Origin of the sequence: Mesorhizobium sp. LMG 17147 (assembly GCF_024297145.1) — a bacterium.
Lineage (GTDB): Bacteria > Pseudomonadota > Alphaproteobacteria > Rhizobiales > Rhizobiaceae > Mesorhizobium.
In genome coordinates, this window is sequence record NZ_JANCTC010000010.1 from 55,455 (window position 1) to 109,602 (window position 54,148).

Below are 54,148 nucleotides of genomic sequence, written 5' to 3' on the forward strand. Positions count from 1 at the left end.
TTGTAGCCCGAAAAGATCTTCTGCGCCTCGCCGGCGGCGTAAAGCGACTGATAGGCCTCATGCGGAATCAGCGCGTGGTTCTCGTAGCTCGACACGCCCTGGCGTGCGGCCTCGAGATCGTCGGTGTCGATGAAGAATTCCTGCGTCGTCTTCTCGCTCGAAAACAGCCCCTTGCGGCCGGGTTTCTCGGCCTTGGAAAAGACCACCTGGATGGTCCAGGTCAGCAGCCAGGCGTTTTCCGGCTTGCGCACTTTGGCCAGCACTTCGTTCACGGTCGAATTGTTGTCGGTAATACCGGCAGAATAGAATGGCCCGAGCACGACGCGGCGCAGCTGCTTGGGATGCAGCGTCTCGAAATCCTTGTCGAGGTTTACCGCGATCGTCGCCGGTGACAGCGTGTAGGCGGAATTCTTCTCGGTGAAATCGTCGAAACGGTGGGCGAGTTCGGGATTGAGCAAGCCATCGACCGGCAGCGGAATGTCGACCCTCTCATTAAGCTTGCCGCTGCTATCGACCAGCTGCCGGATCATGTCGTCGGAGGAATCCTCGACCGTCGCCATGTAGACCAGCGGCAGGTTGGCGCTGCCGTCGAAGCAGGCCCAGTGGACCAGATAATAGGGCCGCAGCGTCTTCGGGTTCACCGAAACCTTGGCCGTCTGCGCCAGCGTGAACGGGCCGAAGGTGGTCCCGCTCTTGACGTCTTCGAGGTAAAGCCGCTCGGCCATCGACTTCTGCAACGCTTCGGGAAATTCCTTGTGGCGCAGAATGAAGTCGGCCATTTCCTCGCGCAGCTCGCTGGCCGAAGGGATGACGGCGAGACGGCTGTCAGCCTGGAGGCGGTCGTTTTCCAGCTCGAGCAGGTTCTGGAAAACCGGAAAACCGCTTTCGGCGCGCGAGATGCGGAACGTCTCGGTGAAACCCAGCCGGTTGCGCCAGCACGAGAACGACTTGTCGAGCCGCGCAATATATTCGGCGACGACCTTGGCGACGATGCCGTGCCGATAGAGCGGCGAGCGATCGTCGCGCATGAACACTTCGAGGCCGCCAAGTGCCGCCGCGATCGCCGAGAAATAGCGCGCCGCGGCTTCGTTTTCGGGGGTCATGCTGCCAGCCCTTGGGAGCAGTGCACGTGCAGCAATTACGACTGCACGTAATTTGCCGAATTGTGCTTCTTCATCACATCGTCGAAGCGGCGGGCGAAGGCGTCGTCGGCGAGCTTCTTGCGGCGCTGGATGTCGGCGGTGGCGACCATGTTCTTCTCGTGCATTTCAAGCAGATCGCCGATGTGCTTTTGCGAGGCGGCACCAATGCCGGCCATGGTCTCCTCGGCGGTGTTGTCGACCTGGCTGCCCAGCGTGTTGATCTTATGGGCGACATCCTGCTGGGCGGCGGTCTTCAGCGAATCTTCCAGGGCCTTGTACAGCACGATGCGCTGCTCGGTATCGATGGTCAGCTTGTTGATCAGCGTCGATTGCGCCGCGATCTGATTGTTGAGCGAATCGACGAAGGTCTGGAACATCGAGGTGTAGCGCTCCAGCGTCTGGCTCTCGGCCAGCAATTCCTGCTCCTTGGCCTGCTTTTCGTTGTATTCCGTGGCCAGTTTCGAGCGTTCGCCTTCAAGCTGCGTGCGCTCCTTCTGGCTGGTCGAGGCGGCGATCTTGTTCTCGATGTCGAGCAGCATCGGGTTGAGTTCCTCGATGCGCTTCTGCACGGTCTCGAGATTGGACATGGTTGTCTTGCGGCGCTCGATCACCTGCGACAGGCTGGCCTCGGAGGTCTTGTAGCGCGCGTCGAGAACCTGCTTCTGCGCCTTGAGGATGCCGACGATGGTGTCGGATTTCGCCAACAGCTCCTGCAAGTTGCCGGCCAGCGACATGTTGCGGACGCGGTCGGTGCGCATGCGCTGTTTGCGCTGGCTGGAGAAGACGCCGACGAAATTCTCCCAGCCGGTGTAATTCTTCATGCTCTCGAATTCGGCGCCGAAGACGTTGGTGGCGTCCTCCAGGCCGATGATCAGGTCGGCGATATTGCCTTCCATCACCTTCTGCTGCTTCAGCACGTCCTCGATGCGGGCATTCTCGATGTCGAAATTGGCGTCGCCGATCTTCTTGTCGGCGGTGGCGAGCGTGTCGAGCACGCTACCGGACTGCTCGATCTTGGTGCGCATGTCCTCTACGACCTGCTTGGTCTTGGCAATCTCGGCATCGAAATTCTGCAATGTCGCCATTGGGGCCTCCCGCTTCGGCATCGGTTTTCGTGTCGCAAACCGCCGTGACTATATGTGCCGGGTTTGGCGAATGAAAGACGGAAGACGGGCGACACCAGGAGACGAGGCAACTGGGGTCACGCTCAGGGCTTGGGATCGGCCTTGAGGTAGGCGATGACATTGGCGATGTCTTCGTCGCTGGTCAGGCCGGAGAAGGCCATTTTATTGCCGGGGACCTTCTGCCGCGGCGCGCGCAGGTATTCGGCAAGGTTTATTTCGTCCCAGACCAGGCCGGCGGCGCCGGCGTCCTTCATCCCCTGCGAGTAGCGGCTGAGATAACTGTCCGCGGTGCCGGCGGTGCGGCCGACGACACCCAGCAGATGCGGGCCGACCTTGTCGCGTTCGCTCGTTGCCTCGTGACAGGCCATGCATCTGTTGAAGACCTTCTTGCCGAGAGCGGCATCGCCGTCGGCATGCGCGGCAAGAGCGCCGACGAAGAGGAAAGCAGTTGCAGATGAGATGGCTCGAAACATGGGAACTCCCCGACGGCTCTGGCTGAGAGGTTTTGAAAATAGGAAGCAGGCCTTAACAAGCGCCGCACGATGGCGCGATTGCCGAACGAATGTTGGCTGGGCAGACGGATGGACGCAACGCGCTGGTCAGGTTTTGATGAAGCCGATGAAATCGTCAGGCATGGCGCGGCCCATTTCCTCTTCCCAATGGCGGCGGCAGAGTGAGACATAGACGTCCTTGCCGATCGCCACCTGTTCGCCCTGTTTCGCCACCTTGCCGTCGGCGCCGAGGCGTACCACCATCGTCGCCTTGCGGCCGCAACGGCAGATTGTGCGCACCTCGCGCAGCTCGTCTGATATCGCCAGCAGGGCGCGCGAGCCGGAAAACAGCTTGCCCTGGAAATCGGTGCGCAGGCCATAGCACATGACCGGGATGTTCAGCCGGTCGGCGATGCGGGCGAGTTGCCAGACCTGATCCTCTTCGAGGAACTGCGCCTCGTCGACAAAGACGCAATGCACCGTGGCGTGGTCATGATGCTCGGCGACCCGGGCAAACAGATCGTCGCCGTCGCGGAACATCTCGGCCTCCGTCTCCAGGCCGATGCGCGACGAGATCAGCCCGGTATCGCCCTTGCGGTAGTGGCCGGCGATGAACAGCATCGTCGTCATGCCGCGCTCGCGGTAATTGTACGAGGCCTGCAACAGCATCGTCGTCTTGCCGGCATTCATCGTCGCATAATGGAAGTACAGCTTGGCCATGCCGTCCTTTTAAGCCGAGTTGCAACAAAGCGGGGAGGGGGAGCGCCTACATTCCACCGGGAAAAGACGACTTCCATCCGTAAAGCGGCGGGCGTGTCGCCGATCGGCCAGTCTGCGCCGTTGTTCGTGATTGCCTTAGTGCTTGAAACCGCAGCAGAATGGTGTTTGGCTGACGGAACAAAGGTGGAGATAAAACCGCCACTTCGCTTCACCGAGAACTGAAATGGGAGAATTTCTATGTCGCGCATGAGTTCATTCGTCGCCGGCCTCGGCCTGGCGGCTTTTCTATCCACGACTGGGGCCTTCGCCGGTGATGCGGAAAGCTGCAAGACGGTGCGGCTGTCCGATGTCGGCTGGACCGACATCCAGGCGACTACCGGCGTCGCCTCGGTGCTGCTCACGGCGCTCGGTTATGAGCCGCAGGTGATCCAGCTTTCGGTGCCGGTGACCTATGCGTCGCTGAAGAACAAAGACCTCGACGTGTTCCTTGGAAACTGGATGCCGTCGATGACCAACGACATCAAGGACTATACCGCCGAAGGCTCGGTCGAGACCGTCAGCGAAAATCTCAGCGGTGCCGGCTATGGCATCGTCGTTCCGACCTATGTCGCCGATGCCGGTGTCAAGACGCTAACCGATCTCGGCAAGTTCAAGGACAAGTTCGACGGCAAGATCTATGGTATTGAGGCCGGCAATGACGGCAACCGCATCATCCTCGATATGATCAAGGATCCGAAGACCAATCTCGAAGGCTTCGAACTGGTCGAGTCTTCCGAGGCCGGCATGCTCACCCAGGCCGAGCAGTCGATGAAGAACAATGAATGGATCGCCTTCCTCGGCTGGACGCCGCATCCGGTGATGGGCGCCATGAAGATCACCTATCTCGAGGGGATGGGAGATAGCGGCTTTGGTGCTGCCACCGTGCATACCAATGTACGCAAGGGCTACATGAGCGAATGCCCGAACGCCGGCAAGTTCATCGCCAATCTGAAGTTCAACCTGGACATGGAAGGCGAGATGATGGACGCGATCCTGAAGGGCGCCGACGCCAATACCGCCGCGACCGACTGGCTGAAGAAACACCCTGACGCGATCACCCCCTGGATCGCCGGCGTCACCACCTTCGACGGCGGCGATGCGGCGGCAGCGGTGAAAACCGCGCTCGGAAGCTGACCCGACCATCTGGCATGACGAGACAAGGGGCAGCCACGGTAGAAATGGCTGCCCTTTTTCATATCCTGTGACAAGATGACCGTGCGGCGAAGGACGGCGCCGGCAGAAGAGGGGCTAGATGGATCCGATCTCCAAATTCCTGGTCAGTTACAAGATTCCCATCGGGGCATGGGGGAAGGCGTTTTTCGGCTTTCTCACCGACAATTTCGACACCATCTTCAGGGCTTTTTCCAACAGCCTCAACTTCCTGCTCGACGGCATCGTCGACGGGCTGCTGTTGCTGCCGCCGGTTCTGCTGATCGCGCTGATCGCTCTGCTCGCCTATTTCCTGCAGCGCTCGAAAGGCCTGGCTTTGGCGGTATTCATTGGATTGCTGTTCATCCTCAACCAGAACCTGTGGAAGCAGACGGTGGAGACGCTGGTGCTGGTGGTCGCCGCCGCCGCCGTGTCGATGGCCATCGGCGTGCCGCTCGGCATCTGGGCCGCGCACAAGCCGAAGGTGTATCGCGTCATGCTGCCGGTGCTCGACCTGATGCAGACGCTACCGACCTTCGTCTACCTGATCCCGGTGCTGACCCTGTTCGGCCTCGGCAATGCGCCCGGCCTCATCGTCACCATCATCTTCGTCATTCCGACCTCGGTTCGGCTCACCCATCTCGGCGTCACCTCGGTGCCGAAATCGATCGTCGAGGCGGGCGAGGCGTTCGGCGCCACCAAACGCCAGCTGCTGTGGAAGGTCGAGCTGCCTTCGGCGCTGCCGACCATCATGGCGGGGCTGACCCAGTCGATTATGCTGTCGCTGTCGATGGTGGTGTTCGCCGCCCTTATCGGCGCCGGCGGCCTCGGCACGGAGATCAACCGCGCGCTCGGTTCGCGCCGGATCGACCTAGGGCTTGAGGCAGGGCTGGCCATCGTCGTGCTTGCCATCGTGCTCGACCGAATGACGCGCATCGGCGTGGGAGGCAAGAAATGACCGTCGCCGTCGATTTCAGAAATGTCGACATCGTCTTCGGCGCCGACCAGGCAGGCTCGCTGGCGCTGATCGACAGCGGCGCCACCCGCGCCGAGATCCTCGAACAGACCGGCAACGTACTGGGCTGCGCCGGCGCCAGCCTCACCGTGAACGAGGGCGAGATCTCGGTGCTGATGGGGCTTTCCGGCTCCGGCAAATCGACGCTGCTCAGGGCCGTCAACCGGCTGAACGTCGTCTCGCGCGGCCAGGTGCTGGTCAAGGACGGCGACGGCACGGTCGACGTCGTCACCTGCGACGAGGCGACGCTTCGGCGGTTGCGGCAGAAACAGGTGGCGATGGTGTTTCAGCAGTTCGGCCTGCTGCCGTGGCGCACAGTGGAGGAAAATGTCGGCCTCGGCCTCGAGCTCGCCGGCGTGCCTGAAGCCGAGCGCAAGGAGCGGGTGAACAAGCAACTGAAGCTGGTTCATCTCGACCAGTGGTCGAAGAAATACGCGCACGAGCTTTCCGGCGGCATGCAGCAGCGCGTCGGCCTGGCGCGCGCCTTTGCCACCGAGGCGCCGATCCTGCTGATGGACGAGCCGTTCTCGGCACTCGACCCACTGATCCGGACCAAGCTGCAGGACGAGCTGCTGCAGCTTCAGGCCGAGCTGAAGAAGACCATCATCTTCGTCAGCCACGACCTCGAGGAGGCGCTGAAGATCGGCACCCACATCACTATCATGGAGGGCGGGCGCATCGTGCAGACCGGTGCGCCGGAAGACATCGTGCTGCGGCCCGCCAACGACTATGTCCGCGACTTCATCGCCAATGTGAACCCGCTCTCGGTGCTGACCGCGTGGAACGTCATGCGCGACCGCCGCGACCTCGAACACGGCGAGAACGGCTGGGTGTGGCTCGACCGGCGCAAGACGACGCGCTTCAAGATCGACGAGCATGGGCTGGTGGCGGCGGCCGAGCGTGACGGCAAGCCGGCGGTATGGGTGTCCTGCGCCGATGTCGAGGCACAGCCGGAGGAGACGGCGCAGGTGTTCTGGGCCAATCCCGGCACCTCGCTGAAGACCGTGATGCTGGCCATGCATCGCTCGCAGACCGCACCGGTGGCGCTGTTCGATGACCAGTCGCGCTTCGTCGGCGCAATCGGTGTCAGGGACGTGCTGAGCGCGGTGCTGCGAAGATAATTTTTCTCCTTGGCGAGAACCGAGACCAAACGCCGCGCGAAGGAACGCCAGCTTAGCCCGATACCGCAAGCTAAACCGCCAGCGGCAGGCGCAGCTCGGTCAGCAGGCCGCCATCGGGATGGTTGGACAGGCTGACCTCGCCGCCGGCGCTACGGGCGATGTTGCGGGCGATGGTCAGGCCGAGGCCGAGGCCGCCGGTCTGGCGGTTGCGCGACTGTTCCAGGCGCACGAACGAGCCGAACACGGCGTCGAGCTCGGCCTGCGGTATGCCCGGCCCCTCGTCGCGGATCGCCAGCGTGATGGTCCTGTCCGATTGGCGCAGGCTGAGATGCGCCCTCTTGCCATAGGTCACCGCGTTCTGGACGAGGTTGGTGACGCAGCGCCGGAGCGCGACCGGCCGCGCCATGCAGATCAGGCCGCGCGAGCGCCCGTCTTCATTCTCGAAGGAGACCTCGTCGAAGCCGTCGGCGATCGATTCTACCAGCGACCAGAAATCGATCCTCTCGCTCTTCTCCTCGGTCACCTCGAAAGTGGCGAAGTCGATGACCGAGCTGGCAATGCCTTCGATGTCGGCGAGGTCGTGCGCCAGTGCGGCGCGCACGGACGAATTCCTCAGCAGTTCGAGGCGCAGCCGCATCCTGGTCAGCGGCGTGCGCAGGTCGTGCGCCAGTGCGGCCGCAAGATGCTCGCGGTCCTCGACGTAGGCGCGCAGCCTCGCCTGCATGGCATTGACCGCCTTTGCGGCGGTACGCACCTCGCGGCTGCCGCTCTCAGCGATCGGCGGGCTTTTCAGGTCCTCGCCGATCCGCTTCACCGCGGTCTCCATCATCCGGTAGGGCGCCGTCAGCCGGCGCAGTGACCAGATCGAGGAAGCCACCACCAGCCCGGCGATCAAGGCATAGAGCGGCAGGCTATCGAAGCTCAGTATCGGCCCGGCCGGCGTGTTCGGCTCGGTGAAGTTCAGCCATTGGCCGTCGGCAAAGCGAAGCGAAGCCGTCAGCTTGTCGCTCTGGGCGAAATCGGCCGCCAGCACCAGCAGGTCGCGCTCGACCTGGCCGATATCGGGACCGGCGACCGTCCCACCGGGAGCGTCGGCTTCGTGCGTTGCCGGGTCGCGGCGGACCCGTGCATCGGTGATGCCGAACTTCGACAGCCGACCGACCAATATGTCTTCCAATTCGGCCAGCTCGTCGTCGCCCGCTATCGACGAGGTGACGGCGGGCGTGTCGGAGACGGTGAGCGCATAGGTGGCGTTGAACAGCCCGGAGGCCGTCGCCTTGCGCTGTTCTGGGGTGGCATCATGCATCAGCTGCACCAGCGAGAAGGCGCGGTCGTTCAGCCGATAGAGATCGACGACGTCATTGGCGGCGGCACGGTCGCGCGAAACGATGTAAAGGGTCGCGATCTGGCTGATCAGCAGGCCGGCGATGACGATGAGCAGCACCCAGACCGGCAGCGTTTGCGGCAGGATGCGTCTCATTCGGAGGTCGTCTCAGGCAGGAACTGGTAGCCGCCGCTGCGCACGGTCAGGATCAGCTTCGGCGTTTTCGGGTCGTCCTCCATCTTGCGCCGCAGCCGGCTGACCAGAATGTCGACGCTGCGGTCGAAGCTGTAGCCGCTGTCGCCGCCGGACAGCTCGATCAGCTGCTCGCGGCTCAGTACGCGCTGCGCGCTCTTGACGAAGGTCTGCAGGAGATTGAATTCGGCCATCGTCAGCTCGATCCTGACGTCGCCGGGCGCCATCAGCCGGCGGCGCGAACAGTCCATCGTCCAGCCGGCGAAATGGTAGATCTGCCGCGAGGCGGCGCGTCGCGGCTCGGCGGCGCCATTGCGTCTCAAGACGGCACGAATGCGTGCGAGCAGCTCGCGCGGATCGAAGGGTTTCGGCACGTAGTCGTCCGCGCCCATCTCCAGCCCAACCACGCGGTCGGTTGTCTCGGTAACCGCGGTCAGCATGATGATCGGCGTCGAATAATTGGCGCGCAACTCGCGGCAGAGCTCCAGCCCGCTCTTGCCGGGCAGCATGACGTCCAGGACGATCAGGTCGACCTGGGCGCGGCGCAGGACGGTCTCCATCTCGGTGCCGTCGGCGGCGACCGAAGTATGCAGCCCTCGCTTCTGGAAGAATTCCTGAAGCAGGTCACGAATGCCCTTGTCGTCGTCGACGATCAGTATGTGGGGGTCGGATTTCACAGGAAACCTGTCATTTGTGGATCGCCCAAGCGGTGCTTCGGCCGTCAGCCAGACGATAGAATTCAGGCCATAAGTTGGCCAGTGAAGATCGGCGGCCCGATCCGGGCTGCCCAGAAACAATCCAGAAACAAAATTCTACAATCCGGAAAAACTGCCGAAAAAAATCAAGGCCATAAGTGGTGCCGTGGCGGTCAGGTCATCGGCTGCGACACGCGTTACGGGATTACGGATAGACCAATGCAAAGGTTCTCGATCAGTCTGATGGGTGCGTTGCTTTCCATTTCGCTCGTCACGGCCGCGGTCGAACATGCCGATGCAAAACTGGCCGATGCAAAGGTGGCCAATGCAAAGGCGGCCGATGCAAAGGTGGCGACCACCCGCAGCGAGCGTTGCATCGATCTGAACCGCCAGTTTGACGAAGCCCTCGAAACCCATGCCGCGGCAACGCAGGTCACCGCGGCGAAAGCACTTCAAAGAAAGGGAAACCGGTTCTGCGCCAACAAGAAACAGGCACAGGGAATCCGGATGCTCGCGAACGCTTTGAAGCTGCTTGGAGTGACACCGATCGATCCCGTTCAGTGACACTCAATCCGATCTGCACAAAAAGGAAGTGAAGCCATGAAAAAGTCTCTCCTCTCCGCCCTCGGTCTTGCCATCGCGCTGGCCGTCTCGATGCCGGTTCTCGGCGCCAGCAGCGCCAATGCCGCGACCACCACCCCGGCTGCGACGACAACGACGACCGCTGCGCCGGCCAAGGCCGTGAAGAAGGTCGCTGCCAAGAAGACCGTCAAGAAGCACAAGAAGCACGTGGTCAAGGCAGCTCCGAAGGCCTGATCAAGCGACATCTTTCTACCCTATAAGAAGACCGCTCCAGTTGCGATTTGCCTGGAGCGGTCGTCTTTTTTGTTGCGTGCAGACAATAGGGGCAGTCCCGGCCCACACCCCCCGTTGAACGCCAGACGGCAGTTCCCAAATAGGCACGGATTTTTGAAACTGCGTCCGCCGGGAAGCCGCTCGCGCGCGGTTGAATGGACGACCGCTTTTGCCCATGTCAAAATGACCGCAAAGCCGTCGTACTCAATTGCCGGTCCAATGCCTGAAATCACGACAAAACCCCGTACCAGCACGAAGCCGAAAGTCGAACGGCCGAAGCTCTACAAGGTTATCCTGGTCAATGACGATTTCACGCCGCGCGAGTTCGTCGTGACTGTGCTGAAGGCCGAGTTCAAGCTCAGCGAAGACCAGGCGCATAGGATAATGATCACTGCGCACCGGCGCGGCGTCTGCGTCGTCGCCGTCTTCACCAGGGATGTCGCCGAGACCAAGGCGGCGCGGGCAACCGATGCCGGCAAGGCCAAGGGTTATCCGCTGATGTTCACGACGGAGCCGGAGGAGTAGGGCTCCTTTTCCCTTCTCCCCTTGCGGGAGAAGGTGGCCGAGCGAAGCTCGGTCGGATGAGGGGTGTTCCAGGGAACGCCGACGCCTCATTTCTTCCGGCACCCCTCATCCGTCTTGGCGCTTCGCGCCAATCCACCTTCTCCCACACAAGGGGAGAAGGAAGGACGGTGCCGCTACCGCCCTTCGCGGTACCACATCGATCCCATCGCCAGAAGCAGCAGGCCGAGGCCGAGGAAGCCGCCGAACAGCGGCACCCGCGAGACGGCCTTGAGCATGCTGTCGTCGGTGGTGCGCAGGCCGATCCAGTCATTGCCGGAAGCCGCTCCCGAGGAGCGGACTGGAACGATCGAGGGCAGCGTGACCGTGCTGGTGAGATTGCCAAGTGCCGAGGCCGGCGCCAGCCGGCGAACGCTGCCGCCGGTTGCCTCAGCCGGTGGTTTCAGCCGGTTCTCGGTGGAGACGACATCGGTGAATTCCGGGGCGTTGACCGGCCCGACATGGGCCAATGCCGTCAGGTCGCCATTGCCGACCTGGTAGAGACCGATTTCGCTGGTCTCGACGCTGCCGAGGAAGACACCTGGTTCGGATTTCTCGAGCCTGACGATCAGTGCCTTGCCGGATGGCGTGATGACTTGCGCCGGGCCGGGGTCGTCGCTCATCGTCTGGCGGCGGATTTCCAGCACCATGCCGCGGCCGTCGGCGGTCAGCCGCTCTTCCTCGAGTTCGGGCTCCTTCATCAGCCAGTGGGCGATGCGCCGGTAGAGCTGGACGTGGGGCCCACCGCCCTCGAAGCCGCGCGCCCACAGCCAGCCCTGGTCGGACAGAAGCATGCCGACGCGGCCTTCGCCCTTGCGATCGAGCAGCAGCAGCGGCCGGTTGTCGGCGCCCTTCATCACCACCTCGCCCTCGGGGTTCTCGACCCCGATGGTGCGGAACCAGCGGCTCCAGTGCGGCGGCTCGGTCGCGGAGCCGTCGAGCCCACGCGTTACCGGATGACGCTGGCCGGTATCGGTGAGGCGCGGATAGAAGGCCTTGTCGATGACCTCGCCGGTCGGCATTGCCGGCAGCGCCGACATCAGCGGCGTGCGGGCGATCGAGCTTTCGCCGGCATATTCGGGGCCTGCCGCGATCAGCAGCGCGCCGCCCTTTTCGACATATTCGGAGATATAGTCGTAATAGAGGATCGGCAGTACGTCGCGGTGCTGATAGCGGTCGAAGATGATCAGGTCGAAATCCTTGATCTTCTCGACGAACAGCTCGCGCGTCGGGAAGGCGATCAGCGACAATTCGTTGATCGGCGTGCCGTCCTGCTTTTCCGGCGGGCGCAGGATGGTGAAGTGCACGAGGTCCACCGAAGCGTCGGATTTCAGCAAATTGCGCCAGGTGCGCTCGCCCGCATGCGGTTCACCGGAAACGAGCAGTACGCGCAGATTTTCGCGAATACCGTCGATCAGCGCGATGGCGCGGTTGTTGGTGTCGGTGAGTTCGCCCGGCTCGTGGTTGATGGCGAGTTCGACAATGTTGCGCCCGGCGCTGGGAATAGTCACCTGCAGCGGCATCGCCTGGCCGATGTTGGCGTGCTCGACCGATACCTGCTCGCCATTGACCGATACGCGGACATCGACCGGGCCGGTGTCCTTGTTGGTGGCGATGACGCGATAGGTCATGTCGAGCGGCTTGCCGACGAGGCCGAAGCGCGGCGCATTCTCGAAGCGAATGCGACGGTCCTTTTCATGCTCGTTGCCGGTAATCAGCGCATGCAGCGGGGCATTGAAGTCGGGTGTGCCGGACGGTGCGTCATGCACCTCGCCATCGGTGATCATGATGGCGCCGCCGATGCGCGATGGCGGCACGTCGCGGAAAGCATTTTCGAGCGAGGAAAACAACCGCGTCTCGGTGCGCTCGTCGGCGGCTTCGGACTTGCCGGCTTCGACGACACGGACGTCGAACTGCTTGAAGCGGCCGAGACGCTGCTGAAGCCCGGCTAACGCCGCGTCGGTCTGCTTGGTGCGGTCGCCGATATCCTGGCTCTGGCTGCGGTCGACGACGACGGCGACGATGCTTTTCAGCGGCTCGCGCTCTTCGTCGAGGAACACCGGATTGAGCAGCGCCGCAGCCAGGGTAATCAGGGCTGCCAGGCGGAAAATCGCACCGCGCTGGCGAAACCAAAGGCCGGCCAGCGCCAGCAGCAGCAGCGGCACCAGGACCACTGCGAGCAGCGGCCAGGTGATGAGCGGTTCGAAGGAGAGCGACCAGTTCATGGTCTACTGCCCCAGCCGTTCGAGCAGTACCGGGACGTGCACCTGATCGGATTTGTAGTTGCCGGTCAGCATGTACATCATGATGTTGACGCCGGCGCGCAGCGCATAGATGCGCTGCATCGGATCCGAAGGCACCGTCGGCAATAGCGGGTCGCCATTCTCGTCGACCGCCCAAGCGCCGGCGAAATCATTCGCGGTGATCATGATTGGCGAAACGCCGTCGCCGGTGCGCACCGGGCGGTTCTCGGTGTTGCTGGCTTCGAGCGATGCCTCGACCCAAAGCGGGCTGCCGGCAAAACGGCCAGGAAACTCCGGAAGAATGTAGAAGGATTTGGTCAGCACGTGGTCCGACGGCACCGGTTCCAGCGGTGGCACGTTGAGGTTGCCGAGGATGTCGCGCAGCCGCTCCGTAGCCGGGCTGGTCGAATCCGCACCAATGCCATTGGCGAACTGGTCACGGGTGTCGAACAAGACCGTTCCGCCCTGCTGCATATAGGCGTCGATGCGGGCGATGGCGGCCTCGCTCGGCATCGGGGCCGAGGGATCGATCGGCCAGTAGATCAGCGGGTAGAAGGACAGTTCGTCCTTCGAGATGTCGACGCCGGCGGGTGCTCCGGGTTCGAGCGCGGTTTTTTCGATAAGAAAGCGGGTCAGCCCTTCGAGCCCGGCGCGGCTGATCGAATCGACACCCGGCTCGCCGGTCAGCACGTAGGCGATCCGGGTCTTTGAAATGTCCCCGATCGCCTCCGTATCTCCCGGTTTGGCGTCGTCGGCACGCGCGACGTCCGCTTGGCCAATCAAGGCGCCGAGCGCCATCAGCAGGACGGCTGCCGTCGCCGCAGCGCCGGCACGGCGCGGCCGGCGCGACAACAGGCCGCCCATCCAGAATACGGCAAGCGTGTCGAGCACCATCAGCACCAGGGCGGCCGTGACAAGCGGACCTTTGAGGTTGCGCTGCTCGTCGAAGGCATACTGGATGGTGGTGACCGGCACCGTGATTTCAGGCCGGGCAAGCGGCGTGAATGCGCTGTCGCCACCGAGCAGATTGTGAGCGAACACTCCCGTCTCCGAGCCGTAAAGGCCGGGCGGGTTTTCCAGCGTCACCGGCAGCGGGCCGGCGCCGGGCACCAACGGCCTGGCATCCGGCGTCGGCGGCACCAGCGTGCCGTCGGCAGCGATCATGCGATAGGGTGCCAGCGACGTGGCGGCTGCCTCGGCATTGGCCACCGCCGAGCCCTGGTTGCGCGACAATTGCACGATGCGCCGCAGCATCTCGACGAAGCTGCCGGAGATCGGCAGGTTGGACCACGTCGCCTCGGGGGTGACGTGGAACAGTACAAGGGTGCCCTTGTCCTTCTTCATCCCGGTCACCAGCGGCGTACCGTCGGCAAGCGTGGCCCAGGTGCGCTCGACAATGTCGGGCGTCGGCTCGGCCAGCACCTGCCTGGTAACGGTGACCTCGGTCGGCGGCGCGAGGTCGGCGAAGGGACCGGTTTTCGGGAATTCGGTGACCGGCTGCGGCGCCGTCCATGACAGCGCGCCGCCAAGCGATCGCTCGCCGGTGCGCAGCCGGACCGGCAGCAGATCGTCGTCGTTGCCGGCAGCGGCCAGCCGCGAACCGGCAAAACGCACCAGCGTGCCGCCCTTGTCGACCCAGTCGACCAGCCTCTGCCGCGCCTGTTCCGGAATGGTGCCGACATCCGCCATGACGATCATCGCCGGTTTCTGGTCGAGCAGTTGCGGAATGGCGTCGGCGAGATCGACGCTCGACGGCTCGACGAGATCGGCGAAGGGCTGCAGGGCGCGGCGGATGTAGTAGAGCGGCGACAGCAGCGGTTGCGCCTGATCGGCCTCGGACTGCGACAGCAGCCCGACGCGGCGGCGTTTTGAGCTCTCATCGAGCACGCGGACGGCACCGGCCTGGCGCTCGCCATCGAGCGCGATGTAGGCGAAGTCGTTGCGCAGTTCGAACGGCACCGCCATCGCGCCGGTTGCGGTGGTTCCGCCCGGGGCAAAGGTAAGCGTCGCGTCGGCAATGCGGCGGCCCTTGTCGTCGAACGCGCCGGCCGTCACCTGTGCAGGTGCCGGATCGCCCGGTGCGCGGATGGCGGTCAGGGCGAAGCCGTCGACCTGGTTGTCGGCACCGGTCAGGCCGGTTAGCGACAGCCGGTCGGAGACGGCCCAGACGACACGTGCCGCATTATTCGACAACAGCATGTTGAAGGCGGCTTCGTCGCCTTGCGCCGCCAAGCCATCGGCGAGCACCGCGACGCTGGCGCCCGGCAGCGACTCCAGGGCTGAAGCGACGCGGGCGTAGACGGCGGGGCGGTCGGTCGGGATCGGCCGCGGCTTTGCCGCACGCAGCCGGTCGAGCGCGGCAGCGGCATCGAAGGGACCGATCTCGGCGTTCGGCTTCTCCGCGGTGAAAGCGATGAGCACCGGCACGCCGTTCGAATTGGCATCGGCGATCAGCCGCTCGGCGGTGGCGACCCGCTTGCCCCAGTCGGCGGCACTTGCCCAGTCATTGTCGATCACCAGCGCCAGGGCGGCGCCCTCGGCCGGCAGCTTTTCGCGCGGGTTGAAGACGGGTTCGGCAAGTGCTGCCACGATAAGCGCGGCCATCAGCAGCCTGAGCAGCGTCAGCCACCACGGGCTCTGCTGCGGCGTTTCTTCGCGCCTCAACACGCGGGCGAGAATCCTGAGCGGCGGAAACACCTCGGTTTGCGGCCTGGGCGGGGTGAGCCGCAGAAGCCACCAGATCACCGGCAGCGCCAGCAGGCCCCATAGCACCATCGGCGCCCCGAAGGAGAGCGGCAGCCAACTCATGCGCGGGCCCTCCCGGCAAAGCTGCCCTCGGCGGTCATCGCCATATGGATGCGCACCAGCGCCTCGGAGGCGAGGCGATCGGTATGATTGACGGTAAAGCTCCAGCCAAGCCGTTTGCACCAGGCGGCCAGTTCCTGGCGGCGGGCGGCATAAAGCAGGCGATAGTCCTCGCCCAGCATTTCGGCACGGCCGGCGGTCAGCTTGTCGCCGGTCTCAGGATCGGTGAATTCGGTGCGCCCGGCATAGGGGAAGCTTTCCTCGGCCGGATCGGCGACCTCGATCAGATGTGCGCGCACGCCGTGGCGGGCGAGCACGTCCAGCCAGGCCATCGTGTCCTCGACCGGATCGAGGAAATCGCTGACGAGGACGATGTCGCAGAAGCGGCGAATGCCGGACAGGTCGGGCTTTGCCGGCAGGTCGCCGGCGTGCATCAGTTGCGCCGCGATGCGCTCGGCGCCATTGCGGGCGGTGAACGGGTCGGTCAGGCCGGGCCAGGCAATGCGCTCGCCGCTGCGCGACAAAAGCTCGGCCATGGCCAGCGTCAGCACAAGGGCGCGCGATTCCTTGGAAACGCTGGCTCCGGTTGATTTGTAGAGCATGGAAGGCGAGGGGTCGGCCCACAGCCACACCGTGTGGGCGGCCTCCCATTCACGGTCGCGGACATAGGTGTGGTCGTCGCGGGCGGAACGGCGCCAGTCAATGCGCGAGGAATCGCCTTCGACATAGGGCCGGAACTGCCAGAAGTTCTCGCCGATGCCGCGCTTGCGGCGGCCGTGCCAGCCGGCAATTACCGTGTTGACGATGCGGCGCGCCTCGACCAGCAGGTCCGGCACCAACGAAGCCCGCAACCGGCCTCTGGCGAGCGCATCGCGCGTCGCTGCCGGTGCCTGCGCTTCACCGATGCGCGCCATCAAATCCCTTTCGCGAGCTTCGCCACGACGTCGCGAACCGTGGTGCCCTCGGCGCGGGCGGCGAAGGTCAGCGCCATGCGGTGCTGCAGCACCGGCTCGGCCAGTGCGCGGACGTCGTCGACCGACGGCGCCAGCCGGCCGTCATAGAGGGCGCGGGCGCGGGTGCACAGCGTCAGCGCCTGACTGGCGCGCGGGCCTGGGCCCCAGGCGACGTGCTTGTCGGTATCGGCGTTGCCCTGGCCGGGACGCGCAGAGCGCACCAGCTTGAGGATCGCCTCGACGACGCTTTCCGGCACCGGCATGCGGCGGATGAGCGTCTGGATGTCCTTCAGCCGCGCCGGCTGCAGCACGTTTTCAGCCTTGGCATCCTCGATACCGGTGGTTTCCAGCAGGATGCGGCGCTCCGCCTCGATCTCGGGGTAGAGGATGTCGACCTGCATCAGGAAGCGGTCGAGCTGTGCCTCGGGCAGCGGATAGGTGCCTTCCTGCTCCAGCGGGTTCTGTGTCGCCAGAACATGGAACGGTGACGGCAAGTCGTGGCGCACGCCGGCAATAGTGACGTGGTATTCCTGCATCGACTGCAGCAGCGCCGACTGCGTACGCGGCGAGGCGCGGTTGATCTCGTCGGCCATCAGCAGTTGCGCGAAGATCGGCCCGGAAATGAAGCGGAACGAACGCTTGCCGAATTCATCCTGCTCCATCACCTCTGAGCCGAGAATGTCGGACGGCATCAGGTCGGGCGTGAACTGGATGCGGCGCGAATCGAGGCCGAGCACGATGCCCAGCGTTTCGACCAGCTTGGTCTTGGCTAGGCCGGGCACGCCGACCAGCAGTGCATGGCCGCCGGCCAGCAATGCGACGAGCGTGCGCTCGACGACGCTTTCCTGGCCGAAGATGACCCGGCCGACGCCGTTGCGAACCCTCGAAATGTCGGCCAGCGCTTTCTCGGCCTGCGCCACCATGTCCTTTTCGCTGATCGGGCTTTCCTTGATCATCACGCTCATGCAGCATCGATCCTTCTGGTTGGAAATACCGCTTGGCACAGTGGGTGCCGCAGAATGCCGCGATTCGGCCTCGCAGGGCGCCTGTCTTTGAATTTAAATCACAGACTTAGGCTGACAAGCGGAACAACAGTGACTATTTCGTGACCATGACGGAAGCCGCAGACAATCGTGAAGAGAGCCTGACGGCCGCGACCGAGGCGCGCGGGCTGCAAGCGCTAGTCTCGCGCGCGACACGCGCCGGCAAGGGGCCGGCGCCGGTGGAACGCTGGAATCCGGCGTTTTGCGGCGATCTCGACCTGGAAATCAAGCAGGACGGCACCTGGTTCTATCTGGGAACGCCGATCGGCCGGATGCCGCTGGTGCAGCTTTTTTCCTCGGTGCTGCGTAAGGACGAGGACGGCAGGACCTACTTGGTGACGCCGGTGGAAAAGGTTGGCATCCGCGTCGCCGACGCGCCCTTCATTGCCGTCGAGATGGACGTGTCTGGCGCGGGCGACGGACAAATCATCACCTTTCGCACCAATGTCGGCGACGTGGTCGAGGCTGGGGCGGGACACCCGCTGCGCTTCGTCGATGAGGACGAGACAGGTGGCCTGAAGCCCTATGTGCTGGTGCGCGGGCGGCTGGAGGCGCTGGTGACACGGCCGGTGATGTACGAGCTGGTCGAGCACGGCGAAGAGATCGACATCGGTGGCAAGACGATGTTTGCCGTCCGTTCCAAAGGCGAGGTCTATCCAATCATGCCGGCTGAGAAACTGAAACGGCTGAGCGCATGATGGACCGCCTATGATGGATCAGGTGACGCCGTTGGCGTTTTCCGCTGCCGGGTTTCGCCAGCGCGTCGCGGCGCAGCCGCTGGCGCATGCCGGCGACGATTTTGGCGACCACCGCTTCAATCCGGGCCATCCCAGACTGAAGCTGGCCAAGGCGCTGCGCGATGCCGCCGTTCTGATCCCGGTGGTCGATCATGGCCATGAAGCCACGGTCCTTTTGACCAGGCGGGCGGAAAAGCTGCGCAACCATTCGGGGCAGGTTGCTTTTCCCGGTGGCACCGTCGATCCAACCGATGCGAGCCCGGAAGCGGCGGCGTTGCGCGAGACATTCGAGGAGATCGGTCTCGATAGGGATTACATCGAGATCATCGGCCGTCTGCCGGACTACGTTTCCGGCAGCGGCTATCGCATCGCCCCTGTGCTCGGGATTGTGCGGCCCGGTTTCAGCCTGACGCTGAATTCCGACGAAGTCGATGCTGTCTTCGAGGTGCCGCTGGGTTTTCTGATGGACCCCGCCAACCACACCAGAGACAGTCGCATGTGGAACGACCTCGAATGGTTCTTTTACGAGATGCCCTATGGCGGCCAGCGCATCTGGGGCGTCACTGCGGGCATCATCCGAACGCTCTATGAAAGGCTCTATTCGTGAGCAATCCTGTGTCGATTGCTGGCAAGGCCGGCTGGCTCGGCGAAAGCCACTTGCAGCGCCTGCTCGCCGCGCTCACCGACGGCGGCGAGGAGGCGCGTGTCGCCGGCGGTGCGGTGCGCAACGCGCTCATCGGCCAGCCGGTCGCCGACATCGATATCGCCACCACGACGGTGCCCGAGGAAACCATCCGGCGTGCCGAGGCGGCGGGCTTCAAGACGGTGCCGACCGGCATCGAGCATGGCACGGTCACCGCGGTCGCCCAGGGCAAGGCCTATGAGGTCACCACGCTGCGTGCCGATATCGAAACCGACGGCCGCCGCGCCAAAGTGTCGTTCGGCCGCGACTGGAAAGCCGACGCCGAGCGGCGCGATTTCACCATCAATGCACTCTATGCGGAAGCCGATGGAACGGTCGTCGATCTCGTCGGCGGTATCGCCGATATCGAGGCGCGGCGGCTGCGCTTCATCGGCGATCCGGAAGCGCGTATCCGCGAGGATTATCTGCGCATCCTGCGTTTCTTCCGTTTCTTCGCCTGGTATGGCGACGGCAGGCCGGATGCCGAAGGGTTAAAGGCTTGCGCCCGGCTGAAGCAGGGGCTCGACCAGCTCTCGGTCGAGCGCGTCTGGTGGGAATTGAAGAAATTGCTGTCGGCGCCGGATCCGTCGCGGGCGCTGCTGTGGATGCGCCAAGCCGGCATTCTGACCGCCGTTTTGCCGGAAAGCGAGAAATGGGGCATCGATGCCATCCACGGGCTGACCAAGACCGAGAAGGACCTGGCCTGGGCGCCGGACCCGCTGCTCAGGCTGGAAGCCGTCATGCCGCCGGATGCCGCGCGCATGAAAACGCTTGCCGAGAGATTGAGGCTTTCCGTGAGCGAGGCAAGCCGCCTGCGGAATTGGGCGATCACGGCTGCCGTCGATCCGAAAACGACCGAAGGAGAGTTGGCAAAAAGGCTTTATTTTGGCGACCGCCAAGGCTTTGTCGATCGGTTGCGGCTGTTGCTTGCTTCCGCTCGAGCCCGCGCGGTCGAAGACAATGACGCACTGCTCGAAGCCGGTGGCTTCTCGCGCCTGCTTGGCTTCGCCGAAAAATGGCAAAACCCTGTTTTTCCGCTCAAGGGCGCCGATCTGACGACACTTGGCGCGTCACCGGGGCCAAAGCTTGGTGCAACGTTGAAGAACCTTGAAAAGGAATGGGTCGAGTCCGGTTTTGCGCTCGATCGCGGCGCGCTGCTCAAGCGCGCCGCAGAGGCACTCGAATCCTGACCGTCACGCTGCGTCGCGGACCTTTTCGATGCGCGAGCGGATCGCCTCGATCATCGTCTCGCGGATCACGGTCTCGCCATGCGTCTCGCGCAGATGCTCGACGGCACGGCGCATGACCTCAGCCTCCTCCTCCGCGCGTGTGTGCCACTCGCAGCCGGGTACGAGCGACCCGCAATGGAATTCCTTCATCGGCTTCTCCTCATCTCCTCCTTGGAGCACCGCGCAGGGCACTGACACGGAAGCTCCAGACCTTTGATTGCGCGATCCGGAAACCGCGTCCGGTATCCGGGCTACACGCTGGGCAGGTTAGCATAACACGATCGAACCGTTTTGGTTGCGTTAGAGTGCCGTGCGTCCAAGCCGACACGCGATCCTCTAGTGATCGGGTTGCGAAAAGGCGGAGCATCGCTGCTCCGCCCTCTTACGCTACCCATGAGTAAGACCTCGTCTCGCTCCAGCGGGCAGGACATCACTTCACGATCTTGACTGCCTCGGCAATTTTATCCTTGCCGCTCATATCCCACGTGACGCGGACCTTTTCGCCGACCTTCAGGCCAGGATCCTTGAAGGTCTGGGGCAACGTAAAGGTGGCTCCGTTATCCAGAACTAGGCTCATCGCCGTTCCATCAAAGCTTTTGATCGTGCCGGTGGTGTGCTTGGCCGCAGCGAATGCGGCAGTACCAGAGGCGAGAACGGCAGCGGCGGCTGCGGTCATAATAAGCTTGCGCATGGCATGCTCTCCTGGAAAATGCGGGCACCGCTTGGGAAAGGTGCCCCATTCAATCATGGGCCGTCCGGTCACGTCGGGTCGCGGCTCTCGGGAGTAACGAACCGCCGGCGTTTCCCGGCCCGACGCGACAAATAGCCCAATCTTTACAATGGTATATTAGACGAAAAAGATATTTTCTGGCGCGCCTTGCGCCACATTTGCCGTCAAATTCCGGGGATTTGGACCCGATTGCGGCTCACCTCGTGCTCACCGAGATTTTACGGCCATTTCGCTTCTGGCGGCAGGCTGGACAGGATCGAGGCGACATTGCCGCCGGTCTTCAGCCCAAAGATGGTGCCGCGATCGTGAAGCAAGTTGAATTCGACATAACGGCCGCGGCGGATGAGCTGCTCGTCACGGTCGCCATCGGTCCAGTTGTCATTGAAGTTGGCGCGCACGAGATGTCCGTAGACGACGAGAAAAGATCGCCCGACGTCCTGGACGAAGTTGAAATCGGCGTCCCAGCCGCCTTTGTCCTCATCCGAATGCAGCCAGTCGAAGAAGATACCGCCGGTACCGCGTGGCTCGTCGCGGTGCGGCAGGTAGAAGTACTCGTCGCACCAGGCTTTGAATTTCACGTAGTCGGCGATCGCCGCGTTCTTCTCGCAGGCAAATTGCATCGCTCTGTGGAAGGCGATCGTGTCGGGGTCGTCCTGGCTGCGGCGGCGGTCGAGCACCGGTGTCAGGTCGGCGCCGCCGCCGAACCACTGGCGTGAGGTGACGACCATGCGCGTGTTCATATGCACGGCCGGCACGTTGGGGTTCCACGGATGGGCGATCAGCGAAATGCCGCTTGCCCAGAAGGACGGGTCCTCTTCGGCGCCCGGCATCTGCTTCCTTAATTCGGGCGAGAACTCGCCATGGACGGTGGAGGTGTGGACGCCAACCTTCTCGAAGACGCGGCCGTGCATCATCGACATGATGCCGCCGCCGCCCTTGCCGGCATCGCGTTGCCACGGCGTCTTTTCGAAGCGACCGGGCGACCAGCTGGCCTGCGGCCCCCGCAGGTCCTGCTCTATCTGCTCGAAGCTGGCGCAGATGCGCTCGCGCAACGTCTCGAACCACAGCCGTGCCTTCGTCTTCTTCTGTTCGATGTCGGCTGGCAGCCCCGCCGGTATCTCGGGTCGTTGCAAATCCTGTCTCCGGTTGCGGGGCGTACCCCGACAAATGACTCGTCTTTTCCGGCCGCGATCCCTAATCTCTTAGGTGCAAGGGTCAAGTGTGAATGGAGTTCTTTCGTGCGCACCCCGGCAAGACCGCCGCTGGATGGCCTGAAGAAGAGGCTCGACCGTTCACGCGCCGAGAACGCGCGCATACCGCGCGACGGTTTCCTGCGCGAGACCTTCGTGCTGCCGCGTTCCGACGCTCGTCTCAAGGCGAAGGAATGGTTCGAGCGCTTTCCCAAGCAGGCCTATTGGACCGAGATCGAGAGCTGGTTCGAGCGGCCGGGCGACGTCATCGAATTCACGATCAGGCGGCTGCCGGCGGCGGATTAACGCTCGATCAGCAAGCGCCTCGCGCCGGGCCCTCGGATGCTCAGCCGGTCGCCTTTATTCCGCAGCGGACATTTGTCGATCGACATGCAGCCGCAGCCGATACAGTCGGTCAACCCGTCGCGCAGCTTCTTGAGCTGACTAATCTTCTGATCGAGCTCGTCGCGCCAAGTCGTCGAAAGCAGGTTCCAATCCTCGCGGGTCGGCGTCCGGCCTTCAGGCAATGATCGAAGGGCTGTGCCGATCTCGGCCAGCGAAATGCCGACCTCCTGCGCTACCTTGATGATCGCCACACGTCGCAGCACGTCGCGGCCGTAACGCCGCTGGTTGCCTGATGTGCGGTGGCTGCGGATCAGCCCGCGCGCTTCGTAGAAATGCAGCGCCGACACCGCCACGCCACTGCGCGTCGCGACCTGGCCGACCGTCAATTCCGTTGCCGCAGTCATCTCCGATTTTCCGCTTGACCTCAAGTTAAGTTGAGCTTGTAGCGAAGAAGCCCCGAAGATGCAAACGGCAGGAGAAGGCGATGGGCGTCTGGATGAGAATGACCGGAGAGGACGCAGTGTTGCGTGAGGACGGTGCCTTGGTCGCTGCGGCCGGCGATCGCGTTCACGTCCTAGCGAAGCTGCCGGATCGCCTCGCCCGCCACCATCGCAGCGGAAAGCGCGACGTTGATGCTGCGCGCTCCGGGCTGCATCGGGATGGTCAGGCGCGCATCCGCCGCCTCGTGGACGGCATCCGGCACGCCTGCGGATTCGCGGCCGAACAGGAGAATGTCGTCGCCGGCAAAGGCGAAATCCGTGTAGATGGCAGCTGCTTTGGTCGACAGCAGCACCAGCCGCCGCTTGGCAAGCTTGCGCCAGTCCTCGAAGGCATGCCAGTCGACATGCCGGGTGAGCGCCGCCATTTCGAGGTAGTCCATGCCGGCTCGTTTCAGCGCCCGGTCACCGAGCGGGAAGCCCGCCGGTTCGATGATGTCGACGCCGAGACCAAGGCAAGCGGCGAAGCGCAGGATTGTCCCGGTGTTGCCGGCGATATCAGGCTGGTAGAGCGCGATGCGGAGACGGTCGTTCATTTCCGCGTCTCAGATCAGCCACAGAGCTCTCGCGGTTTTGGAAATTCCTGGACTGGCGGGTGGTCATTTTCTGCGAAGTCGGTTATACGGCCAGCATTGTCAACCCGAACCGATGGAGGGGTAATTCATGATGGCCATGCACATCCACCACCTCTCCCGTGGGCTTACCAGCCCGACGGCGGTTTCGGTACGACGATTCTCCTGACCTTCTAGACTTCTAATCGCACCGATTCCCGCCGAAACCTTTTTCGGCCTTTGAAGGAATCCTGCGATGTTTTTCAAGCTGTGGAAGGGGCTGAACGCCCCGCCTGAACACAATTCGAGCGATGTCACCTTTGCCGCACCGCGCATGCGCGCGGCCTGGGTTGGCTCACCCTTCTATCTGCATCTTCAAGTGGAGGACGGACCGATGTTCGATCCCTGTAGAATACCCGGCTCAAGAAGCCTGCACGAGCGCAAGACCGCGACCTGGGCGCTTTTGATCGGCGAGACCCACTCGTCGGCGGTTCACGCCGAGACCCGCCGGCGTCCGCATCGCGGCATGCTGCCGGACGTCGATTTCTCGCGCGCCGTTCCGGACTATAGCCGGCCGTCGCTGGTGCGCCGGATCATCAGGCTGATCCGGCCTGGTGCAAAAACCGGCGCGAAAATCCGGATTGTCAAAACGTCGTCAGCATCGTCAAGCGAGACTGTCGGCGAAAGGCCCGCGACAACCTATATAGCGCGAAGCAGGGCCGGCGAGGCGGACGATACCGTATCGCCGGTCCTTGACGCCATGCGGTCTGGGCACCTCGTCCGTTCGCGTGCCGCGTGAGCAGGAAATTGTGAGCATCACTATGTTTAGCTGGTTTGAAAAAAGGCTCGATCCGTTCCCTGCCAAGGAGCCGGTCGAGCCGCCGCGGACACTGATCGCCTTCTGCGTGCATTACACGCGCGGCGCATGGCCCTACATCGCTCTCGATGCGGTACTGGTGACGGCCATCGCCCTTGCCGAGGTGTGGATGTTCGGCTTCATGGGCCGGATCGTCGACTGGCTGTCCGGACAGAATCGCGAGACGTTCCTGCAGACCGAAGGGTTGAAGCTGGCCGGCATGGCCTTCATCGTGGTTTTCGCGCTGCCGGCAACGGTCTGGTTCCATTCGCTGCTCAACCAGCAGACGCTGATGGGTAATTATCCGATGCGTATCCGCTGGCAGGTGCATCGGTACCTGCTCAAGCAGTCGATGAGCTTCTATCAGGACGAGTTTGCCGGGCGCATCGCGACCAAGCTGATGCAGACAGCGCTCGCCGTGCGCGAGTGCGTCATCAAGCTCATCGATGTGCTCAATTATATCGTCGTCTATTTTCTCGGCATGCTGTTCATTGTCGGCTCGGCAGACTGGCGGCTGGCTGCGCCGCTTGCCGTCTGGCTTGCCGGCTATGTCCTGCTGTTGCGCTATTTCATCCCGCGACTGGGCAAGGTCGGCGAGGAGCAGGCCAATGCGCGCTCGACCATGACCGGCCGTGTCGTCGACAGCTACTCCAATATTCAGACGGTCAAGCTGTTCTCGCATGCGCGGCGCGAGGCATCCTTCGCCAAGGACGGTATGGCCGGCTTTCTCGACACCGTTTACCGATCGATGCGGTTGGTGACGCAACTCTACGGCCTGCTCTACGTCCTGAATTCGCTGCTGTTGTTTTCGGTCGCCTCGATCTCGCTATGGCTGTGGCTCGGCCAAGCCGTGACGATCGGCGCTGTCGCCCTGGTCATCGGCCTCGTGCTGCGGCTCTGGGGCATGTCGCAATGGATCATGTGGGAGATGTCCACGCTGTTCGAGAATATCGGCACGGTGCAGGACGGCATCGCCTCGATCTCGCTGCCGCGCCTCGTCGAAGACCGGCCTGGCGCCAAGGATATTGCCGTGACCAAGGGCGAGATCCGTTTTGAGGACATCCGCTTCCACTACGGCAAGCAGAAGGGTGTGATCGAAAGCCTGTCGCTGACGGTGAAGCCGGGCGAGAAGGTCGGCATTGTCGGTCGTTCGGGTGCCGGCAAGTCGACGCTGGTCAATCTTCTGTTGCGCTTCTACGACCTCGAAAGCGGCAAGGTCCTGATCGACGGCCAGGACATTGCGGCAGTGACGCAGGACTCGCTGCGCGCCCAGATTGGCATGGTCACGCAGGACACCTCGCTGCTGCATCGCTCGGTACGCGAGAACATCCTCTATGGCAGGCCGGACGCCAGCAACGAGATGCTGATCGAGGCGGCGCGGCGCGCCGAGGCGCTGGATTTCATTGCCGGCTTGTCGGACTCGAACGGCCGTAAGGGTTTCGACGCGCATGTCGGCGATCGCGGCGTCAAATTGTCCGGCGGCCAGCGGCAACGCATCGCCATAGCCCGTGTCATGCTGAAGGACGCGCCGATCCTCATTCTCGACGAGGCGACCTCTGCCCTCGATTCCGAGGCCGAGGCGGCCATCCAGGAGAATCTCTACAGACTGATGCAAGGCAAGACCGTCATCGCCATTGCGCACCGGCTGTCGACGATCGCGGCCATGGACCGGCTCGTGGTCATGGACAAGGGCCGAGTCATCGAGGAAGGTTCGCATGAGGAACTCGTTGCCAAAGGCGGGCTCTACGCCCAGCTCTGGCAACGTCAGTCGGGCGGATTCCTGCTCGACGACGGCCCTTCTTCCAACGATGCAGCCGCCAACGATGCAATCGCCAAGGGTGAAGCCGCCGAATGATGACTGCCATCTACCGCTGGTTCGAGAACTGGGTCTATCCATTCCGGGAGCCAGCGGACCTTCGGCCACCTGCTGGCGTCAGAGGTTTCCTCTGGCATTATGTCGGGCAGGCGAAGATCGCCTTCTTCGCCATGCTGGTGATCGGCGGCATCGCGCCGCTGGTCGAAGCCGGACTGTTCTATTTCGTCGGGCGGCTGGTCGACATCCTCGACCAGCTTCCCGGCGAACGCAGCTGGCACGCGCTGTGGACTGCCGCCGGCCCGGAGCTTGTCTTCATGATCGCGGTGGTGCTGGTCATCCGCACCATTGTCGTCGGTCTGTCGGCGCTGGTCGACGAGCAGACGATCACGCCGGGTTTCTATAATCTGGTGCGCTGGCAGGCGCATCGCCATGTCTCGCGCCAATCCTACGCCTTCTTCCAGAACGACTTTGCCGGGCGTATCGCGACCAAGGTCTGGCAGGCGGGACAGGCGACCGGCGATCTGATGGAAAGCTTCATCGAGGTCGTCTGGTTCATGGTCGTCTATACGGTGACGACGCTGGCGCTGGTCGCCGGGCTCGATCTCCGGCTGGCGGTGCTGGTGGTGATCTGGATTACCGCCTTCGGCTTGCTGGCCAGGCGCTATTTGCCGGCAATCCGCAAACATGCCGAAGCGACCGCCGAAGCCGGCTCGATGATCACCGGCCGCCTTGTCGATTCCTATTCGAACGTACAGACGCTGAAACTGTTCTCGGCCGATGGCGACGACCACTACATCAGGAACGGCTTCGACATCTATCTCGACGCGCTGCGCCCGTTCACCCGCCGGCTGACAGGCGTGCGCATGGCGCTGACGATGCTGTCGGGCATCATGATCACGGCGATCGCCTGCTTCGCCGTTTATCTCTGGGTCGAGGGTTCGATCACAGTCGGCGCCGTGGCCTTCACGCTGTCTTTGGTGCTGCGGCTGAACATGCTGCTCGGCCGGCTGATGATGCAGCTCAACGGCATCTTGCGTAACCTCGGCGTGCTGGAAAACTCCAAGGCGCTGATCTCGCAGCCGCTCGGCCTGACCGATGCGCCGGACGCGAAAGAGCTTGTCGTCGGCGGCGGGCGCATCGACGTCAGCAATGTCGAGTTCCACTACGGCAAGGGGTCCGGCGTGCTCAACGGCATCGACCTTGTCGTGCGGCCGGGCGAAAAGGTCGGCCTGGTCGGCCCGTCCGGCGCCGGCAAGACGACCTTGGTCAATCTAATCCTGCGCCTCTACGACCTCGAGAGCGGCAAGATCACAATTGACGGGCAGGACGTCTCCAGGGTCACGCAGAATTCGCTGCGCGCCAATATCGGCGTCGTCAGCCAGGATACGGCACTTTTCCACCGCTCGCTGCGCGACAACATCAAGCTCGGCATGCCGGAAGCGACCGACGCCGAGGTGGTCGCGGCAGCGAAGAAGGCCGAGGCGCACGAGTTCATCCTCGGTCTGCGCGACAATCGCGATCGCATCGGCTACGAGGCCTATGTCGGCGAGCGCGGCGTCAAGCTCTCCGGCGGCCAGCGCCAGCGCGTGGCGATCGCCCGCGTCTTCCTCAAGGATGCACCGATCCTGGTGCTCGATGAGGCCACCTCGGCGCTCGATTCCGACGTCGAGGCGGCGATCCAGGAAAATCTGGCAAGGCTGATGGAAGGCAAGACGGTGATCGCCATCGCGCATCGGCTGTCGACCATTGCGGCACTCGACCGGCTTGTGGTGCTCGACGAGGGCCGCATCGTCGAGCAAGGCACGCATGACGAGCTGGTCGGGCTCCACGGGCTCTATGCCAGGCTGTGGAAGCGGCAGTCCGGCGGCTTCCTGTTCAACGAGGAGAGCGTGCTGGCCGAGACCCGGCCGGCGGAGTAGTTTCTAAAAACCGGAGCAGACCATGGCGGTGAGAATGCCATCGAATTTCGGACGGTCCGGCGCGCAGGAGAGCGCGTTGGACCTGCTTGGCCATGAAATCCTCGGCGAGAAGGCGGCCGCGCTCGGCCGCGCCGGCCGGCGCGTCGAGGAAACATTGACGAGGCTGCGCGAGAATTGCGACAGTGTCGACCGTGCCCGGCTGCTCAGGGATGCAGCCGAAGCGGTGCACGGGTATTTCATCCAGCGCGAACTCTGCGGCCTGCGCAAGCACGACGCGGTGATCCGGGAATACAACATTCCCAAGGCCGTGCTGGCCAGGCTCGGCGCCAGCGGATGATCCGAACCGGAACTGGTTTGGGAAGCGTTATTCCAGCCACTCGGTGATGAAGCTGCCGTTCTCGTGTATGTCGGTGGTTTCCAGCGGGCCTGGCCCGAGATTGGTGAATTTGTGCGGCGTGTTCGGCGGTACGACCAGGATCTGGCCGGCTGTGGCCTCGATCTGCCGGTCGCCGACGGTGAACAGACCGGTCCCGGTTCGGATGATGAAAATCTCGCAATAGGGATGGCTGTGCAGCCTCGGGCCGCCGCCGGTCTCCGGCAGGTAGTTAAAGATCAGGCAACTGCTGGAACCGTAAGGCCCGCATTGCAACTCGCCTTGCCAGTGGTCGGGCAACTGGTCGGGCGCTTTGGCCCATTTGTCGCGGTCGATGACATGCGCCATGGGGCGAGGATAAACCGGGCGAGCGTCCGCTGTCGAGGTGAACGCAGCCGTTTGGTTTTGCTGCTGTTTTCCAATCGTTCCGCTGGGCAAATTACGCCCCCGCGACAATCTGCCCTTGTGCCTTCGCCCGTCTGGACAAAAACAGGCTTCACGCATAAACCCAAGTCCCAAATGCCGGAGGAATTCGCTAGCCTGTTCGCCATGCGCTGTCGGGCCGGCGCGATTGAGCGGGGAACAAGCTCGGCCGCCGGCACGGAAGAGGCGAAAGGATCAGGCACCCGTGAGCGCAACCGACACCCAGGATCCCAACCGTCGTGATTTTCTCTACGTCGCCACCGGCATGGCCGCAGTGGTCGGCGCGGGCGCCGTTGCTTGGCCGTTCATCGACCAGATGCGTCCGGATGCCTCGACGCTGGCGCTTGCCTCGGTCGAGGTCGACGTTTCGTCGCTGACGCCAGGAATGTCGCTCGTCGTGAAGTGGCGCGGCAAGCCGGTGGTCGTGCGCAACCGCACCGAAAAAGAGATGAAGGACGCCGAGGCGGTCAATCTCGCCGAGCTCAAGGATCCAATCGCCCGCAATGCCAACCTGCCGGCCGACGCGCCGGCGACCGACGCCAATCGAACCACGCCGGGCAAGGAAGCCTGGATGGTGATGGTCCAGGTCTGCACCCATCTCGGCTGCATCCCGCTCGGCCAGGAAGGCGATTTCGGCGGCTGGTTCTGCCCATGCCACGGTTCCGTATACGATACCGCCGGCCGCATCCGGAAGGGGCCGGCGCCGGAGAACATGGCGGTACCGGTGTTCCAATTCGTTTCTGACACCAAGATCCGTATCGGCTGAGGCAGGGGATATTTCCATGAGCGAGGGACACTCGACCTATACGCCCAAGTCCGGCATCGGACGCTGGTTCGATTCGCGCATGCCGCTGCCGCGGCTGGTCTATGACAGCTTCATCGCCTATCCGGTGCCGCGCAACCTGAACTATGCCTGGACCTTCGGCGGCATCCTTGCGCTTATGCTGGCGGCGCAGATCCTGACCGGTATCGTGCTGGCCATGCACTATGCAGCCGACAGCACTCTCGCCTTCGATTCGGTCGAGAAGATCATGCGCGACGTGAATTCGGGCTGGCTGCTGCGCTATCTCCATTCCAACGGCGCGTCGTTCTTCTTCGTCGCCGTCTACATCCATATTTTCCGTGGCCTCTACTACGGCTCCTACAAGGCGCCGCGTGAGCTGCTGTGGATCCTCGGCTGCATCATCTACCTGCTGATGATGGCGACCGGGTTCATGGGCTATGTGCTGCCCTGGGGCCAGATGAGCTTCTGGGGCGCCACCGTCATCACCGGCTTCTTCACCGCCATTCCGCTGGTCGGCGACTGGATCCAGCAGCTTCTCCTCGGCGGCTTCGCGGTCGACAATCCGACGCTGAACCGCTTCTTTGCGCTGCACTACCTTTTGCCGTTCATGATTGCCGGCGTCGTCGTGCTGCACATCTGGGCGCTTCATGTCGTCGGCCAGAACAATCCGACCGGCATCGAGGTCAAATCGAAGACCGACACGCTCGCCTTCACGCCTTACGCGACCATAAAGGACGGGTTCGGCATGATCGTGTTCCTGTTCGTCTTCGCCTATTTCGTGTTCTACCTGCCGAATTATCTCGGCCATCCCGACAATTACACCGTGGCCAACCCGCTGAAGACGCCTGCCCACATCGTGCCGGAATGGTATTTCCTGCCGTTCTACGCGATCCTGCGCGCCATCACCTTCAATATCGGGCCCATCAACTCCAAGCTCGGGGGCGTGCTCTGCATGTTCGGCGCGATTGTCATGCTGTTCCTGGTGCCGTGGCTCGACACCTCGAAGGTGCGCTCGGCAGTCTACCGGCCCTGGTACAAGCTGTTCTTCTGGCTGTTCGTGGCCGACGCCATCCTGCTCGGCTGGCTGGGCTCGCAGCCGGCCGAGGGCAGCTATGTATTCATGGCGCAGATGGCGACGCTGTTCTACTTCGCCTTCTTCCTGGTAGCGCTGCCGGTGCTCGGGCTGATCGAAAAGCCGCGACGGCTGCCGAATTCGATCACCGAGGCGGTGCTCGAGAAGAACAAGGGCGGCGGCGGACATCCTGCCGGTGCCACGACCGCGCCGGAGACCAAGGGCTGAGCATGATCCCGAAAAGTGGAAACCGGTACTCGGACAAGGTCATGCTCGAGACGATGACAGCGCGTCAGAGAATCTCAAGGGGAATTGGCATGAAAAAGGTTCTCTCCTCGCTGGCGCTGCTTGGCCTTGTGGCCGCGGGCATGGGTGCCGCAAGCACTGGAGCCAGCGCCCAGGAAGAGGCGCACAATGAGGCGGCGCCGACGCATTTCCCGATACACGAGCCGAAGGAAATGGACTGGAGCTTCGCCGGGCCATTCGGCACCTACGATAAGGCCCAGCTGCAGCGCGGACTGAAGGTCTACAAGGAAGTCTGCTCGGCCTGCCATTCGATGAATTTGGTGGCGTTCCGTACGCTGGAAGGCCTTGGCTATTCGGATGCGCAGATCAAGACGCTGGCCGCCGAATATACGATCCATGACGGCCCGAACGATGCCGGCGACATGTTCGACCGTCCCGGCAAGCCGTCCGACCATTTCCCGGCGCCATTCCCCAATGTCGAAGCGGCAGCGGCGGCAAATGGCGGCGCAGCACCGCCCGACATGTCGCTGCTGGCCAAGGCGCGCGGGGTCGAGCGCGGCTTCCCGCGCTTCGTGTTCGACATCTTTACGCAATATGCGCAGGGCGGCCCCGACTACATCCACTCGCTGCTGACCGGCTACGACCAGCAGCCGCCGGCAGGCATGGTCATACCGGAAGGCACGCACTACAATCCGTACTTCCTGTCCGGCGTGTCGCTGAAGATGCCGAAGCCGCTCTCCGACGGCCAGGTTACCTATGATGACGGCGCGCCGCAGACGGTCGACCAGTACTCGCGCGACGTGTCGGCGTTCCTGATGTGGGCGGCCGAGCCGCACCTCGAGGACCGCAAGAAGACCGGCTTTCGCGTGCTGGTCTTCCTGCTGCTGTTCGGTGCGCTGGTCTACCTGACCAAGCGCAAGGTGTGGGCCGGCGTGGCGCACTGAGCCCTGCGATATACGAGAATGCGAGGGCGTCGAAAGGCGCCCTTTTCATTGCAGGCATGTCGATTGATCGCAGCCGACGCTGAGCAAGGCCCTTTGCCGGACAATTTTCCGTCAGGCATCACATGGCGGTAGCCGGACTTGGCGGCGCCGGGTTACGATTGGCCCATTCCTTTCACGCCTTCAGCCGAATCTGAATAGCCCGGAGAGCCGCTCGATGAAATCCTCGCTCGAAGAGACGCTGCTTGCCGCGATCCGCACCATTCCGGATTATCCCAAGCCGGGCATCCTGTTTCGCGACATCACCACGCTGCTCGGCAATGCGCGGGCCTTCCGCCGCGCCATCGACGAACTGGTGCATCCCTATGCCGGCCTGAAGATCGACAAGATCGCCGGCATCGAGGCGCGCGGCTTCATCCTCGGCGGCGCCATCGCCCACCAGCTCTCGGCCGGCTTCGTGCCGATCCGTAAGAAAGGCAAGCTGCCTTACGAGACGGTGCGGGTCGCCTACAGCCTGGAATACGGGCTGGACGAGATGGAGATGCACAAGGACGGCGTTTCTCCAGGCGAGAAAGTAATCCTCGTCGATGATTTGATCGCCACCGGCGGCACGGCCGAGGCGGCCGTCAAGCTATTGCGGCAGATCGGCGCCGATATCCTCGCCGCCTGCTTCGTCATCGACCTGCCGGACCTTGGCGGCCGAGAGAGGTTAGAGGCGCTCGGCGTACCGGTGAGGACGCTGATCGGGTTTGAGGGGCATTGAGCGTTTTTTCCTTCTTTCCTGTGGGAGAGGGGAAGAACTCCGCTCACTCCACCTTCACCAGCACGGCACTTTCGAATTCGATGACCTTGTCGCCGGTCGAATCGAAGGCCTCTGAGCGGAGCGTCAGCAGCCGCCAGCCCGGTCGCGAGGCGACGGGGCGATGGGCCAGCGCGGTGCGGGTGAAAGTCACGGTTTCCCCGGCATAGACAGGTTTGGGCCATTTTAGGTTCTTGAAGCCGGGCGAGGGACCGAATTCCGGCACCGGCCCGGGGCCGGGCCAGCGGGCGACCTCTGCCTCCATGCCAGCCTGGAGGTTCAATTTCATCCAGGTGGCGGCGGTGTGCCAGCCCGAGGCGCAGAGCCCGCCGAATATGCTGTTCCTCGCCGCCTCTTCGTCGATATGGAATATCTGCGGGTCGTATTTGCGGGCGAACGCCTTGATCGCCTCCGGTTCGAATCGATGTGAACCGAGCGTGACGGTGATACCGATGCAGAAGAATTCGTCGAGGCTCACGCACTGCCCTCGCGGGTGAGGAACATGACGGTGTTTTCGAGCTCGAAAACACCTTCGCCGCGCTGGTTGAACAACTCGCTGCGCATGGTCACCAGGCCAAGGTGGGGCTTCGATCTGGACAGTCGCTTGGCAAGGACGGTGGTGCTGCCGCTCAACAGGTCACCGGCCAGGACCGGCCGTTTCCATTTGACCTGGTCGACGCCTGGCGCGCCCTGGGAGGTCGAGTCGAGCAGGAAGGCATCGCACAGCATGCGCATGAACATGGCGCAGGTGTGCCAGCCAGAAGCCGCCAGCCCGCCGAGGATGCTGGCCTTGCCCGCGGCCTCGTCGAGATGCATCGGCTGGGCATCGAACTCGTCGGCGAATTCTATGATTTCAGCGGCGCTTACCAGCTTGGTGCCGAGGTCGAGCGAAGCGCCCTCGACAAAATCCTCATAAGCCCAGGTCTTTGTGGTCATGGTCTGGAAATCCTGTTCAGGATTGTACAATCGCTGCGGGTCGGCTCCCGGATGCAGGCAGGGCGGCATTTGGTCAAGCAATTTCTGGTGCGCCAGCCTACTGTGCCCAAGCCGTAGCGCGCATTGACGACCCTATAGCCAGCCGCGACGGCGGAAATACCAGAAGGGCAGGATTGCCGAAAGCACCATCATGCCGATGGCGAAGGGATAGCCAAAGTGCCATTTGAGCTCAGGGATGATGTCGAAATTCATGCCGTAGATTGAAGCGACAAGCGTCGGCGGCAGGAAGATGACAGCGGCGACGGAGAAGATCTTGATGATGGCGTTCTGCTCGATCGAGATCATGTCGAGCGTCGCGTCGAGCAGGAAGCTGATCTTCTGCGACAGGAAGGTGGCGTGGTCGGCAAGCGACAGCACGTCGCGCGACAAGGTCTTGATGCGGGCGCGGGTATCCTTGCTCATCTTGGTCTGAGTGGAGGCATGGGCGAGAAAGCCGGCAAGGCGCTGCAGCGAGATCAGGCTGTCGCGGACCGAGGAGGCGAGGTCCTCCTTGCGGCCAATGCCTTTCAACAGTTCCTGGAAGTCACGGTTGCGCTTGGAAACCTTGGTCGAGCGTGCCTCGAAGATGTCGCGCGAGATCGCCTCGACGTCGCGGCCGGCGCGCTCCAGAATATCGGCGAGGCGGTCGACGATCGCCTCCAGCAGGCCAATCAGGATGGTGTCGCCGCTGGTGCAACCGGTCGCCACCTTCTCGGCGCGCAGCGGAAAGGTCTTGAACGCCTTCGGCTCGTGGTAACGCACGGTGATCAGCCTGCTGCCGGCGAGCACGAAGGTGACCGGCGACATCAAGGGATCATCCAGTTCGGTCTGAGCCGGCAGAATGGCGGTCATGAAGTAGGCGCCGTCCTCGACGTAGAGACGGCTCGAGATCTCGATCTCCTCCATCTCTTCCCGGGTCGGAACGGCAATGCCGAGCCAGGTCTCGATCGTGGTCTCTTCTTCCTTTGTCGGGCTGAGAAGGTCGACCCAGACGACAGCATCGCTGTTTTGCAGGAGATCGTCGACCAGGCGCAGGCGATCATTGTCGACGACGAAGGCCTTGATCATCGCCGGTCTCCCTTGCTGTTGCTAAAGAGGGTTTCGTTCGGAAGGGGCGCGTCACTCAGATCGCACTGACATGGCCATGTGAGGCTCGAGACCAGCGCAGAGGCCCCTTAGACCGGGCGTGACGTGCCGTCAAGCAGCGGCAAGACGCCGCCGCGATGCCTGTTATGAAGTTGTGGCCGAGCAACAGCCATTGGGGAGGCCGGGCGGGTCTCGCCGGGTCAGGTGTTGAACTTGAACAGCATGATATCGCCGTCCTGGACGACATACTCCTTGCCTTCGTCGCGCGCCTTGCCGGCCTCCTTGGCCGCCACTTCGCCGCCCAGCCTGACGAAGTCGTCATAGGCGATGGTCTGGGCGCGGATGAAGCCGCGCTCGAAATCGGTGTGGATGACGCCTGCCGCTTGCGGCGCCTTGGCACCCTTGTGCACGGTCCAGGCGCGCGTCTCCTTGGGGCCGACGGTGAAATAGGTGATGAGCTGCAAAAGCTCGTAGCCGGCGCGGATCACCTTGTTCAGGCCGGGTTCGTCCAGGCCGAGCGTTGCCAGGAATTCCATTTCCTCTTCGTCCGAGAGCTGGGCGACTTCGGCCTCGATCGCCGCTGAAATCACGACGGTGCGGGCACCTTGCGCGGCGGCCATCTTCTCGACCGCCCTGGTATGCGCGTTGCCGGTGGCGGCGTCGGCTTCCGCGACGTTGCAGACGTAAAGCACCGGGTGCGAGGTCAAGAGATTCAGCCCCTGCAGGATGCGCAGATCCTCACCCGAGATGCCGTTGAGCAGGATGCGGGCGGGCTTGCCGGCCTGCAGCAGTTCGAGCGCCGCTTCCATCATCGGAAGTACGGTCGCTGCTTCCTTGTCCTTGCCGGCGGCACGCTTGCGGGTCTGCACGATGCGGCGCTCGAGGCTGTCGAGGTCGGCAAGCATCAATTCGGTCTCGACGGTCTCGGCATCGGCGACAGGATCGATGCGGCCCTCGACATGGGTAATGTCGTCATCCTCGAAGCAGCGCAGCACATGGACGATGGCGTCGACCTCACGGATGTTGGCGAGGAATTGGTTGCCGAGCCCTTCGCCTTTCGAGGCGCCACGCACCAGGCCGGCAATGTCGACGAACGAGATGCGGGTCGGGATGATCTCCTTCGACTTGCCGATCGCGGCGATCTTCTGCAGGCGCGGGTCGGGCACCGCCACCTCGCCGGTGTTCGGTTCGATGGTGCAGAACGGATAATTGGCGGCCTGTGCCGCCGCCGTTCTGGTCAACGCATTGAAGAGCGTCGACTTGCCGACATTGGGCAAGCCAACGATGCCGCATTTGAAACCCATTTTTGTCTGGTCCTATCGGGAAATCGAGTTTGATCAGGGCTATGGGCGAAAGCGCCGATGATCGTCAAGCCCTGAGCACTCATGCCCGCGGCGCTGACGGCGCCATGGCTCAGTCCTTGCCGCCAAAAAGCTTCTTCAGCATAGCCGCCATCGGGCCGGTTTCGGGCAGCTTGGCCGCCGGCTGCTGCGGCCGCGCCTGGCGGACGTGGCTTTGTGCCTTTGGCGCCTTGGGCGGCGGGCGGTCGTCGTCGCCCGTCGGCGTGAGCTTGTCGCGCAGGGCCAGCGTCACGCGGTTCATGAAGGAATTGTCGTCGCCCTCGGCAAGCAATCCGGCACCGTCGGCGATTGCGTCGAGCAGCACGTCCAGCCATTCGCGGTCGGCCTTGGCGAAATCGCCGAGCACATGGCCATGCACCATTTCCTTGACGCCGGGGTGGCCGACGCCGATGCGCACACGGCGAAAATCCTTGCCGACGTGCTGGTCGAGCGAGCGGATGCCGTTGTGGCCGCCGGAACCGCCACCGACCTTGACGCGCACCTTGCCGGCAGCAAGGTCGATCTCGTCATAAAAGACAGTCAGCGCCGAAGGGCCGAGCTTATAGAAGCGCAAGGCTTCGCCGACCGACTGGCCGGACAGGTTCATGAAGGTCTGCGGCTTGATCAGGATCACCTTTTCGCCGGCAAGCGTGCCTTCGGCGATCAGACCCTGGAATTTCTTTGACCAGGGCGAAAAGGAATGGCGGCGGGCGATCGCGTCCGCCGCCATGAAGCCGACATTGTGCCGGTTGCTGGCGTATTTCGCGCCCGGATTGCCGAGGCCTGCAAAGACAAGCATCGTCGCCTCCGGGCGGGAAGGAGTTACTTCTCTTCGGCGGCAGGAGCCGCTTCGGGCGCAGCCGCTTCAGTCGTCTCTTCTACCGCCTCCGGCTTCATCGCCGAGGAGCCGGCAATGGTCGCGATGGTGAAGTCGCGGTCGAAGATCACCGGCTTGACGCCGGCCGGCAAGGTGACGGCCGAAATGTGGATGGAATCGCCGATATCGGTGCCGGTGAGATCGACGGTGATGAAATCCGGGATCGCATTGGCAGGGCAGTGGAACTCGACCTCGTGGCGCACGATGTTGAGCACGCCGCCGCGCTTGATGCCGGGCGACTTGTCTTCATTGATGAAGTGCACGGGCACGTCGACATTGACTTCGGTATCCTTGCCGATGCGCAGGAAATCGACGTGGACCGGAAAATCCTTGACCGGGTCGAGCTGAAAATCCTTGGGCAGAACCTGGATCTTGTTGCCGTCGACATCGATCGTGGCGACCGTGGTCAGAAACCCGCCGCCATGGATCTTGTAGTAGATGTCCTTGTAGGTCAGCGCAATCGCCAGGGGAGGCTGCTTGTCGCCGTAAATCACTGCAGGCACTTTACCGTTGCGGCGAACTGCACGGGCGGACCCCTTACCGACCTGTTCGCGCGCTTCGGCCTTGAGCTCGTAAGTATCGTGGCTCATGGCATTTCCTTTCGCGTTGTTCTGGAGCGTTCGCGGCCAGCGTGGCTGGGCCGTAAACGTCGAAAGCCGCCGGGTGGGGCGGCCTTCCGCCGCGTTGCCTCCAAGGGTGTCTACGCGGGTGGCGGCTCTATAGCGGAAGGCGGCGCGAGGTGCAAGCCAAAGGCAGGTATGGGCAGCATCTCACTGAATTTCGGCTTTGCGCCCTTGGCGGACGTTCAGTTGACAAACTTCCGCACAGGCGCGACTTACACGAGACACGACATCTTAGTCATCGCCACGCCAAGTGTTGTCATGTTCGATTTGTCAAGCCTGAGAGCAAGCCGTACTGGAAAGCGAACCGTTTACTGATTTCACGAAGTACAATGGGTGACAGTCAGAGGGGAACGCAATGACGAGCGCGACGGACATTCTTGATGCCGTCGTCATCGGTGCCGGCTGGGCGGGGCTAGGTGTCAGTCATGCGCTGACGCAGCGCGGCTTACGTCACAGAGTGCTGGAGCGACATCGCATCGGTGAGACCTGGCGGACCCAGCGTTGGGACTCATTTCGGATAAATACCGCGAACATCCAAACGATCATGCCCGGGGATAGCTATGTCGGCTCCGATCCCGACGGCGCAATGACAAGCGGCGAGTTTGTCGCGATGTTGGAGGACTATGCCCGCCGTCATGCCCTCCCGGTGGAAACCGGTACGCCGGTGACCGACCTTGTTGCGAGCGACGGCCTGTACCGGCTTACCATTCCGCGCGGTTCCCTGTGTGCGAGAAATGTGGTGATCGCCAGCAGCAACCAGAACTGCCCGGTGCGCCCGTCCTTCTCCGCTTTGTTGCCGCCCGAAGTCCGGCAGATCGACGCATCAGCCTACCGCAACGCATCCGGTCTCGACAGTGGAGCGGTGTTGGTGGTCGGTAGTGCCCAGTCGGGAGGCCAAATCGCCGAGGACTTGGCCCAAGCGGGGCGAACTGTGTTTCTCGCAACGAGCCGAGTCGGCCGGCTGCCCCGAACGTATCGAGGTCGTCACATCAGTGTCTGGCTGGTTCTTAGCGGACTGCTAGACGTGACGCGCAAGGAAATACTTGAACAGGGCCCAATCCCAGGAAGGCCGCTGCAAGGAGCGCTCCATACAATCAGCCTGCAGTCCCTCAGTGCGCAAGGCGTCGTCGTACTGGGTCGGCTCACGGGCGTCGACGACGGCCGCCTCTCGTTCAGCGACGAGGCGGAAGCGCATGTTCGCCATGCGGACGAGGGCTCCGCCAGAGTTCGAAGCCAGATCGACGATTATATCGCGCGCAACCGAATCGATGCCCCCGAGGCTGAGCCGGACCCGGCGGAGACGATTGAAGCGCGTCTGCCCAATCCACCGATCCGATCAATTGATCTCGCGGCGCGGGGGATCACAACGGTGATCTGGTGCACCGGTTTCACTGGGGATTTCGGATGGGTGCGCGTTCCCGATGTGCTCGATCCACACGGCCAACCACTGCACGAGAACGGGTTTGCGAGCGTCCCGGGTGTGTATTTTGCCGGCCTGCCTTTTGCAATCACCCGGCGGTCGGGCACAATATTGGCAATTGCGGAGGAAGCAGCCCTGGTGGCCGACGATATCCAGCGTCGTTTGGTAAGGATCGCCTCCGACCTCCCGATTCAGTGATCCCGACCGCAGACGAATCTCATCCGGTCGGCGGCTCTCTCCTCTCGCGAGATTTGAGCCATTCAAGATGAATGGCCGCGGAGGGTTAAAAGCCGAGGTTCAACCCGACGTGTCACCTGCTCGTGGTCAATGCTCCACCTTCCTGGCTTTCCGCATGTTCGGTAAGAACACCGTCAGTAGGCCGAGCAGCGGCAAATACGAGCAGACCTGGAAGACGAAATCGATGCCCTTCATGTCGGCGACGACGCCAAGCACGGCGGCGGCGATGCCGCCCATACCGAAGGCGAAGCCGAAGAAGATGCCGGCGATCATGCCGACGCGGCCGGGCACCAGTTCCTGGGCGAAGACGACGATGTTCGAGAAGGCCGAGGACAGGATCAGGCCGATCAGCACGGTGAGAACCATCGTCCACTCGAAATTGGCGTACGGCAGGGCCAGCGTGAAGGGCAGCACGCCGACGATCGAGAACCAGATCATCGCCTTCTGCCCGTAGCGGTCGCCGAACGGGCCGCCGAGCAGGATGCCCAGCGCAGAGGCGCCGAGGAACAGGAACAGCATGACTTGCGACATCTGCACCGAAACACCGAACTTATGAATGGAATAGAAGGTGTAGTAGCTGGCAAGGCTGGAAATATAGGCGTTCTTGGTCAGTACCAGCAGCGTCAGCACCAGCAGCGCTCCCATCACCTTGCGGCGCGGGAAGGGCGAGACGAAACCTGCCGCCTTGCGGGTGCCCTGTGCGGCACGCAGGCGGCTGTACCAGCCGCCGACCTGCCACAGCACGATGATGCCGATCAGCGAGCCGCCGGCGAACCAGGCGATGCTGGTCTGGCCGAAGGGCACGACGATGAAGGCTGCCAGCAGCGGCCCCATAGCCTGGCCGAAATTGCCGCCGACCTGGAACAGCGACTGCGCAAGACCGAACCGGCCGCCGGAGGCGAAGCGGGCGATGCGCGAGGATTCCGGATGGAAGATCGCCGAGCCGATACCGATCAGCGAGGCGCCGATGAGGAGCAGGAAATAGTGTCCGGCGTAGGCCAGCACGACCAGTCCGATCAACGAGGAGGCCATGCCGTAGGGCAGCGAATAAGGCATCGGCCGCTTGTCGGTGATCATGCCGATCACCGGCTGCAGCAAGGATGCCGTCACCTGGAAAGTGAAAGTCAGGAGGCCGATCTGCCAGAAATCGAGACCGTAATTGTCCTTCAGCAGCGGGTAGATCGCCGACAGCAGCGACTGCATGATGTCGTTGATGCAATGGCAGAAGCTCACCGCCAGGATGACGGTGAAGGCCGTCGCCTGAGCTGAGATGTGGCCGGCCGCTGCCGGCTCGCCCTCGGCGGTTGCTGTGGTATCTGTCAAGGCATGCTCCGTGGTCTTTTTTGGCGGGCACTTCCGCACGCGGTCTTATGGCGCTGGCTGCCTTATACGTTGCTTGTCACGCGACTTCTTTCGTGGTTTGGTCCAATAGTTTCGCAAGTGGGCCATAGCTGATGCCGCATGGCAGGGAAATGTTCAAAGCGGGCGACGGTGATCTCGGGTTGTTGCATGAGCGTCGCTGGCAATGGCTGGAGCAGGCCGTTGGGCCGGCAGTGGCGCTGCCGACCGAATATCCGGACGGCTACCATGTGCCACGGCACCATCACAGCCGCAGTCAGTTGCTGCACGCGCTGGTCGGGGTCGTGCTGGTAACGACGCGGCATGGGCGCTGGATGGTGCCTCCCGACCACGCGATGTGGATCCCCGCCGGCACCGAACATTCCGTCGAGATGCTGGGCGACGTCAGCATGCGGTCCGTCTATGTGATGCCGGAGGCCATTCCCGGCCTGCCGGACGGATTGCGCGTCGTCGGTATCACCGATCTGATGCACAGCCTGATCGTGGAATCGGAAAAGCTGCCGCAGGGCGCCGAGTTGGAGGGGCGGGGCGGGCTGATCATGAAGCTCCTGCTGCACGAAATCCCGAACCTGCCGGAACGGCCGCTCGGACTGCCGTTCCCGTCCGACGCAAGGCTGGCGGCGCTATGCCGGCGCTTCGTCTCGGCACCGTCACCGCATGCGACGATCGACCAATGGGCCGCTATCGTTGGCATGAGCCGCCGCTCTTTCACCCGCGCGTTCCACCGCCAGACGGGATTGTCGCTGTCGACCTGGCGTCAGCAGGCCTGCCTGTTCGCGGCGCTGCCACGGCTGGCCGACGGCGAGCCGATCACAAGGGTGGCGCTCGATCTCGGCTATGACAGCGTGCCGGCGTTCATCACCATGTTCAAGCGCATGCTGGGAGCCTCGCCACGCGGTTACATGCGCGGCGCCCGTGATGCTGGCGAAGGTGCGGCGAATAGGCGGTCCGGCTCGGCCTGAGTCGCAGCCCTAAAGCGCGTCGCGTTCGACCCGCCTCATGCGACGCGCTTTGGATTCTTGTTTTCATGCATGTCGTTATCGCAAAACCGCTGCACAGTTTTGCGCGACATGCATTAATCGAACAGGCTCGACACCGATTCCTCGGTCGCCGTGCGTGAGATCGCCTCGCCCATCAGTTCGGCGATGGAGATGACGCGGATATTGGCGGCGTCGAGCACTGCCTGGGTCGGCTGGATGGAATCGGTGATGACCAGTTCCTGCAGTTTCGAGGCGCCGATGCGGGCGATGGCGCCGCCGGACAAAACGCCATGGGTAGTGTAGGCGGTGACACTGGTGGCGCCGTCGGCAAGCAGCGCATCGGCCGCATTGCACAGCGTGCCGCCCGAATCGATGATGTCGTCGATCAACAGGCAATCCTTGCCGCGCACGTCACCGATGACGTTCATGACTTCCGATTCGCCGGGGCGCTCGCGGCGCTTGTCGACGATGGCGAGCTGGGCATCGATGCGCTTGGCGAGCGCGCGGGCGCGGACCACGCCGCCGACATCCGGCGAAACCACCATGACATTGGCAAGCTGCTTGTATTTCGCCTTTACGTCGCGGGCCATGACCGGGACGGAAAACAGATTGTCGGTCGGGATGTCGAAGAAGCCTTGAATCTGGCCGGCATGGAGATCCAGGGTCAGCACCCGGTCGACGCCCGCCCTCGTGATCATGTTGGCGACCAGTTTGGCCGAGATCGGCGTGCGCCCCGAGGCACGGCGATCCTGCCTGGCATAGCCGAAATAAGGAATAACCGCAGTGATGCGCTTGGCCGAAGAGCGCATGAAGGCGTCGATCATGATGAGCAGTTCCATCAGATGATCGTTGGTCGGGAACGAGGTGGACTGCAGGATGAAGACGTCCTCGCCGCGCACATTCTCCTGGATCTCGACGAAGATTTCCTGGTCGGCGAAGCGCCTGACGCTGGCCTTGCCCAGCGGAATGTTGAGGTAGCGGGCGACTGATTCGGCCAGCACCCTGTTGGAATTGCCCGCGAAGAGCTTCATGCACCGTTCCTGGCGAAGGATTGAGAGACTCCGATAGCACTCCAGCCTCTTAGTCGGGCTTTTAGCGGCCCGCGCCGGTATTGCAAGCGTCGTGAATGGGAATCCGCCGGCTAATCTCAATAAACGCTTACGGCTTGACGATGCGGCGATAGGTCCACTTCGATGCCGACGGAATCGGGGATAGCTCTATCTTTCAGTCTGAGCATGGTCTCTTCCGAAAACCGGATTCACTTTTCGGAAATCATGCTCCAGGTCAGCCGGCGCCGCCGCCAAGCCACGTGGCGAACTGGTCGATTGTCTGGTCGGCAATTGCCTGCATGGTGGCCGGGGCGACCGCCGCCCAGCCTTCGCCGCCGCCGACAGAGGGCGCTTTCTGCTGGCCGTTGATGCGATGCAGCCGGTTGCCGGCCGGGTCATAGATGTCCCAGACGTAGATGACGGTGGTGTCCTTGCCTTCCGTCATGGTCGAGAAATAGCCCTTGAGCACATGCGTTGGGGTCTGGTCGGTGCTGCCGGCCAAGGTGATGCCGCGCTGCCTGGCGCGTGTCTGAAGCTCGGTGGTCAGCGGTGTCGCGGCTTCTACCGAGGCGCCGACGATTGGCGCCACCTGCAGCCGGGTCCGCGCAATGGCAGCCGCGCTTTTGGCGGGCGGCACGGCTGCTGCAGCCGAAGGCTGCGCTGTGCCTGCAGTTTGCGCGGTGCCGGCAGGCTGAGCCGGAGTTGCGGGGGGCGTCGCGGCGCTTCCGGCTCCGGAGAGCGATTGCGTCGATTGCGGGGCAATGGCCGACGGTTCGAGAACGTCCTTCGCATTGGTGCAGGCCGCCAGCGCCAGCGCCACGAGCAATGACACGGTCGTCACATGCGATCGTCTCATTAGCCTGAAAACTCCTTGGCGACGAACGCCCCTCACACTCTTTGCATTATGGATTCACTGCACGATCAAGTCGAGATCATGGCGGGACAGCGGCTTCGGCTGGGATTCGGTCGTCAGATAGGTGCGGCCAAGCGTCATCGCGGTTTCGGTTTCGGAGTCCATGATGATCATATGGGCGAACAGCGTCATGTTCGGCGCAATCGGTTCGGGATTACCCTGATAGAACATCGGCATATCCATCCAGGACGGGGTGAAGCGGGCGCCGAGCGAATAGCCGCAGGCATTGAGCCGGTGCTTGGTCAAATTGTGGGCTTCGAGGGTGCGGGCATGGGCGTCGAACACGTCGCCGAACGTATTACCGGGCGTCATCGCCTTCTCGACCGCAAGTAGCGCGGCGCGGGCGGCATCGAACAATTCCTGGTGGCGTTTCGATACCTTGCCGGTCAACACCGTGCGCATCATTGCCGCATGGTAGTGGTGGAAGACACCGGCCCATTCGAGCGTCAGCTGGTCGTTCTTGGTGAGCTTGCGGCGGCCGGCTTTGTAGCGGCAAAGCAGGGCGTCGACGCCGGAGCCGATGATGAACTCGTTGGCCGGATAATCGCCGCCGCCGGCAAAGATGGCACCTTGCATGGCGGCAAGGATCAGCGCCTCATCGCCGCCCTGCTTGATCAGCGGCAGTGCTGCGTCCAGCGCGTCGTCGGCCAGATTTGCGGCTTTTTCCACCTTGGCGATTTCTGCCGGGCTCTTGAACAGCCGTAGCCGGCTGACAATGCCGGAGGCATCCGCGATCTGCCCGAAGGTCTGCAACTGCTCGTCGAGGCGCCGGCCATTATAGGCGGTCAGGCCGTGGGTGTCGTATTCGACGCCGATGCGGGCACCGAGCAGGTCGAGTTCGTTGAGCAGGTTGCGCAGGTCTACCGCCGGATTGGCGCCGTTGCGGTCCGTCCACAAAACGATGTTGTCGATGATCGAGGTGTGGCGCGCCTGGCGCAAGTCGGCCGAACGCGTCAGCAGCACCATCGAGCCGTCGGCCTTGACCACCAGGCACTGGAAAAAGCAGAAGCCGAAGGTATCGTAGCCGGTTAGCCAATACATGCTTTCCTGGGCAAACAGCAGGACGGCGTCGAGCTTCTTTTCGGCGATCTCGATCATTAGTCGATCGCGCCGCGCGTCGAATTCCGAGCGTTCGAAATGCAGCGCCATCAGTCAGCCTCCAAAACGATTGCCGAAACCTGCCGCCCGTAGTCGGGCTCGTTGCGATGCGTGCTGCGCCGATAGGAGTAGAAAAGCTCTTCCTCGGCATAGGTGCAGCGGCCAAGTCCTTCGGCGTTGACGCCAGCCTTGGTCAGCCGGTCGACCGTGTAGCGGTTGAGATCGAACATCGCGTGTCCGGCATTTGCTGAAGGCGCGAAATAGCGAGCATTGCCGGTATCGGCGTCGACGAAACGGGCGACGAATTCCGGTCCGACTTCGTAATTCCGTGGGCCGATCGAAGGACCGAGCACTGCGACGATGCAGTCGCGCCGGGCGCCGAGGCTTTCCATTGCCGCGATGGTGTTTTCCAGCACTCCGGTGAAAGCGCCTTTCCAGCCGGCATGGGCGGCGCCGATAATGCGCGCCTCGGCGTCGGCGAAGAGGACCGGTCCGCAGTCGGCGGTCGAGGCACCGACGGCAATGCCCGGCCGGTCGGTGATAATGGCGTCGGCCTTGGGCCGCTCGCCGGCAAAAGGCTCCCTGGCAATGACGACGTCCGGCGAATGAACCTGGTGAGCGGTCAGCAGATGGTTTGCGGGCACGCCCATCCATTCGGCGACCCGGCAGCGATTTTCGCGCACCAGCGTCTGGTCGTCGTTCGAGCCGGTCCCGATGTTGAGGCCCCGGTAAATGCCGCTGGAAATGCCGCCGACCCGCGTGAAGTAGCCGTGGCGGATGCCTTGCGCCGTTTCCAGCAAGGGCGACCGAACGGGATCCGGTTTGGTCTGATTCAGCATGGCGGCTTTGTTGTCCGTATGGGCGATTTCGTCAAGCGAGTTGAAGGGGCGCAGTTGAAGGCTGGTCGGTTGAAGGCTGGCGAAGTTGATGTCGGGCGCTAGTCGGAGACGGGAGAGTGAGAGAGGCGGCAGCGAAAAGTCAATCCGTGCTTGGAAACGGCGGAACGGCAATGCCTGCGGGGAGGACGGCAAGCACCTTGAAGAGTTCGCCCATGCCCTGCGGGCCGGCGAGGCGCTCAACGTCGGCCGCGATCTTTTCGCGAGCTGCCTCATCGGCATTGGCGCCGAGCCGGCCAGCCCGTTCGAGGAGCCCCATCTTGAGTAGGAATTCACCTTGCGTGGAGAGGTGGGCATCAAGGCCGTGCGCCCGAACGGTGGCCGCGAGGGCGGCGAAATCGACATGGGCGGTGAGATCGGCCTGCCCCGGATTGGCCAGCACGTCCTCATGACCGTGCTTGCGCAAGGCCTGCAAGGTGTCGCCGATCCCGGGCTGGAGGTGACCGTAGTCGAGAAACAGGCCGGCGCCGCCAAATCCGGCAAGTCGCCCGGCGATTGCCGCCATAAGGGCAGCGCGGGCTGGCGCCACCTCGACGATGGCACCTTGCGGCGCATTCTCGGCACCCTCCGGCAGCAGCATCGGGTCGAGCGAGCCGGCGCCGACGAAAAAGCGCAGCCGGTTCGCATCGTCGAGACCGATCATCCGTTCGCGCCAGCCGGCTCCAGCGCGGACGAACTGGCGGATGGGCACCGCGTCAAACAGCTCGTTACCAACAATCAGAAGCGGCCCCTGCGGCAGCGTCTCGACGGCCTCATGCCAGGCGATGGTGGCCGACGTCCCGGCAAGCGTCCGTTTCTGGACCTCGGTCAACCGGGGACTGGTCTCGATCAAGGCGAACGATGCGCTGGCGGTAAGCGTCGGATCGAGCCGCGAAAGCGTGCGCAGCATATCTCTCATCAGCGTGCCGCGGCCGGGGCCGATTTCGGCGATGGCGACCGGCGTCGGCCGGCCGATCGCCAGCCATGCCTGGTAGAGCCAGACAGTGACCAGCTCGCCAAACATCTGGCTGATCTCCGGCGCAGTGACGAAGTCGCCGGCGGCGCCAAACGGCTCGCGTGTCGTATAATAGCCGTCCTTCGGATCGAACAGGCAGAGCGCCATGTATTCGCTGATGGGGATCGGTCCCACCGCACCGATCAGCTCGGCGATGCGGGTCTTCAGCCGCGTCATGCCGGCTGCGGTTTTGTCATCGGCTTGGCTGTAGCCATCGCCCAGATGCCGGCCAGCACCATCGGCAGTGACAGCACCATTCCCATGGTCAGCCAGCTCGTGCCAAGGAGGTAGCCAAGCTGCTGGTCGGGCTCGCGAAAGAACTCGACGAAGATGCGCGAGGCGCCATAGCCGGCGATGAAGGCGCCGCCGACGAAGCGCGGCGTCTTCAGCTTGAGCCTGGAATGGGTGAGGAAGCGCAGGACCAGGAACAGCACCAAGCCTTCGAGCAGCGCCTCATAGATCTGGCTCGGATGGCGTGCAAATGGGCCGCCATTGGGGAATTCGAATGCCCAAGGCACGTCGGTCGGCCGGCCCCATAGTTCGGAATTGATGAAGTTTGCCAGGCGAACGAGGCCAAGCCCTACCGGCACGCCGGCGGCAACCACGTCGAACAGCGACCATGTACGGATGCCGCGAGACCGGGAAAACAGCGTCATTGCGAGAATGACGCCGAGCAGGCCGCCATGAAACGACATGCCGCCCTGCCAGACGGCGACGATATCGAGCGGATTGGCAATGTAGCGCGGCAGGTCGTAGAACAGCACGTAGCCGGTGCGTCCGCCGAGCACCACACCGATGGCTGCCCAGACGATGAAGTCGTCGAGGTCGACGGGCTTCATCGGCAGGGTGCCGTCGGGCCACAGTTTTGGGTTGGTGACGAGGCGTTTGGCATACCACCAGGCGAACAGAATGCCGACGATATAGCCGACGCCGTACCAATGCACCGCCAGTGGTCCGATCCGGACGATGACCGGGTCGATGTTGGGAAAGGGCAGGGCGGCCAGCGGCAGCAAATATTCGCTCAACAGGGTCTCCGGGTTCCAATCAGGTTCGGGCGCGGACCATGCGGCAGGCTTTTGGCGCGGTCAAGGCAAGCATATGCTTGCATTCCGAATCGTGCGCCACTACGTCAATTCAACCAAGCGAGGATTTGCCATGGCGACCGGACCGAACCGCATTCTCGATGAATTCGCCAAGCTGATGACCGATGCAGCCGGTGCCGCGCAAGGCGTGCGGCGCGAGGTGGAGACCGCCTTCAGGGGCCAGGCCGAGCGCATACTCAACTCCATGGACGTGGTGCAGCGCGAGGAATTCGACGCCGCTCGCGACATGGCGGCGAAGGCCAGGGAAGAAAACATCCGCCTCGCCGCTCGCATCGAGGCGCTCGAGGCCAGGCTTGCCGAATTGACCGGTCAAGCAGCGCCTGCGGCTGCGGCAAAGCCGCGTGCAAAAAAATAATCAAAAATAAATCGTTAAACTTTTCCACAAAGCCGGATCGCAAAAAGCGCTTTGTCGTGAATCGCTTACCGGTACTGCGTGAATCTTTGTGACAGCGCCTTTCCACATGCGAATGACGCCGTGCGAAAAATTTGGCTGGTCACGCGACTCCCGATCAATAGACTGAATTTGTTGCATGATTCGGAGCAGGGTCGTGCGCCGGGCGGTGGGGTCCGGTCCGGGGTCTTTGCGTTGACGAAGTCCTGGCCGTCCGAGTTCTAGGCAGAATTGTTCGAGTGTGCCTCTCCCGCGGAGCGTGTGGTGGCGCTCCCAGAACGACAGGAAGCATTTGATGGAACTTCTCGAACTCGAATTGTCCCGCGAAATCCATCCGGTGGATGTTATCGAGCAGGTGGCGCACAACAACGACTGGTCCTTCGAACGGGCCGGCGACGACGAGATCTCGATTTCGGTTGCCGGGAGCTGGACCGACTACCACGTTTCATTCTCCTGGATGGAGGACTACGAGGCGCTGCACCTGGCCTGCGCCTTCGACATCAAAGTCCCGGAGGCGCGCGCGCTCGAGGTGATGCGGCTGCTTTCGCTGATCAACGAGCAGATGCTGTTTGGCCATTTCGATCTCTGGGAGCAGGAAGGCGCCATCATGTTCCGCCAGTCGCTGCTGCTGGCCGGTGGCGTCGAGCCGTCGAGCCAGCAGGTCGAGGTGCTGCTGTCGTCGGCGCTGGAAGCCTGCGAATGCTATTTCCAGGCGTTCCAGTTCGTCGTCTGGTCGGGGACTTCGGCCAAGGATGCGTTGGCGGGCGTGCTGTTCGAAACCTATGGAAACGCCTGACCGTCGATGAGTTCGAGCAATACGCGAAAACCCGAGATCAGCTTTGCCGATTTCGACCGTATCGACATCCGCGCCGGCACGATCGTAGAGGCCGAGCCTTTTCCCGAGGCGCGCAAGCCGGCGATCAAGTTGAAAATCGATTTTGGTCCCGTGATCGGGGTGAAGAAATCCTCGGCCCAGATCACAAAATACTATACGCCCGAAACCCTGATCGGCCGGCAGGTGTTCGCTGTAGTCAATTTCCCGCCGCGCCAGATCGGGCCATTTATGTCGGAAGTGCTGACGCTAGGCTTTCCCGATGAAGAGGGCGCCGTCGTGCTTGGCGCGATCGAGCGCAAGGTGCCGGACGGAGGCAGGTTGTTCTAGCTGCGCTGTTGCTCACGCAGCCAGTTTACGCGTGGTGCCCAGCGCCTCTTCAACCGTTTCCATGAACATTTCCGCGCAGGCCTTCCAGCTGTAGCGCATCGCGCGTTGCCGCGCCTCGGCGCGGTCGACGTGAAGGGCGGCGAGCGCTGCTTGCCGCAGGTCGTCCGGTACCGCGCCGCCGATGCCGTCTCCGACGATGTCGATCGGTCCGGTGACGGGATAGGCTGCGACCGGCGTGCCACTGGCCAGCGCCTCGATGATGACGTTGCCGAATGTGTCGGTGCGGCTGGGGAAGACGAAGGCATCGGCCGAGGCGTAGATCTCGGCCAGCTCGTCATTCGGACGATGGCCGAGGAAATGGGCATCGGGATATCTGGCCTTCAGCTTCGCTAGTTCCGGCCCTTCGCCTACGACCACCTTGCTGCCCGGCAGGTCGAGGTCGAGAAAGGCCGGCAGGTTCTTTTCGATCGCGACGCGGCCGACGCAGAGGAAGATCGGTCCGGGAAATCCCAGGTCCTTTCTCTTATCCGGCCGAAAATGATCGGTGTCGACGCCGCGCGTCCACGGCCGGAGCTTGGTGAAGCCGCGCGCCGCAAGATCGTCGGCAAGCGACTGGGTGGCGACCAGCGTTCCCTGTCCTGAATTATGGAAATCGCGCAGCCAGCGATAGGCCCATGCTTCAGGCACCGGTAGGCGTGCGCTCAGATATTCCGGAAAACGTGTGTGATAGCTGGTCGTGAACGGGCGGCCGGCGTTGCGGCAGTAGCGCCGGGCCATAATGCCGAGCGGTCCTTCGGTGACGATATGAACGTGGTCCACCTTGCGCGCCTCGATCAGCCGCGCCACGCGGTGCGGCGTCGTCAGCGCCAGCCTGATATCGGGATAGGTCGGCAGAGGCAGGGTGCGAAAGATGTTGGGCGTCAGGAAATCCGTCTCGACATCGAAGGATTTCAGGGTCTCCGAGAGGCGCTCCAGCGTGTGGACGACGCCGTTGACTTGCGGGCGCCAGGCGTCGGTGACCATCAGGATGCGCATGGCGGTCCCTTGGCGGCAAGCTTGATTGGCTTGCCGCGATGCCTGAGCGGCGACCACGCCGCAGCTCTGGCGTCGCACCGGCGCACCCGGGCAGGCGCGGGGTCGAAATGAGGCCGCAGGGCCGAATCAATCAGGATCGCGCGCTTCATTGGCGCTCTTCACCATGGTTTCATGACGGGCGGATGAAGGCCGGGTCTCCCGCCGTCAAGCCGGAACCTTGATCACCGCCCGCAAGCCGCCGAGCGGGCTGCGTTCGAGGACGATGTCGCCGCCATGGCTGCGGGCAATGTCGCGTGCGATGGATAGGCCAAGGCCGGTGCCGCTGGCGTCGAGGTTGCGGGCCTCGTCGAGCCGCACGAACGGCTTGAATACATCCTCCCGCTTTTCGGGCGGAATGCCCGGACCGTCATCGTCGATGGTGACGAGCAGCGAACCGCGTCCATGATTGGCGTTGATCTCCACCGTCTTGGCATAGCGGAATGCATTGCCGACGACATTAGAGAGCAGCCGGGCAAAGGCATTGGGGCGCACGTGGACGTGCGGATCGCCGGCAAGTACGGTCGACAGCTTGCGCTTGCGCAGCGCGGCTTCCTCGCGAAGCTTGTCGAAGAAGGCTTCGAGGTCGAACCGGCCGGCATCTTCCGATGCTTCGCCGCGTGCAAAGGCAAGGTAACCTTCCAGCATCGACTGCATGTCGTCGATGTCCTGGTCGAGTGCCTGGGTGTCGGCCGCCTTGGTCCCGGCCAGTGCCAATTGCAGCTTGAAGCGGGTGAGGATGGTCCTCAGATCGTGGCTGACGCCGCTCAGCATGGCGGTGCGCTGCTCGAGCTGGCGTTCGATGCGTTCGCGCATCTGGATGAAGGCAAAGCCGGCGCGGCGGACTTCCTCGGCGCCGCGCGGGCGAAAATCGCGCGGCATCGGCCGGCCTTTGCCAAAGCTCTCGGCCGCCTCGGCCAGCGTCAGAATCGGCCGGATCTGGTTGCGCAGGAAGGGAATGGCGATCATCAGCAGCACCAGCGAGGTGCCGACCATCCAGATCAGGAAAATATGGGTGTTCGACGCATAGGCCTGGCTGCGGCGCACGAAGACCCGCAGCACCTTGTTCTCAAGCTGGACGCGGACCTCGACGATATTGGAATTGCCGACCGTATCGATCCAGAACGGACGGTTGATCTGGCGGGTGATCTCGGACGAAAGGATCTCGTCGAGGATCGAGAAGAACGGCTTTGGCCCGGGTGGCGGCAGCGGGTCGGGGGGGAGGAGGTCGACCTTCAGCTGCATGCGATCCTGGGCGATGCGGATGACGTTCGCGTAGTCGGCGTCATGCGGATAGGTCTCTATCAGGTCGATGATGGCGGCGATGTCGCGCACCGTGGCCTGTGACAGGCGTTGCGTCACGGTCTGCCAATGGCGCTCCATGAAGACAAAGGCGACGACCGACTGCAGCATGATCATTGGCGCTATGACGATGATCAGCGAGCGGGCATAGAGCCGCTTCGGCATGTAAAGCGACACCAGGCGCCAGAAACGGTTCCAGGCGCGCGGCACGGCCTTCAGCGCCCGCGTCGCGCGGGCGCCGAAGCCGCCATCTCCCGGCCGTTCGAGTTGCGTGGTCGCCATTCGTCTTTTCGCTCACCGGGACCCGGCAAAGGGCCGCTGTCGGCGGCATTCTATTCCACGCTGAGCCGATACCCAATACCACGCACGGTCTGCAGCCAGACCGGATTGGACGGATCGCGTTCGATCTTGCGGCGCAGCCGGTTGATCTGGACGTCGATCGTGCGCTCGCCGACCTCGGATTCGTCGCCGACAAGCTCATGCCGCGGTATCGTCTCGCCGGCACGGGCAGCGAAGATCGCCAGGATTTCCTGCTCGCGGTCGGTCAGCTTGAGCGCCTCTCCGCCGCGCTTCAGCTCACGCCTGGCGATCTGGAACGTATAGGGACCGAAGACCAGCTGTTCGACCTTGGGCGTCGTCGCGGGGCCGCCGCGGCGCAGGATATTGTTGATACGCAGGATCAGCTCACGCGGGTCGAACGGTTTAGGCAGATAGTCGTCGGCGCCGGCCTCGAGCCCGGTGATCCGGCTGTCGGTTTCGGACAGTGCGGTGAGCATCAGGATCGGTACGTTTTTCTCCGCCCGCAGCGCCTTGGTGAGATCGACGCCGCTTTCACCCGGCATCATGACATCGAGCACGATCAGATCGAAGTCGAGGCCGGCGAGCTTGCGCCGCGCCTCGCCGGAATTTCCGGCGACGGTGACGCGAAAGCCGTTTTCGGTCAGATACTGTTTCAGAAGATTGCGGATACGGGTGTCGTCGTCGACCACCAGCAGATGCGGCGCGTCGTCTTCCGGTGCTGTCGGATGATCAACCCTCTCAATGGTCTCCATGGCTTTTCCCTGACATCTTTGCGGGCACAATGTCGATCTGCGCCCTTAGTTCCGGATTGACCATCGCTTCAAGGAACCGTTCGATAACGGCGCGTTCGGTGGCTCCGGAATCTTCCAATGCAGCATGGATGCGGCGCGACTGTGGCCGCGCCAGCGCCAGCGCCAGCGCACGGCCCTTGGCCGTCGGATAAAGCTCGCGCTGGCGGCGGTCGCGGGGGCCCTGCAATTGCACGATATGGTCGGTGTCAATCAGTTGCTTGAGCACGCGCGCCAGGCTCTGCTTGGTGATCTTGAGCACGTCGAGGAGCTCGGCGACCGTCAGGCCGGGCCGGCGATTGACGAAATGCAACACCCGATGATGGGCGCGGCCAAAACCGTAATCGGCCAGGATCTGGTCCGGATCGGAGGTAAAGTCGCGATAGGCGAAGAAGAACAACTCGATGATGGCGAAATCGATGCCGTCCTCGTCGGTGATCGCCGTCCTGATCGGCTCTGCGGCTGCGTGGCTCGTCATCTTTTCTCCGTGTGAAGCAGAAATTATGTCAGCACTATTGACGTATTTTCCGCGCGATGGTAATTTTTGGCAAGCTTTTCGGCGGATTGCGAACGAAAAGGCAAGCGAAGCCGTTTTTTCCGGAACTTCCTGAGTTTGCCAGACCTTAAATATCCGCCTACGCTTTGAGACAATGGCCGCCCGCAGCGGCCGAGGCGAAACACGCAACGACACTGTGCGGGCTGCCGCCCGCGGGAGGTTACCATGGCATCCGTTCCCTTCGACCAACTGGACGGCTTTATCTGGATGAACGGCCAATTCGTCAAATGGGCCGACGCCAAGATCCACGTCTTGACCCACGGGCTGCACTACGCCAGCGCGGTATTTGAGGGCGAGCGCGCTTATGGGGGCGAAATTTTCAAGCTGACCGACCACACCGAACGCCTGCATGAATCGGCGCGCCTGCTTGGCTTCAAGATACCCTACTCGGTCGCCGAGATCGACAACGCCTGCCGTACGCTGTTGAAGAAGCAAGGTTTCCAGGACGCCTATGTCCGGCCGATCGCGTGGCGCGGCAGCGAACAGATGGGCGTTTCCGCACAGAACAGTCGGATCAACTGCGCCATCGCCATCTGGCAGTGGCCGAGCTATTTCGACCCGGCGCAGAAGCTCAAGGGCATCCGCCTCGACATGGCCGAATGGCGCCGCCCCGACCCGCGCACCGCACCGTCGAAATCGAAGGCGGCCGGCCTCTATATGATCTGCACCATGTCCAAGCATGCCGCCGAGGCCAAGGGCTATGCCGACGCCATGATGCTCGACTGGCGGGGCCAGGTGGCGGAAGCGACAGGCGCCAACATCTTCTTCGTCAAGGACGGCAAGATCCATACGCCCAAGCCCGATTGCTTCCTCGACGGCATCACCCGCCGCACGGTCATCGGCCTTGCCAAGGACCGCGGTTTGGAGGTGATCGAGCGCGCCATCATGCCGGAAGAGCTTGAAGGCTTCCAGCAGTGCTTCCTCACCGGGACGGCAGCCGAGGTGACGCCGGTTTCGGAGATCGGT

Annotated in this window: 57 protein-coding genes (2 of these 57 only partly in view); 24 read left to right on the forward strand and 33 right to left on the reverse strand. The window is 63.0% G+C overall.

Going from position 1 to position 54,148, the window contains the following annotated elements:
* The 4 genes from NMG46_RS19085 to NMG46_RS19100 all read right to left on the reverse strand — a co-directional run.
* Nucleotides 1-1,103, reverse strand: the 5' portion of a protein-coding gene (locus tag NMG46_RS19085) for a hypothetical protein (protein ID WP_254819153.1). The gene continues 43 nt to the left of window position 1, outside the view; only the first 1,103 of its 1,146 coding nucleotides appear in the window; the start codon lies at nt 1,101-1,103; its stop codon lies beyond the left edge, outside the window.
* A gap of 35 nt (nt 1,104-1,138) precedes the next feature.
* Nucleotides 1,139-2,227, reverse strand: coding sequence for a hypothetical protein (locus NMG46_RS19090; protein ID WP_254819154.1), 1,089 nt, complete (start codon nt 2,225-2,227; stop codon nt 1,139-1,141).
* Between the two features lie 122 nt (nt 2,228-2,349).
* Complete coding sequence (locus NMG46_RS19095) at nt 2,350-2,739, reverse strand: cytochrome c family protein (RefSeq protein WP_254819155.1); 390 nt, start codon at nt 2,737-2,739, stop codon at nt 2,350-2,352.
* Between the two features lie 126 nt (nt 2,740-2,865).
* Entirely contained in the window at nt 2,866-3,477 is a 612-nt protein-coding gene (locus NMG46_RS19100) for a thymidine kinase (protein WP_254819156.1), read from the reverse strand.
* 237 nt (nt 3,478-3,714) lie between these two features.
* On the opposite strand from NMG46_RS19100, the gene NMG46_RS19105 reads away from it, so the two are divergent.
* The 3 genes from NMG46_RS19105 to choV all read left to right on the forward strand — a co-directional run bounded on the left by NMG46_RS19105 (nt 3,715) and on the right by choV (nt 6,801).
* Entirely contained in the window at nt 3,715-4,650 is a 936-nt protein-coding gene (locus NMG46_RS19105; RefSeq protein ID WP_254819157.1) for a choline ABC transporter substrate-binding protein, read from the forward strand.
* A gap of 118 nt (nt 4,651-4,768) precedes the next feature.
* Nucleotides 4,769-5,623 (forward strand): choline ABC transporter permease subunit, encoded by an 855-nt coding sequence (choW, locus tag NMG46_RS19110; protein ID WP_254819158.1) that lies wholly within the window; start codon nt 4,769-4,771, stop codon nt 5,621-5,623.
* A complete protein-coding gene (gene choV / locus NMG46_RS19115; protein WP_254819159.1) occupies nt 5,620-6,801 on the forward strand; it encodes a choline ABC transporter ATP-binding protein in 1,182 nt (393 codons plus the stop codon). The genes choW and choV overlap by 4 nt, the downstream gene beginning before the upstream one ends.
* A gap of 70 nt (nt 6,802-6,871) precedes the next feature.
* On the opposite strand, the gene NMG46_RS19120 is transcribed toward choV, so the two are convergent.
* Both NMG46_RS19120 and NMG46_RS19125 read right to left on the reverse strand, forming a co-directional pair.
* The gene (locus NMG46_RS19120) at nt 6,872-8,281 is read right to left on the reverse strand and encodes an ATP-binding protein (RefSeq protein ID WP_254819160.1); all 1,410 of its coding nucleotides are present in this window, start codon (nt 8,279-8,281) and stop codon (nt 6,872-6,874) included.
* The gene (locus NMG46_RS19125) at nt 8,278-8,994 is read right to left on the reverse strand and encodes a response regulator transcription factor (RefSeq protein ID WP_254819161.1); all 717 of its coding nucleotides are present in this window, start codon (nt 8,992-8,994) and stop codon (nt 8,278-8,280) included. The genes NMG46_RS19120 and NMG46_RS19125 overlap by 4 nt, the downstream gene beginning before the upstream one ends.
* Before the next feature lie 237 nt (nt 8,995-9,231).
* Between NMG46_RS19125 and NMG46_RS19130 the strand changes: the two genes are divergently transcribed.
* From NMG46_RS19130 to clpS, 3 genes are all read left to right on the forward strand, one after another.
* Complete coding sequence (locus NMG46_RS19130; RefSeq protein WP_023679500.1) at nt 9,232-9,576, forward strand: hypothetical protein; 345 nt, start codon at nt 9,232-9,234, stop codon at nt 9,574-9,576.
* A 36-nt stretch (nt 9,577-9,612) separates the two neighbouring features.
* Complete coding sequence (locus tag NMG46_RS19135; protein WP_254819162.1) at nt 9,613-9,828, forward strand: hypothetical protein; 216 nt, start codon at nt 9,613-9,615, stop codon at nt 9,826-9,828.
* Between the two features lie 258 nt (nt 9,829-10,086).
* Complete coding sequence (gene clpS / locus NMG46_RS19140) at nt 10,087-10,392, forward strand: ATP-dependent Clp protease adapter ClpS (protein WP_023679498.1); 306 nt, start codon at nt 10,087-10,089, stop codon at nt 10,390-10,392.
* A gap of 173 nt (nt 10,393-10,565) precedes the next feature.
* Here the strand turns inward: clpS and NMG46_RS19145 are convergent, their stop codons facing one another.
* From NMG46_RS19145 to NMG46_RS19160, 4 genes are read right to left on the reverse strand one after another with little or no spacing between them, the layout of a single operon-like run.
* Nucleotides 10,566-12,653 (reverse strand): hypothetical protein, encoded by a 2,088-nt coding sequence (locus NMG46_RS19145; RefSeq protein WP_254819163.1) that lies wholly within the window; start codon nt 12,651-12,653, stop codon nt 10,566-10,568.
* Nucleotides 12,654-12,656: 3 nt separating this feature from the next.
* A complete protein-coding gene (locus tag NMG46_RS19150) occupies nt 12,657-15,479 on the reverse strand; it encodes a DUF4159 domain-containing protein (protein ID WP_254819164.1) in 2,823 nt (940 codons plus the stop codon).
* Nucleotides 15,476-16,390, reverse strand: coding sequence for a DUF58 domain-containing protein (locus NMG46_RS19155; RefSeq protein WP_254819165.1), 915 nt, complete (start codon nt 16,388-16,390; stop codon nt 15,476-15,478). The genes NMG46_RS19150 and NMG46_RS19155 overlap by 4 nt, the downstream gene beginning before the upstream one ends.
* The gene (locus NMG46_RS19160) at nt 16,390-17,394 is read right to left on the reverse strand and encodes a MoxR family ATPase (RefSeq protein ID WP_254819166.1); all 1,005 of its coding nucleotides are present in this window, start codon (nt 17,392-17,394) and stop codon (nt 16,390-16,392) included. Before NMG46_RS19160 ends, NMG46_RS19155 begins: the two co-directional genes overlap by 1 nt.
* A 146-nt stretch (nt 17,395-17,540) precedes the next feature.
* Here NMG46_RS19160 and NMG46_RS19165 point away from each other — a divergent pair, with 146 nt between their 5' ends.
* From NMG46_RS19165 to NMG46_RS19175, 3 genes are read left to right on the forward strand one after another with little or no spacing between them, the layout of a single operon-like run.
* Nucleotides 17,541-18,170 (forward strand): DUF1285 domain-containing protein, encoded by a 630-nt coding sequence (locus NMG46_RS19165; RefSeq protein ID WP_254819272.1) that lies wholly within the window; start codon nt 17,541-17,543, stop codon nt 18,168-18,170.
* Nucleotides 18,171-18,183: 13 nt separating this feature from the next.
* A complete protein-coding gene (locus tag NMG46_RS19170; RefSeq protein WP_254819167.1) occupies nt 18,184-18,816 on the forward strand; it encodes a CoA pyrophosphatase in 633 nt (210 codons plus the stop codon).
* Nucleotides 18,813-20,081: a CCA tRNA nucleotidyltransferase gene (locus tag NMG46_RS19175; protein WP_254819168.1), complete on the forward strand. Its 1,269-nt coding sequence runs from the start codon at nt 18,813-18,815 to the stop codon at nt 20,079-20,081. The genes NMG46_RS19170 and NMG46_RS19175 overlap by 4 nt, the downstream gene beginning before the upstream one ends.
* Before the next feature lie 3 nt (nt 20,082-20,084).
* Here the strand turns inward: NMG46_RS19175 and NMG46_RS19180 are convergent, their stop codons facing one another.
* The 3 genes from NMG46_RS19180 to hemF all read right to left on the reverse strand — a co-directional run bounded on the left by NMG46_RS19180 (nt 20,085) and on the right by hemF (nt 21,983).
* The gene (locus NMG46_RS19180) at nt 20,085-20,270 is read right to left on the reverse strand and encodes a DUF1059 domain-containing protein (protein ID WP_023679490.1); all 186 of its coding nucleotides are present in this window, start codon (nt 20,268-20,270) and stop codon (nt 20,085-20,087) included.
* A gap of 280 nt (nt 20,271-20,550) precedes the next feature.
* Nucleotides 20,551-20,811: a DUF1344 domain-containing protein gene (locus tag NMG46_RS19185; protein WP_254819169.1), complete on the reverse strand. Its 261-nt coding sequence runs from the start codon at nt 20,809-20,811 to the stop codon at nt 20,551-20,553.
* A gap of 257 nt (nt 20,812-21,068) precedes the next feature.
* Nucleotides 21,069-21,983: an oxygen-dependent coproporphyrinogen oxidase gene (gene hemF, locus NMG46_RS19190; RefSeq protein ID WP_254819170.1), complete on the reverse strand. Its 915-nt coding sequence runs from the start codon at nt 21,981-21,983 to the stop codon at nt 21,069-21,071.
* A 105-nt stretch (nt 21,984-22,088) separates the two neighbouring features.
* Between hemF and NMG46_RS19195 the strand changes: the two genes are divergently transcribed.
* Nucleotides 22,089-22,346, forward strand: coding sequence for a hypothetical protein (locus NMG46_RS19195; RefSeq protein ID WP_254819171.1), 258 nt, complete (start codon nt 22,089-22,091; stop codon nt 22,344-22,346).
* Here NMG46_RS19195 and soxR read toward each other — a convergent pair.
* Nucleotides 22,343-22,789, reverse strand: coding sequence for a redox-sensitive transcriptional activator SoxR (gene soxR / locus NMG46_RS19200; RefSeq protein ID WP_254819172.1), 447 nt, complete (start codon nt 22,787-22,789; stop codon nt 22,343-22,345). The genes NMG46_RS19195 and soxR overlap by 4 nt on opposite strands.
* A 170-nt stretch (nt 22,790-22,959) precedes the next feature.
* Nucleotides 22,960-23,418, reverse strand: coding sequence for a tRNA (cytidine(34)-2'-O)-methyltransferase (locus NMG46_RS19205; protein ID WP_254819173.1), 459 nt, complete (start codon nt 23,416-23,418; stop codon nt 22,960-22,962).
* 271 nt (nt 23,419-23,689) lie between these two features.
* Here NMG46_RS19205 and NMG46_RS19210 point away from each other — a divergent pair, with 271 nt between their 5' ends.
* From NMG46_RS19210 to NMG46_RS19225, 4 genes are read left to right on the forward strand one after another with little or no spacing between them, the layout of a single operon-like run.
* A complete protein-coding gene (locus tag NMG46_RS19210) occupies nt 23,690-24,232 on the forward strand; it encodes a hypothetical protein (protein ID WP_254819174.1) in 543 nt (180 codons plus the stop codon).
* Nucleotides 24,233-24,254: 22 nt separating this feature from the next.
* On the forward strand, nt 24,255-26,144 hold the full coding sequence (locus NMG46_RS19215; RefSeq protein WP_254819175.1) for an ABC transporter ATP-binding protein: 1,890 nt from the start codon (nt 24,255-24,257) through the stop codon (nt 26,142-26,144).
* Nucleotides 26,141-28,024: an ABC transporter ATP-binding protein gene (locus NMG46_RS19220; protein ID WP_254819176.1), complete on the forward strand. Its 1,884-nt coding sequence runs from the start codon at nt 26,141-26,143 to the stop codon at nt 28,022-28,024. Before NMG46_RS19215 ends, NMG46_RS19220 begins: the two co-directional genes overlap by 4 nt.
* Before the next feature lie 22 nt (nt 28,025-28,046).
* Entirely contained in the window at nt 28,047-28,361 is a 315-nt protein-coding gene (locus tag NMG46_RS19225; RefSeq protein ID WP_254819177.1) for a DUF6665 family protein, read from the forward strand.
* Between the two features lie 27 nt (nt 28,362-28,388).
* Here the strand turns inward: NMG46_RS19225 and NMG46_RS19230 are convergent, their stop codons facing one another.
* Nucleotides 28,389-28,745 (reverse strand): cupin domain-containing protein, encoded by a 357-nt coding sequence (locus tag NMG46_RS19230; RefSeq protein WP_254819178.1) that lies wholly within the window; start codon nt 28,743-28,745, stop codon nt 28,389-28,391.
* 280 nt (nt 28,746-29,025) lie between these two features.
* Between NMG46_RS19230 and petA the strand changes: the two genes are divergently transcribed.
* From petA to NMG46_RS19250, 4 genes are all read left to right on the forward strand, one after another.
* Complete coding sequence (gene petA, locus NMG46_RS19235) at nt 29,026-29,586, forward strand: ubiquinol-cytochrome c reductase iron-sulfur subunit (RefSeq protein ID WP_352477980.1); 561 nt, start codon at nt 29,026-29,028, stop codon at nt 29,584-29,586.
* Between the two features lie 16 nt (nt 29,587-29,602).
* Nucleotides 29,603-30,904, forward strand: coding sequence for a cytochrome b N-terminal domain-containing protein (locus NMG46_RS19240; RefSeq protein WP_254819179.1), 1,302 nt, complete (start codon nt 29,603-29,605; stop codon nt 30,902-30,904).
* Nucleotides 30,905-30,993: 89 nt separating this feature from the next.
* Entirely contained in the window at nt 30,994-31,866 is an 873-nt protein-coding gene (locus tag NMG46_RS19245; RefSeq protein WP_254819180.1) for a cytochrome c1, read from the forward strand.
* 214 nt (nt 31,867-32,080) lie between these two features.
* Entirely contained in the window at nt 32,081-32,626 is a 546-nt protein-coding gene (locus NMG46_RS19250) for an adenine phosphoribosyltransferase (RefSeq protein WP_254819181.1), read from the forward strand.
* A gap of 43 nt (nt 32,627-32,669) precedes the next feature.
* Here NMG46_RS19250 and NMG46_RS19255 read toward each other — a convergent pair whose 3' ends face one another.
* From NMG46_RS19255 to NMG46_RS19280, 6 genes are all read right to left on the reverse strand, one after another.
* Nucleotides 32,670-33,140 carry a MaoC family dehydratase gene (locus NMG46_RS19255; RefSeq protein WP_254819182.1) on the reverse strand — a complete coding sequence of 157 codons (471 nt, stop codon included), beginning with the start codon at nt 33,138-33,140 and terminating at the stop codon, nt 32,670-32,672.
* Complete coding sequence (locus NMG46_RS19260) at nt 33,137-33,598, reverse strand: MaoC family dehydratase (RefSeq protein ID WP_254819183.1); 462 nt, start codon at nt 33,596-33,598, stop codon at nt 33,137-33,139. The genes NMG46_RS19255 and NMG46_RS19260 overlap by 4 nt, the downstream gene beginning before the upstream one ends.
* A 132-nt stretch (nt 33,599-33,730) precedes the next feature.
* Complete coding sequence (gene corA, locus NMG46_RS19265) at nt 33,731-34,705, reverse strand: magnesium/cobalt transporter CorA (protein WP_254819184.1); 975 nt, start codon at nt 34,703-34,705, stop codon at nt 33,731-33,733.
* 218 nt (nt 34,706-34,923) lie between these two features.
* The gene (ychF, locus tag NMG46_RS19270) at nt 34,924-36,027 is read right to left on the reverse strand and encodes a redox-regulated ATPase YchF (RefSeq protein WP_254819185.1); all 1,104 of its coding nucleotides are present in this window, start codon (nt 36,025-36,027) and stop codon (nt 34,924-34,926) included.
* Nucleotides 36,028-36,136: 109 nt separating this feature from the next.
* Nucleotides 36,137-36,862: an aminoacyl-tRNA hydrolase gene (pth, locus tag NMG46_RS19275; RefSeq protein ID WP_254819186.1), complete on the reverse strand. Its 726-nt coding sequence runs from the start codon at nt 36,860-36,862 to the stop codon at nt 36,137-36,139.
* Between the two features lie 23 nt (nt 36,863-36,885).
* Nucleotides 36,886-37,530, reverse strand: coding sequence for a 50S ribosomal protein L25/general stress protein Ctc (locus NMG46_RS19280; protein WP_254819187.1), 645 nt, complete (start codon nt 37,528-37,530; stop codon nt 36,886-36,888).
* A gap of 388 nt (nt 37,531-37,918) precedes the next feature.
* Between NMG46_RS19280 and NMG46_RS19285 the strand changes: the two genes are divergently transcribed.
* Nucleotides 37,919-39,181: an NAD(P)/FAD-dependent oxidoreductase gene (locus NMG46_RS19285; RefSeq protein WP_254819188.1), complete on the forward strand. Its 1,263-nt coding sequence runs from the start codon at nt 37,919-37,921 to the stop codon at nt 39,179-39,181.
* A 126-nt stretch (nt 39,182-39,307) separates the two neighbouring features.
* Here NMG46_RS19285 and NMG46_RS19290 read toward each other — a convergent pair whose 3' ends face one another.
* Nucleotides 39,308-40,543 (reverse strand): MFS transporter, encoded by a 1,236-nt coding sequence (locus NMG46_RS19290; protein ID WP_254819189.1) that lies wholly within the window; start codon nt 40,541-40,543, stop codon nt 39,308-39,310.
* 131 nt (nt 40,544-40,674) lie between these two features.
* Here NMG46_RS19290 and NMG46_RS19295 point away from each other — a divergent pair, with 131 nt between their 5' ends.
* Nucleotides 40,675-41,541: a helix-turn-helix domain-containing protein gene (locus tag NMG46_RS19295; protein ID WP_254819190.1), complete on the forward strand. Its 867-nt coding sequence runs from the start codon at nt 40,675-40,677 to the stop codon at nt 41,539-41,541.
* Nucleotides 41,542-41,654: 113 nt separating this feature from the next.
* On the opposite strand, the gene NMG46_RS19300 is transcribed toward NMG46_RS19295, so the two are convergent.
* From NMG46_RS19300 to lgt, 6 genes are all read right to left on the reverse strand, one after another.
* Nucleotides 41,655-42,590 (reverse strand): ribose-phosphate pyrophosphokinase, encoded by a 936-nt coding sequence (locus NMG46_RS19300; protein ID WP_254819191.1) that lies wholly within the window; start codon nt 42,588-42,590, stop codon nt 41,655-41,657.
* A gap of 253 nt (nt 42,591-42,843) precedes the next feature.
* Entirely contained in the window at nt 42,844-43,464 is a 621-nt protein-coding gene (locus tag NMG46_RS19305; protein ID WP_254819192.1) for a hypothetical protein, read from the reverse strand.
* Between the two features lie 54 nt (nt 43,465-43,518).
* Nucleotides 43,519-44,670 (reverse strand): Xaa-Pro peptidase family protein, encoded by a 1,152-nt coding sequence (locus tag NMG46_RS19310; protein ID WP_254819193.1) that lies wholly within the window; start codon nt 44,668-44,670, stop codon nt 43,519-43,521.
* Nucleotides 44,670-45,458, reverse strand: a complete 789-nt coding sequence (pgeF, locus tag NMG46_RS19315) for a peptidoglycan editing factor PgeF (RefSeq protein ID WP_254819194.1) — start codon at nt 45,456-45,458, stop codon at nt 44,670-44,672. Before pgeF ends, NMG46_RS19310 begins: the two co-directional genes overlap by 1 nt.
* 139 nt (nt 45,459-45,597) lie before the next feature.
* Nucleotides 45,598-46,686, reverse strand: a complete 1,089-nt coding sequence (locus tag NMG46_RS19320; protein WP_254819195.1) for a class I SAM-dependent methyltransferase — start codon at nt 46,684-46,686, stop codon at nt 45,598-45,600.
* Nucleotides 46,683-47,534, reverse strand: coding sequence for a prolipoprotein diacylglyceryl transferase (gene lgt / locus NMG46_RS19325; protein WP_254819196.1), 852 nt, complete (start codon nt 47,532-47,534; stop codon nt 46,683-46,685). Before lgt ends, NMG46_RS19320 begins: the two co-directional genes overlap by 4 nt.
* A gap of 130 nt (nt 47,535-47,664) precedes the next feature.
* On the opposite strand from lgt, the gene NMG46_RS19330 reads away from it, so the two are divergent.
* The 3 genes from NMG46_RS19330 to NMG46_RS19340 all read left to right on the forward strand — a co-directional run bounded on the left by NMG46_RS19330 (nt 47,665) and on the right by NMG46_RS19340 (nt 49,165).
* Nucleotides 47,665-47,967 (forward strand): accessory factor UbiK family protein, encoded by a 303-nt coding sequence (locus tag NMG46_RS19330; RefSeq protein ID WP_254819274.1) that lies wholly within the window; start codon nt 47,665-47,667, stop codon nt 47,965-47,967.
* A gap of 331 nt (nt 47,968-48,298) precedes the next feature.
* Nucleotides 48,299-48,799, forward strand: a complete 501-nt coding sequence (locus NMG46_RS19335; protein ID WP_254819197.1) for a YbjN domain-containing protein — start codon at nt 48,299-48,301, stop codon at nt 48,797-48,799.
* Nucleotides 48,800-48,805: 6 nt separating this feature from the next.
* Nucleotides 48,806-49,165: a tRNA-binding protein gene (locus tag NMG46_RS19340; RefSeq protein ID WP_254819198.1), complete on the forward strand. Its 360-nt coding sequence runs from the start codon at nt 48,806-48,808 to the stop codon at nt 49,163-49,165.
* Between the two features lie 12 nt (nt 49,166-49,177).
* On the opposite strand, the gene NMG46_RS19345 is transcribed toward NMG46_RS19340, so the two are convergent.
* From NMG46_RS19345 to NMG46_RS19360, 4 genes are all read right to left on the reverse strand, one after another.
* Complete coding sequence (locus NMG46_RS19345; protein WP_254819199.1) at nt 49,178-50,200, reverse strand: glycosyltransferase family 1 protein; 1,023 nt, start codon at nt 50,198-50,200, stop codon at nt 49,178-49,180.
* A 204-nt stretch (nt 50,201-50,404) separates the two neighbouring features.
* Nucleotides 50,405-51,820, reverse strand: a complete 1,416-nt coding sequence (locus NMG46_RS19350) for an ATP-binding protein (RefSeq protein WP_254819200.1) — start codon at nt 51,818-51,820, stop codon at nt 50,405-50,407.
* A gap of 50 nt (nt 51,821-51,870) precedes the next feature.
* Complete coding sequence (locus tag NMG46_RS19355; RefSeq protein WP_023678415.1) at nt 51,871-52,590, reverse strand: response regulator; 720 nt, start codon at nt 52,588-52,590, stop codon at nt 51,871-51,873.
* Nucleotides 52,577-53,104, reverse strand: a complete 528-nt coding sequence (locus tag NMG46_RS19360; RefSeq protein ID WP_023719182.1) for a MarR family winged helix-turn-helix transcriptional regulator — start codon at nt 53,102-53,104, stop codon at nt 52,577-52,579. Before NMG46_RS19360 ends, NMG46_RS19355 begins: the two co-directional genes overlap by 14 nt.
* Nucleotides 53,105-53,347: 243 nt before the next feature.
* Here NMG46_RS19360 and NMG46_RS19365 point away from each other — a divergent pair, with 243 nt between their 5' ends.
* Nucleotides 53,348-54,148 carry the 5' portion of a branched-chain amino acid aminotransferase gene (locus NMG46_RS19365; protein ID WP_254819201.1) on the forward strand. 93 nt of this gene lie beyond the right edge of the window, so only the first 801 of its 894 coding nucleotides appear in the window; it begins with the start codon at nt 53,348-53,350; its stop codon lies off the right edge, out of view.

Excerpts from the sequence above, each read along its gene's own strand:
- NMG46_RS19090 (WP_254819154.1), bottom strand. The coding sequence starts at position 2,227 with ATGGCGACATTGCAGAATTTCGATGCCGAGATTGCCAAGACCAAGCAG.
- NMG46_RS19095 (WP_254819155.1), bottom strand. The coding sequence starts at position 2,739 with ATGTTTCGAGCCATCTCATCTGCAACTGCTTTCCTCTTCGTCGGCGCT.
- NMG46_RS19100 (WP_254819156.1), bottom strand. The coding sequence starts at position 3,477 with ATGGCCAAGCTGTACTTCCATTATGCGACGATGAATGCCGGCAAGACG.
- NMG46_RS19105 (WP_254819157.1), top strand. The coding sequence starts at position 3,715 with ATGTCGCGCATGAGTTCATTCGTCGCCGGCCTCGGCCTGGCGGCTTTT.
- choW (WP_254819158.1), top strand. The coding sequence starts at position 4,769 with ATGGATCCGATCTCCAAATTCCTGGTCAGTTACAAGATTCCCATCGGG.
- choV (WP_254819159.1), top strand. The coding sequence starts at position 5,620 with ATGACCGTCGCCGTCGATTTCAGAAATGTCGACATCGTCTTCGGCGCC.
- NMG46_RS19120 (WP_254819160.1), bottom strand. The coding sequence starts at position 8,281 with ATGAGACGCATCCTGCCGCAAACGCTGCCGGTCTGGGTGCTGCTCATC.
- NMG46_RS19130 (WP_023679500.1), top strand. The coding sequence starts at position 9,232 with ATGCAAAGGTTCTCGATCAGTCTGATGGGTGCGTTGCTTTCCATTTCG.
- NMG46_RS19135 (WP_254819162.1), top strand. The coding sequence starts at position 9,613 with ATGAAAAAGTCTCTCCTCTCCGCCCTCGGTCTTGCCATCGCGCTGGCC.
- clpS (WP_023679498.1), top strand. The coding sequence starts at position 10,087 with ATGCCTGAAATCACGACAAAACCCCGTACCAGCACGAAGCCGAAAGTC.
- NMG46_RS19145 (WP_254819163.1), bottom strand. The coding sequence starts at position 12,653 with ATGAACTGGTCGCTCTCCTTCGAACCGCTCATCACCTGGCCGCTGCTC.
- NMG46_RS19150 (WP_254819164.1), bottom strand. The coding sequence starts at position 15,479 with ATGAGTTGGCTGCCGCTCTCCTTCGGGGCGCCGATGGTGCTATGGGGC.
- NMG46_RS19155 (WP_254819165.1), bottom strand. The coding sequence starts at position 16,390 with ATGGCGCGCATCGGTGAAGCGCAGGCACCGGCAGCGACGCGCGATGCG.
- NMG46_RS19160 (WP_254819166.1), bottom strand. The coding sequence starts at position 17,394 with ATGAGCGTGATGATCAAGGAAAGCCCGATCAGCGAAAAGGACATGGTG.
- NMG46_RS19165 (WP_254819272.1), top strand. The coding sequence starts at position 17,541 with ATGACGGAAGCCGCAGACAATCGTGAAGAGAGCCTGACGGCCGCGACC.
- NMG46_RS19170 (WP_254819167.1), top strand. The coding sequence starts at position 18,184 with ATGGATCAGGTGACGCCGTTGGCGTTTTCCGCTGCCGGGTTTCGCCAG.
- NMG46_RS19180 (WP_023679490.1), bottom strand. The coding sequence starts at position 20,270 with ATGAAGGAATTCCATTGCGGGTCGCTCGTACCCGGCTGCGAGTGGCAC.
- NMG46_RS19185 (WP_254819169.1), bottom strand. The coding sequence starts at position 20,811 with ATGCGCAAGCTTATTATGACCGCAGCCGCCGCTGCCGTTCTCGCCTCT.
- soxR (WP_254819172.1), bottom strand. The coding sequence starts at position 22,789 with ATGACTGCGGCAACGGAATTGACGGTCGGCCAGGTCGCGACGCGCAGT.
- NMG46_RS19205 (WP_254819173.1), bottom strand. The coding sequence starts at position 23,418 with ATGAACGACCGTCTCCGCATCGCGCTCTACCAGCCTGATATCGCCGGC.
- NMG46_RS19210 (WP_254819174.1), top strand. The coding sequence starts at position 23,690 with ATGTTTTTCAAGCTGTGGAAGGGGCTGAACGCCCCGCCTGAACACAAT.
- NMG46_RS19215 (WP_254819175.1), top strand. The coding sequence starts at position 24,255 with ATGTTTAGCTGGTTTGAAAAAAGGCTCGATCCGTTCCCTGCCAAGGAG.
- NMG46_RS19220 (WP_254819176.1), top strand. The coding sequence starts at position 26,141 with ATGATGACTGCCATCTACCGCTGGTTCGAGAACTGGGTCTATCCATTC.
- NMG46_RS19225 (WP_254819177.1), top strand. The coding sequence starts at position 28,047 with ATGGCGGTGAGAATGCCATCGAATTTCGGACGGTCCGGCGCGCAGGAG.
- NMG46_RS19230 (WP_254819178.1), bottom strand. The coding sequence starts at position 28,745 with ATGGCGCATGTCATCGACCGCGACAAATGGGCCAAAGCGCCCGACCAG.
- NMG46_RS19240 (WP_254819179.1), top strand. The coding sequence starts at position 29,603 with ATGAGCGAGGGACACTCGACCTATACGCCCAAGTCCGGCATCGGACGC.
- NMG46_RS19245 (WP_254819180.1), top strand. The coding sequence starts at position 30,994 with ATGAAAAAGGTTCTCTCCTCGCTGGCGCTGCTTGGCCTTGTGGCCGCG.
- NMG46_RS19250 (WP_254819181.1), top strand. The coding sequence starts at position 32,081 with ATGAAATCCTCGCTCGAAGAGACGCTGCTTGCCGCGATCCGCACCATT.
- NMG46_RS19260 (WP_254819183.1), bottom strand. The coding sequence starts at position 33,598 with ATGACCACAAAGACCTGGGCTTATGAGGATTTTGTCGAGGGCGCTTCG.
- corA (WP_254819184.1), bottom strand. The coding sequence starts at position 34,705 with ATGATCAAGGCCTTCGTCGTCGACAATGATCGCCTGCGCCTGGTCGAC.
- ychF (WP_254819185.1), bottom strand. The coding sequence starts at position 36,027 with ATGGGTTTCAAATGCGGCATCGTTGGCTTGCCCAATGTCGGCAAGTCG.
- pth (WP_254819186.1), bottom strand. The coding sequence starts at position 36,862 with ATGCTTGTCTTTGCAGGCCTCGGCAATCCGGGCGCGAAATACGCCAGC.
- NMG46_RS19280 (WP_254819187.1), bottom strand. The coding sequence starts at position 37,530 with ATGAGCCACGATACTTACGAGCTCAAGGCCGAAGCGCGCGAACAGGTC.
- NMG46_RS19285 (WP_254819188.1), top strand. The coding sequence starts at position 37,919 with ATGACGAGCGCGACGGACATTCTTGATGCCGTCGTCATCGGTGCCGGC.
- NMG46_RS19295 (WP_254819190.1), top strand. The coding sequence starts at position 40,675 with ATGCCGCATGGCAGGGAAATGTTCAAAGCGGGCGACGGTGATCTCGGG.
- NMG46_RS19300 (WP_254819191.1), bottom strand. The coding sequence starts at position 42,590 with ATGAAGCTCTTCGCGGGCAATTCCAACAGGGTGCTGGCCGAATCAGTC.
- NMG46_RS19305 (WP_254819192.1), bottom strand. The coding sequence starts at position 43,464 with ATGAGACGATCGCATGTGACGACCGTGTCATTGCTCGTGGCGCTGGCG.
- NMG46_RS19310 (WP_254819193.1), bottom strand. The coding sequence starts at position 44,670 with ATGGCGCTGCATTTCGAACGCTCGGAATTCGACGCGCGGCGCGATCGA.
- pgeF (WP_254819194.1), bottom strand. The coding sequence starts at position 45,458 with ATGCTGAATCAGACCAAACCGGATCCCGTTCGGTCGCCCTTGCTGGAA.
- NMG46_RS19320 (WP_254819195.1), bottom strand. The coding sequence starts at position 46,686 with ATGACGCGGCTGAAGACCCGCATCGCCGAGCTGATCGGTGCGGTGGGA.
- NMG46_RS19330 (WP_254819274.1), top strand. The coding sequence starts at position 47,665 with ATGGCGACCGGACCGAACCGCATTCTCGATGAATTCGCCAAGCTGATG.
- NMG46_RS19335 (WP_254819197.1), top strand. The coding sequence starts at position 48,299 with ATGGAACTTCTCGAACTCGAATTGTCCCGCGAAATCCATCCGGTGGAT.
- NMG46_RS19340 (WP_254819198.1), top strand. The coding sequence starts at position 48,806 with ATGAGTTCGAGCAATACGCGAAAACCCGAGATCAGCTTTGCCGATTTC.
- NMG46_RS19345 (WP_254819199.1), bottom strand. The coding sequence starts at position 50,200 with ATGCGCATCCTGATGGTCACCGACGCCTGGCGCCCGCAAGTCAACGGC.
- NMG46_RS19350 (WP_254819200.1), bottom strand. The coding sequence starts at position 51,820 with ATGGCGACCACGCAACTCGAACGGCCGGGAGATGGCGGCTTCGGCGCC.
- NMG46_RS19355 (WP_023678415.1), bottom strand. The coding sequence starts at position 52,590 with ATGGAGACCATTGAGAGGGTTGATCATCCGACAGCACCGGAAGACGAC.
- NMG46_RS19360 (WP_023719182.1), bottom strand. The coding sequence starts at position 53,104 with ATGACGAGCCACGCAGCCGCAGAGCCGATCAGGACGGCGATCACCGAC.